This is a genomic window from Clostridium beijerinckii, from assembly GCF_036699995.1.
Lineage (GTDB): Bacteria > Bacillota > Clostridia > Clostridiales > Clostridiaceae > Clostridium > Clostridium helianthi.
In genome coordinates this window covers 1,679,727-1,737,397 of record NZ_CP144906.1, presented here as the reverse complement: position 1 = coordinate 1,737,397, position 57,671 = coordinate 1,679,727, and the positions used below count along the sequence as shown (strand labels likewise).

At 29.7% G+C, this 57,671-nt stretch carries 59 protein-coding genes, 3 tRNA genes and 3 pseudogenes (2 of these 65 cut by a window edge); 19 read left to right on the top strand and 46 right to left on the bottom strand.

Annotated features, from left to right (window positions below; all coding sequences use genetic code 11):
- From PZA12_RS08095 to PZA12_RS08085, 3 genes and pseudogenes are all read right to left on the bottom strand, one after another.
- Positions 1-687 carry the 5' portion of a type I restriction-modification system subunit M gene (locus PZA12_RS08095; protein WP_103699211.1) on the bottom strand. It extends 885 nt beyond the left edge of the window, so only the first 687 of its 1,572 coding nucleotides appear in the window; it begins with the start codon at positions 685-687; the stop codon falls past the left edge of the window.
- Between the two features lie 90 nt (positions 688-777).
- On the bottom strand, positions 778-942 hold the full coding sequence (locus tag PZA12_RS08090; RefSeq protein ID WP_181006043.1) for a hypothetical protein: 165 nt from the start codon (positions 940-942) through the stop codon (positions 778-780).
- Positions 938-1,486: pseudogene (locus PZA12_RS08085) on the bottom strand (N-acetylmuramoyl-L-alanine amidase); the annotation flags it as partial. The gene PZA12_RS08090 and the pseudogene PZA12_RS08085, both read right to left, overlap by 5 nt.
- Positions 1,487-1,681: 195 nt before the next feature.
- Here PZA12_RS08085 and PZA12_RS08080 point away from each other — a divergent pair.
- Positions 1,682-2,269 (top strand): sigma-70 family RNA polymerase sigma factor, encoded by a 588-nt coding sequence (locus tag PZA12_RS08080; protein ID WP_206490823.1) that lies wholly within the window; start codon positions 1,682-1,684, stop codon positions 2,267-2,269.
- Between the two features lie 59 nt (positions 2,270-2,328).
- Here the strand turns inward: PZA12_RS08080 and PZA12_RS08075 are convergent.
- Positions 2,329-2,571, bottom strand: a pseudogene (locus PZA12_RS08075) (hypothetical protein).
- A 375-nt stretch (positions 2,572-2,946) separates the two neighbouring features.
- On the opposite strand from PZA12_RS08075, the gene PZA12_RS08070 reads away from it, so the two are divergent.
- Together PZA12_RS08070 and PZA12_RS08065 are read left to right on the top strand one after the other, a co-directional pair.
- The gene (locus PZA12_RS08070) at positions 2,947-3,441 is read left to right on the top strand and encodes a hypothetical protein (RefSeq protein ID WP_103699331.1); all 495 of its coding nucleotides are present in this window, start codon (positions 2,947-2,949) and stop codon (positions 3,439-3,441) included.
- Positions 3,442-3,535: 94 nt separating this feature from the next.
- Complete coding sequence (locus PZA12_RS08065; RefSeq protein ID WP_103699330.1) at positions 3,536-3,736, top strand: YvrJ family protein; 201 nt, start codon at positions 3,536-3,538, stop codon at positions 3,734-3,736.
- 241 nt (positions 3,737-3,977) lie between these two features.
- Here the strand turns inward: PZA12_RS08065 and PZA12_RS08060 are convergent, their stop codons facing one another.
- From PZA12_RS08060 to PZA12_RS08025, 8 genes are all read right to left on the bottom strand, one after another.
- Positions 3,978-4,868 carry a hypothetical protein gene (locus PZA12_RS08060; protein WP_103699329.1) on the bottom strand — a complete coding sequence of 297 codons (891 nt, stop codon included), beginning with the start codon at positions 4,866-4,868 and terminating at the stop codon, positions 3,978-3,980.
- Positions 4,869-5,519: 651 nt separating this feature from the next.
- The gene (locus tag PZA12_RS08055; protein ID WP_103699328.1) at positions 5,520-6,542 is read right to left on the bottom strand and encodes a hypothetical protein; all 1,023 of its coding nucleotides are present in this window, start codon (positions 6,540-6,542) and stop codon (positions 5,520-5,522) included.
- A 277-nt stretch (positions 6,543-6,819) separates the two neighbouring features.
- Positions 6,820-7,035 (bottom strand): hypothetical protein, encoded by a 216-nt coding sequence (locus PZA12_RS08050; protein ID WP_103699327.1) that lies wholly within the window; start codon positions 7,033-7,035, stop codon positions 6,820-6,822.
- Positions 7,028-8,101, bottom strand: coding sequence for a hypothetical protein (locus tag PZA12_RS08045; protein WP_103699326.1), 1,074 nt, complete (start codon positions 8,099-8,101; stop codon positions 7,028-7,030). Before PZA12_RS08045 ends, PZA12_RS08050 begins: the two co-directional genes overlap by 8 nt.
- A 493-nt stretch (positions 8,102-8,594) precedes the next feature.
- Positions 8,595-9,623: a hypothetical protein gene (locus PZA12_RS08040; RefSeq protein WP_242984904.1), complete on the bottom strand. Its 1,029-nt coding sequence runs from the start codon at positions 9,621-9,623 to the stop codon at positions 8,595-8,597.
- Positions 9,620-10,591 (bottom strand): hypothetical protein, encoded by a 972-nt coding sequence (locus PZA12_RS08035; protein ID WP_206490828.1) that lies wholly within the window; start codon positions 10,589-10,591, stop codon positions 9,620-9,622. Before PZA12_RS08035 ends, PZA12_RS08040 begins: the two co-directional genes overlap by 4 nt.
- 373 nt (positions 10,592-10,964) lie before the next feature.
- The gene (locus PZA12_RS08030; protein ID WP_181006051.1) at positions 10,965-11,141 is read right to left on the bottom strand and encodes a hypothetical protein; all 177 of its coding nucleotides are present in this window, start codon (positions 11,139-11,141) and stop codon (positions 10,965-10,967) included.
- A gap of 98 nt (positions 11,142-11,239) precedes the next feature.
- Positions 11,240-11,938, bottom strand: a complete 699-nt coding sequence (locus tag PZA12_RS08025; RefSeq protein WP_103699332.1) for a hypothetical protein — start codon at positions 11,936-11,938, stop codon at positions 11,240-11,242.
- Positions 11,939-12,073: 135 nt separating this feature from the next.
- On the opposite strand from PZA12_RS08025, the gene PZA12_RS08020 reads away from it, so the two are divergent.
- Entirely contained in the window at positions 12,074-12,298 is a 225-nt protein-coding gene (locus PZA12_RS08020) for a DUF1659 domain-containing protein (RefSeq protein WP_009168792.1), read from the top strand.
- Positions 12,299-12,406: 108 nt separating this feature from the next.
- On the top strand, positions 12,407-12,625 hold the full coding sequence (locus tag PZA12_RS08015) for a DUF2922 domain-containing protein (protein ID WP_009168791.1): 219 nt from the start codon (positions 12,407-12,409) through the stop codon (positions 12,623-12,625).
- A gap of 85 nt (positions 12,626-12,710) precedes the next feature.
- Here the strand turns inward: PZA12_RS08015 and PZA12_RS08010 are convergent, their stop codons facing one another.
- The 9 genes and pseudogenes from PZA12_RS08010 to PZA12_RS07970 form a co-directional block, all read right to left on the bottom strand.
- On the bottom strand, positions 12,711-13,463 hold the full coding sequence (locus PZA12_RS08010; protein WP_206490836.1) for a phage antirepressor KilAC domain-containing protein: 753 nt from the start codon (positions 13,461-13,463) through the stop codon (positions 12,711-12,713).
- Between the two features lie 73 nt (positions 13,464-13,536).
- On the bottom strand, positions 13,537-13,929 hold the full coding sequence (locus tag PZA12_RS08005) for a hypothetical protein (protein ID WP_206490838.1): 393 nt from the start codon (positions 13,927-13,929) through the stop codon (positions 13,537-13,539).
- Position 13,930: 1 nt separating this feature from the next.
- A complete protein-coding gene (locus tag PZA12_RS08000; protein WP_206490844.1) occupies positions 13,931-14,173 on the bottom strand; it encodes an AbrB/MazE/SpoVT family DNA-binding domain-containing protein in 243 nt (80 codons plus the stop codon).
- Positions 14,174-14,574: 401 nt separating this feature from the next.
- A pseudogene (gene ltrA, locus PZA12_RS07995) lies at positions 14,575-16,387 on the bottom strand (group II intron reverse transcriptase/maturase).
- A 690-nt stretch (positions 16,388-17,077) separates the two neighbouring features.
- The gene (locus PZA12_RS07990) at positions 17,078-17,677 is read right to left on the bottom strand and encodes an ATP-binding protein (RefSeq protein WP_206490853.1); all 600 of its coding nucleotides are present in this window, start codon (positions 17,675-17,677) and stop codon (positions 17,078-17,080) included.
- Positions 17,678-17,726: 49 nt separating this feature from the next.
- Entirely contained in the window at positions 17,727-19,049 is a 1,323-nt protein-coding gene (locus PZA12_RS07985; protein WP_206490846.1) for a phage replisome organizer N-terminal domain-containing protein, read from the bottom strand.
- A 141-nt stretch (positions 19,050-19,190) separates the two neighbouring features.
- On the bottom strand, positions 19,191-19,382 hold the full coding sequence (locus tag PZA12_RS07980; protein WP_023975311.1) for a hypothetical protein: 192 nt from the start codon (positions 19,380-19,382) through the stop codon (positions 19,191-19,193).
- A gap of 16 nt (positions 19,383-19,398) precedes the next feature.
- Entirely contained in the window at positions 19,399-19,605 is a 207-nt protein-coding gene (locus PZA12_RS07975) for a helix-turn-helix domain-containing protein (RefSeq protein ID WP_103699193.1), read from the bottom strand.
- A gap of 157 nt (positions 19,606-19,762) precedes the next feature.
- Complete coding sequence (locus PZA12_RS07970) at positions 19,763-19,966, bottom strand: helix-turn-helix domain-containing protein (protein WP_103699194.1); 204 nt, start codon at positions 19,964-19,966, stop codon at positions 19,763-19,765.
- A gap of 151 nt (positions 19,967-20,117) precedes the next feature.
- On the opposite strand from PZA12_RS07970, the gene PZA12_RS07965 reads away from it, so the two are divergent.
- The 4 genes from PZA12_RS07965 to PZA12_RS07950 all read left to right on the top strand — a co-directional run bounded on the left by PZA12_RS07965 (position 20,118) and on the right by PZA12_RS07950 (position 21,944).
- Positions 20,118-20,699 carry a helix-turn-helix domain-containing protein gene (locus PZA12_RS07965; RefSeq protein ID WP_103699195.1) on the top strand — a complete coding sequence of 194 codons (582 nt, stop codon included), beginning with the start codon at positions 20,118-20,120 and terminating at the stop codon, positions 20,697-20,699.
- A 74-nt stretch (positions 20,700-20,773) separates the two neighbouring features.
- On the top strand, positions 20,774-20,914 hold the full coding sequence (locus PZA12_RS07960) for a hypothetical protein (RefSeq protein ID WP_242984889.1): 141 nt from the start codon (positions 20,774-20,776) through the stop codon (positions 20,912-20,914).
- Positions 20,915-21,004: 90 nt separating this feature from the next.
- On the top strand, positions 21,005-21,475 hold the full coding sequence (locus tag PZA12_RS07955) for a tyrosine-type recombinase/integrase (protein WP_242984890.1): 471 nt from the start codon (positions 21,005-21,007) through the stop codon (positions 21,473-21,475).
- A 274-nt stretch (positions 21,476-21,749) separates the two neighbouring features.
- Positions 21,750-21,944, top strand: coding sequence for a tyrosine-type recombinase/integrase (locus PZA12_RS07950; protein ID WP_338481390.1), 195 nt, complete (start codon positions 21,750-21,752; stop codon positions 21,942-21,944).
- 69 nt (positions 21,945-22,013) lie between these two features.
- On the opposite strand, the gene PZA12_RS07945 is transcribed toward PZA12_RS07950, so the two are convergent.
- The 3 genes from PZA12_RS07945 to PZA12_RS07935 form a co-directional block, all read right to left on the bottom strand.
- Complete coding sequence (locus PZA12_RS07945) at positions 22,014-23,327, bottom strand: reverse transcriptase/maturase family protein (protein WP_103699196.1); 1,314 nt, start codon at positions 23,325-23,327, stop codon at positions 22,014-22,016.
- Positions 23,328-23,817: 490 nt separating this feature from the next.
- Complete coding sequence (locus PZA12_RS07940; RefSeq protein WP_103699197.1) at positions 23,818-24,384, bottom strand: zeta toxin family protein; 567 nt, start codon at positions 24,382-24,384, stop codon at positions 23,818-23,820.
- Positions 24,384-24,557 (bottom strand): hypothetical protein, encoded by a 174-nt coding sequence (locus PZA12_RS07935; protein WP_103699198.1) that lies wholly within the window; start codon positions 24,555-24,557, stop codon positions 24,384-24,386. Before PZA12_RS07935 ends, PZA12_RS07940 begins: the two co-directional genes overlap by 1 nt.
- A 1,402-nt stretch (positions 24,558-25,959) precedes the next feature.
- Here PZA12_RS07935 and PZA12_RS07930 point away from each other — a divergent pair.
- Complete coding sequence (locus PZA12_RS07930) at positions 25,960-26,916, top strand: DMT family transporter (RefSeq protein WP_103699199.1); 957 nt, start codon at positions 25,960-25,962, stop codon at positions 26,914-26,916.
- 362 nt (positions 26,917-27,278) lie between these two features.
- Here the strand turns inward: PZA12_RS07930 and PZA12_RS07925 are convergent, their stop codons facing one another.
- Positions 27,279-28,517, bottom strand: a complete 1,239-nt coding sequence (locus PZA12_RS07925) for a GNAT family N-acetyltransferase (RefSeq protein ID WP_087701484.1) — start codon at positions 28,515-28,517, stop codon at positions 27,279-27,281.
- Positions 28,518-29,073: 556 nt separating this feature from the next.
- Between PZA12_RS07925 and PZA12_RS07920 the strand changes: the two genes are divergently transcribed.
- From PZA12_RS07920 to PZA12_RS07900, 5 genes are all read left to right on the top strand, one after another.
- The gene (locus PZA12_RS07920) at positions 29,074-29,925 is read left to right on the top strand and encodes a sensor histidine kinase (protein ID WP_103699200.1); all 852 of its coding nucleotides are present in this window, start codon (positions 29,074-29,076) and stop codon (positions 29,923-29,925) included.
- A 149-nt stretch (positions 29,926-30,074) separates the two neighbouring features.
- Entirely contained in the window at positions 30,075-30,572 is a 498-nt protein-coding gene (locus PZA12_RS07915) for an NfeD family protein (RefSeq protein WP_103699201.1), read from the top strand.
- Between the two features lie 26 nt (positions 30,573-30,598).
- Entirely contained in the window at positions 30,599-31,585 is a 987-nt protein-coding gene (gene floA, locus PZA12_RS07910; protein WP_103699202.1) for a flotillin-like protein FloA, read from the top strand.
- A gap of 21 nt (positions 31,586-31,606) precedes the next feature.
- Complete coding sequence (locus PZA12_RS07905; protein WP_103699203.1) at positions 31,607-32,008, top strand: hypothetical protein; 402 nt, start codon at positions 31,607-31,609, stop codon at positions 32,006-32,008.
- A 17-nt stretch (positions 32,009-32,025) separates the two neighbouring features.
- On the top strand, positions 32,026-32,769 hold the full coding sequence (locus tag PZA12_RS07900) for a LytR/AlgR family response regulator transcription factor (protein WP_087701488.1): 744 nt from the start codon (positions 32,026-32,028) through the stop codon (positions 32,767-32,769).
- 138 nt (positions 32,770-32,907) lie between these two features.
- Here PZA12_RS07900 and PZA12_RS07895 read toward each other — a convergent pair whose 3' ends face one another.
- The 5 genes from PZA12_RS07895 to PZA12_RS07875 all read right to left on the bottom strand — a co-directional run bounded on the left by PZA12_RS07895 (position 32,908) and on the right by PZA12_RS07875 (position 37,442).
- Positions 32,908-33,675, bottom strand: coding sequence for a MurR/RpiR family transcriptional regulator (locus PZA12_RS07895; RefSeq protein ID WP_236886728.1), 768 nt, complete (start codon positions 33,673-33,675; stop codon positions 32,908-32,910).
- A gap of 154 nt (positions 33,676-33,829) precedes the next feature.
- Complete coding sequence (locus PZA12_RS07890; RefSeq protein WP_103699204.1) at positions 33,830-35,158, bottom strand: PTS sugar transporter subunit IIC; 1,329 nt, start codon at positions 35,156-35,158, stop codon at positions 33,830-33,832.
- 128 nt (positions 35,159-35,286) lie between these two features.
- Positions 35,287-36,696: a GH1 family beta-glucosidase gene (locus tag PZA12_RS07885; protein ID WP_103699205.1), complete on the bottom strand. Its 1,410-nt coding sequence runs from the start codon at positions 36,694-36,696 to the stop codon at positions 35,287-35,289.
- 41 nt (positions 36,697-36,737) lie between these two features.
- Positions 36,738-37,043, bottom strand: a complete 306-nt coding sequence (locus PZA12_RS07880) for a PTS sugar transporter subunit IIB (RefSeq protein WP_103699206.1) — start codon at positions 37,041-37,043, stop codon at positions 36,738-36,740.
- 69 nt (positions 37,044-37,112) lie between these two features.
- A complete protein-coding gene (locus PZA12_RS07875) occupies positions 37,113-37,442 on the bottom strand; it encodes a PTS lactose/cellobiose transporter subunit IIA (protein WP_103699207.1) in 330 nt (109 codons plus the stop codon).
- A 771-nt stretch (positions 37,443-38,213) separates the two neighbouring features.
- On the opposite strand from PZA12_RS07875, the gene brnQ reads away from it, so the two are divergent.
- Complete coding sequence (brnQ, locus tag PZA12_RS07870; RefSeq protein WP_077839864.1) at positions 38,214-39,572, top strand: branched-chain amino acid transport system II carrier protein; 1,359 nt, start codon at positions 38,214-38,216, stop codon at positions 39,570-39,572.
- 609 nt (positions 39,573-40,181) lie between these two features.
- On the opposite strand, the gene PZA12_RS07865 is transcribed toward brnQ, so the two are convergent.
- The 5 genes from PZA12_RS07865 to PZA12_RS07845 all read right to left on the bottom strand — a co-directional run bounded on the left by PZA12_RS07865 (position 40,182) and on the right by PZA12_RS07845 (position 42,042).
- Positions 40,182-40,257, bottom strand: a tRNA-Lys gene (locus PZA12_RS07865).
- A 6-nt stretch (positions 40,258-40,263) separates the two neighbouring features.
- Positions 40,264-40,338: transfer RNA gene (locus tag PZA12_RS07860), tRNA-Gln, on the bottom strand.
- A 3-nt stretch (positions 40,339-40,341) separates the two neighbouring features.
- Positions 40,342-40,417, bottom strand: a tRNA-His gene (locus PZA12_RS07855).
- Positions 40,418-40,796: 379 nt separating this feature from the next.
- On the bottom strand, positions 40,797-41,396 hold the full coding sequence (locus tag PZA12_RS07850) for a nitroreductase family protein (RefSeq protein ID WP_078115061.1): 600 nt from the start codon (positions 41,394-41,396) through the stop codon (positions 40,797-40,799).
- A gap of 334 nt (positions 41,397-41,730) precedes the next feature.
- Complete coding sequence (locus PZA12_RS07845; protein WP_078115060.1) at positions 41,731-42,042, bottom strand: winged helix-turn-helix transcriptional regulator; 312 nt, start codon at positions 42,040-42,042, stop codon at positions 41,731-41,733.
- 188 nt (positions 42,043-42,230) lie between these two features.
- Between PZA12_RS07845 and PZA12_RS07840 the strand changes: the two genes are divergently transcribed.
- Positions 42,231-42,995: a DODA-type extradiol aromatic ring-opening family dioxygenase gene (locus PZA12_RS07840; RefSeq protein WP_103699354.1), complete on the top strand. Its 765-nt coding sequence runs from the start codon at positions 42,231-42,233 to the stop codon at positions 42,993-42,995.
- Between the two features lie 54 nt (positions 42,996-43,049).
- Here the strand turns inward: PZA12_RS07840 and PZA12_RS07835 are convergent, their stop codons facing one another.
- The 10 genes from PZA12_RS07835 to PZA12_RS07790 form a co-directional block, all read right to left on the bottom strand.
- Complete coding sequence (locus tag PZA12_RS07835; RefSeq protein WP_078115058.1) at positions 43,050-43,502, bottom strand: hypothetical protein; 453 nt, start codon at positions 43,500-43,502, stop codon at positions 43,050-43,052.
- 166 nt (positions 43,503-43,668) lie between these two features.
- Complete coding sequence (locus PZA12_RS07830) at positions 43,669-44,538, bottom strand: cation diffusion facilitator family transporter (RefSeq protein WP_103699353.1); 870 nt, start codon at positions 44,536-44,538, stop codon at positions 43,669-43,671.
- A gap of 390 nt (positions 44,539-44,928) precedes the next feature.
- On the bottom strand, positions 44,929-45,711 hold the full coding sequence (locus PZA12_RS07825; RefSeq protein WP_103699352.1) for an HD domain-containing protein: 783 nt from the start codon (positions 45,709-45,711) through the stop codon (positions 44,929-44,931).
- A gap of 217 nt (positions 45,712-45,928) precedes the next feature.
- The gene (gene gltA, locus PZA12_RS07820) at positions 45,929-47,323 is read right to left on the bottom strand and encodes an NADPH-dependent glutamate synthase (protein ID WP_338481374.1); all 1,395 of its coding nucleotides are present in this window, start codon (positions 47,321-47,323) and stop codon (positions 45,929-45,931) included.
- Positions 47,323-48,213, bottom strand: coding sequence for a sulfide/dihydroorotate dehydrogenase-like FAD/NAD-binding protein (locus tag PZA12_RS07815; protein ID WP_061114804.1), 891 nt, complete (start codon positions 48,211-48,213; stop codon positions 47,323-47,325). The genes gltA and PZA12_RS07815 overlap by 1 nt, the downstream gene beginning before the upstream one ends.
- Positions 48,214-48,363: 150 nt before the next feature.
- Positions 48,364-49,446 (bottom strand): 2,3-butanediol dehydrogenase, encoded by a 1,083-nt coding sequence (locus PZA12_RS07810; protein WP_077841041.1) that lies wholly within the window; start codon positions 49,444-49,446, stop codon positions 48,364-48,366.
- A gap of 242 nt (positions 49,447-49,688) precedes the next feature.
- Positions 49,689-51,635, bottom strand: coding sequence for a sigma-54-dependent Fis family transcriptional regulator (locus tag PZA12_RS07805; RefSeq protein WP_103698907.1), 1,947 nt, complete (start codon positions 51,633-51,635; stop codon positions 49,689-49,691).
- Positions 51,636-51,795: 160 nt separating this feature from the next.
- Positions 51,796-52,398 carry a hypothetical protein gene (locus PZA12_RS07800; protein WP_103698906.1) on the bottom strand — a complete coding sequence of 201 codons (603 nt, stop codon included), beginning with the start codon at positions 52,396-52,398 and terminating at the stop codon, positions 51,796-51,798.
- Between the two features lie 702 nt (positions 52,399-53,100).
- Entirely contained in the window at positions 53,101-53,592 is a 492-nt protein-coding gene (locus PZA12_RS07795) for a 2Fe-2S iron-sulfur cluster-binding protein (protein ID WP_103698905.1), read from the bottom strand.
- A 404-nt stretch (positions 53,593-53,996) separates the two neighbouring features.
- A complete protein-coding gene (locus PZA12_RS07790) occupies positions 53,997-54,146 on the bottom strand; it encodes a hypothetical protein (protein ID WP_171770944.1) in 150 nt (49 codons plus the stop codon).
- 537 nt (positions 54,147-54,683) lie between these two features.
- Between PZA12_RS07790 and PZA12_RS07785 the strand changes: the two genes are divergently transcribed.
- Positions 54,684-55,262 (top strand): 5' nucleotidase, NT5C type, encoded by a 579-nt coding sequence (locus tag PZA12_RS07785; protein WP_078115051.1) that lies wholly within the window; start codon positions 54,684-54,686, stop codon positions 55,260-55,262.
- Between the two features lie 216 nt (positions 55,263-55,478).
- Here PZA12_RS07785 and PZA12_RS07780 read toward each other — a convergent pair whose 3' ends face one another.
- Positions 55,479-55,856 carry a hypothetical protein gene (locus PZA12_RS07780; RefSeq protein WP_103698904.1) on the bottom strand — a complete coding sequence of 126 codons (378 nt, stop codon included), beginning with the start codon at positions 55,854-55,856 and terminating at the stop codon, positions 55,479-55,481.
- Between the two features lie 163 nt (positions 55,857-56,019).
- On the opposite strand from PZA12_RS07780, the gene nifJ reads away from it, so the two are divergent.
- Positions 56,020-57,671: the 5' portion of a pyruvate:ferredoxin (flavodoxin) oxidoreductase gene (nifJ, locus tag PZA12_RS07775; protein ID WP_103698903.1), read on the top strand. 1,873 nt of this gene lie beyond the right edge of the window; the window shows 1,652 of its 3,525 coding nt (coding positions 1-1,652); its start codon is at positions 56,020-56,022; its stop codon lies beyond the right edge, outside the window.

Sequence of the window (57,671 nt, the reverse complement as noted above, 5' to 3'; positions counted from 1 at the left end):
ATAAACCTTGTTAACCTCAGTTTTGCCTACAATAGTGATACGTGTTAAAAGCTCAGAAACCTCTTGAGGTGTATAATACTCGCCTCCGCTTTTTCCTGCATTGGAAGCATACATACCCATCAAAAACTCATAAGCATCTCCAAACGCATCAATGGTATTATCCTTGTAATCTCCCAATTTCATCTCGCTGACACCATTCATCAGTTTTACAAGTTTCTCGTTTCTCTTTGCAACTGTGCCGCCTAATTTATTACTATTAACATCAATATCATCAAACAAGCCTTTAAAATCCGATTCGCTTTCACTACCTTGTGCTGAAGTCTCAATATTTTTAAAGATTTTTTCTAAGGTTTCATTTAGATTTTCATCTTTATCAGCAACCTTTTGCACATTTTCAAATAGTTCACTTGGAAGAATAAAAAATCCTTTTGTTTCAACTAAATCTTTTCTTGCCTGCTCTGCATCGCTATCCTCTAGTTTTGCATAATCAAATTCTAAATTTCCAGCCTCATGTTCACCTTTATTAATGTAATTAGTAATATTTTCTGATATATATCGATAAAATAGCATACCAAGTACATATTGTTTAAAGTCCCATCCATCTACACTTCCTCGTAGGTCATTTGCAATACTCCATATTGTACGATGTAATTCTGTACGTTCCTGTTCTTTTTTTGTATCAGCCATTGTATATCCTCCTGTCAGCATTCCTATTACTTGATTTTATTACTATTCTTTTACAATTTTCTTAACATGATATTATTATATCCCATTAATTCAATTAATAAAAGAATATTCCCCTACACAGCCATTTATACTCTTTGCTGTGTAAGGGAACATATTTGAAATTATATCAAATCTAGTATTTTCAATGCCACTGCCTTTTATATAGCAGAACCACTGTCTCAACATCATTCCTATTCCATCCATATTTTCATTCATAACAACTGGAATCCTCAACTCCAGCTAATCCATTACCAATAGCTCTTGCAATAATATCTGGATTATATTTGTCTGCATCATCACTATCAGCAAATAAGCACTCAACTAAAATTGCAGGCATAATAGTTTTATTAAGAACAATTAAGTTTCTTGTTTTTACTCCTCTATTAGGTAAATTCAGAATACTTGATAATTCATTGCATACTTTAGCAGCATATTTATTTGCTACTTCTGATTTTCCAAATACTAATACTTCTGGACCAGTCCCTCCCCCTGCATTAATATGAATCTCAGCATACAACTCAACATTTGTTGTCTTAGCTATCTCATTAGCTTCACTTGCCCTTTCATAGCAATCCTGACAGCTATAGCTATTACTTGTATCAATTCTAAGTAAATTAACCCCATGACCTCTCTGCTGCAAATACTCTGCAACTAAAGCCCCTATAATCCTGGTGCAATCGCTCTCATCAAGCCTATCAACAACTCCACATCCAACATTCCCACTAGCAGTATGACCTACTGCTATTATAAAATTACTCATTTTACATCTCTCCCTATAATTCTTAATTTTTTTAATTACTCATATACGTTATATGATTTTTAACCATATATACTATATGTAGAGGTAAATTTAATAACAAAAACAATAAATTACATAAACCTCTTAGAGCAATCTTTTAAAGAAATCTTGTGAGGATTTTATCCAAAACTCTTAACTGAATTAAAGGAGGTTTACATGGATTTTAATTATATTGAAGTTTTAGTTATCAAATGCAAAAATAATGATGAAATAGCAAAGGAAAAATTAGCTGCTGAATTTAAACCTTTAATTTATAACATTTCTAAAAGAACCTTTATTGATGGCTATAACATGTATGATATACAGCAAGAGTGCTTTGAATCACTTTTCAAGTCTGTTTCAATGTACAATATAAAAAAGCATAGATTTGTCGCTTATGCTACTAACGCCATTAAAAATAATATAAAGGATCTTATAAAGAGAATAAAATCTAGAAGCTCTACTGAAGGTAATGAAGCATTAAGCTTACATTATAATTTTGAAAATGATCTTCCTTCAGATGAAATTTCCACTGAAGTATCATTATGTGAAATGTGTGACTATGAAGATTTAAGACTGGCTTTAGATAATTTAACCCGAGAGGAAAAAGAATTTATAGATTTTGTATTTTTTAAAAATTATACAGTTTTGGATTACTCTCATTTAAAGAATATGTGCTATTCTACTGCTATTCTAAAAAAGAACACTATTCTAAAGAAAATACTAAATAATATGTCTCATTATTATAAAAGCATCAAAGCATAGAAACTCCAAGGCTCACTTGGAGTTTTTATTTTTATATAATTATATTAATCTATATCCACTTATTCAAAATTAAAATTATTAATAACAGCTGTAGTCTTATCAATATAGTTTTGAACTACTTGATCAATGCTATCACAAATATATTTAAGAGAACATCATTCACATTTATTAAGTATTCCTTCCGTAATTAAAGAACATTGAAGTTCATCATCAAAAGTAGAATTTCTAATGGCAAGTGCTATTTGTTTCTTATCAAATGCTTCTCCTTCTTCTGATTTAATTTTAATTTCATTCTTAACCATATCAAAACACACTCCATAATTTAATTTCAGCTTCAAAAAATTTATCCGATAGCTAGAATCCGTGACACTCCCACTTTTTCAAATGCAGCTAACGGCTGCACGCTCCTGGACATTGTGCCCCTTGAGGGTATAAGCGAAACTTTATCCGCTGCTATTATGGATATATGGTTTGTCATCTACGATAACATTAAAATGAATACTATTTTTTATACTAGCATCCTTTCAGCCCGCATTTTTCAAGCATATTCTTAAGAATATATATTCTTCTATGGTAATATTCTAAAGAATAAATATGGTGAAGAATATTACCATATTAGAATATTCTCCATTTTTACATATATCCTAAGTAAGACTACTATGTAAAGGAGAACGCTTATGGCCAAAAGAAAACAAAATGAACCACCTAAAAATGATTTTGCTCCTAATGAAAATGAAGAAATGATAAGCTTTACGTCTGAACCAATTGCACTTGGTCAGTGTATTTCATCTTTTTCATTTGATGATGATGATATAGAGGCAGAAAATATTACTGTAACTAATGCTAATAATGATTCCTGTCTTGAATCCAATAATACTACTCCCAATATTTCATCTAATAACAAAGCTACATCCAAAAATGGCACCATTGCATTTAATAATAATATCCTTACAGATAATAGAAAAGCTTCTGTAGCAAATGGTATGGCTCCACCTATTGATGGTGAATTCCTAGATACTAAAAGGACATATATGCTTAGAGCTTCTACTGTTAGGAAAATCAACGAACTTAAGAGCATACATCCTGATTTAAATACTTATGTAAGTACAATAGTAGATTTAGCTATTGCTCACTATTATAATTACATAGTAAATGAAGGTGGAAATCAATGATTCATTTTGTACCTATTATTAATAATAAATTTTAGTAACTTCAATAGAATTGCTTATGTACATTCATATATCCATTAAGAGGAGGTGGATATATATGCAGGTAACTGATTTAATTAATCTTATAACTACCAATGGTTTTGCTATAGCTGTAGCCGCATATTTGCTAATACGCTTAGAAAAACAAATTGCTAACTTATCAACATCAATTAATAAGTTAAATACTATAATATCAGCTAAACTTGGAGTAGCTATTGATACCGATAGTTCTAATGATGATTCGCATAAGATAGCTTGAGAAAAAGGCGATAGCATTAATTTTTAATGTTTATCGCCTTCAAACTTATTAACATTTTCTACTTTTTAATTTTAGATATATAAAATATTAATTTATATAAATTACATTTCTATATTGCTATTTAAATTCATTGATAATTAAATGTTAATACAATTTGAATTAGCCCTGTATTGTTTTAATTTATAAAAAAGATAAATTAAACACTTTAATATACATTATTGATTTCACAAAATTTAAACTATTAAATCATTAAAGGTATAGGGATATTATTTGTTGATTCTATAGTATATTTTGTTTTGAAAACATAATATTTTTTTATAAGCAAATTGCTGTTGATTTGAAGCCAGTCTTCGTTCATGCCTATTTGATTCAAATGTTTAAATATATCTTTATGCAATACATCCAGCTGTTTTAAAAATTCGTTTGCTTCCGCAATATTATATAACTTTGTTCTTAAAATGAAATAACACTCATTTGCTTCTAAACGATCTCCATCCCTTGAATTTCTTTCCTTCTCTTTTATCCTTTCACTATACTCCCTTTCAGCAATGCCCTTACTATCACACAAACGCTCTCGTTTGCTTTCCAACTGAATAAATTCGTCAGAATCAATCCCAACTTTATCTATTTCTTTATTCAAATTAACAAGTTTATTTTCAATTTTCTTCAACTTGTCATTGGCATCTCTATAGGCAGAGTCTAAATCTTCAGCCCGTCTTGCTGCATAATAGTATTTTGAAATATGAGTGATATACTTACCAACATAAACAGATATATCATCGGCAAATTGTTTTCTTTCTTTTTGTTCCTCTAATTCTTTTTCCTCTTTTCTCTCTTTCTCCCTTTCATCTTTATCCTTCAAAATTTTCTTATCTGTATCTGACTTATTTTCTGCCTGTATATCACGACTCTCTTTCACTGTTACAAATACGGATATCAGAGTTCCCAAACCTCCTAGAATACCACCAACATAGCTTCCTAAAAAGCCAGCCCATTCATTATTAGACAAATTAGAAAAAGCTGCACTCTCGAAAACTGCATATTTAAATAAAAATGGAAGTATAACTCCAACCACTGTGTACACAATTATTATTTTAAGCATTGTATTTACAATCTTCTTTTTATTCTTCATTGTACCCTCACCTTCTAAAAATCATCATATTCTTTAATCTAAATGCTTTGGGAACGCTTTTTCAAAAGCCACTTGCATTTCAACTACACTATGGTACCGATAATCAAGATTAGCGTTTATTCCCTTTTCTACAAAATTCTTTATATCATTATTTTTTAGTAACTATTCAGCTACAGCAATTTATTTTATAAAAAGGACAATATTAATACTATTTAAGCAATAGTACACGCACGATTTCTAGAATTTTAAAATATAACGTTCCATATTCACAGATTATATCTTCAGCTTGAAGTAGTAATATCTTTTAATTAACGCTCGCCTTGCTCGGACTTTAATGTTTTCTGCTACCACGTAACTTTAATTTATGATATATTAACATATTTTTCGCAAGATAAAAGATGTAATAATTTAAGCTTGTCTATTACTTCCTTTAACTTTAATTCAATATCTACACTTTACTTTAGAATATCCGTAATAGAAAGTATAAACACAATAATTATTCTGATTTATTTCTAAATTATATGGATAATAAATATTTTTTTATTTCTATATTTTCAAACATAATTTTTACCTTCTTTATTAATCTAACCAATATATTTTCTTTTAAAAAATATATGATTAACTTATAAATCTATATTTACAAATTAATCATTAATTACTTAAACTTTCATCAGTTTTACTTTTTAAATATTCTTGCCATAAATCATTAAGATTTATATTTCTATTATAATCATAGTATTTATTTATAAATTTTCTTACTTTTTCTAATACTAAATCAAGCTCTTCTTTATCAAATTTATTTACATCAAATTTTTCAATAGCTCCAAATCTAGATTTATATAATGCAATACCTTTAATACTAATATTTTTTAATGGTGCTGATACCTTGACTTCATCTTCAATTTCCTCTGTATTGTCTTTCATCTGAGTTAGCCTATGGATTAAATAGTAACCACATATTTGCGCTATATCATCAATTTTATAGTTATTTTTACTAACACACTTAAAATCATAAAGTACACCATCGATAAATATGTCTGCATCTGCACCAAAGCATTTATAAGACCAAACTCCAAAATGTGGATTAAATACAACAACGCTGTTTTTCCTTACAATTCCAAAGTCAATAAAAACCTTTTTAAAAATTTCACAATTCTTTTTTAAATCTTTTTCCAGCTCTAAATTTTTTACACGAGCATCTTTACTAATAGATATAATATTTGTTATTCCTGTTCTATATATCTGTTCTAACCTAGCAAGTGTTAATACATCTAAAATAATAGTATAATAATCATCAACAGAACAATTAAATATATAATTTTCTATATTCTTTATTTTATTTTCATATATTTCTTTTTGTCTAATAAATAGTTCATCTTTTAATACATTTTTCAATAAACAAAAAGCTTTTTCGCATACCATATCTTGTAAAACACTCTCTTTATCATTTTCAATATAATTAGCAATAATAAATCTCGCCATATAATCAAATGCTATACCAACTAATCTAGCATCACTTTTATTAGTCAATTCATTAGGTGCAAGTAGCTTATAGTATTTAGAAAATGCCTCGACATCCCAACCTAAATTTGTAGTAAATGTAAATTTAGTAGGTAAAATTGGTTTTATAATACTTTTTAGTTCTGGATTTTTTAACATATTTTTTAATCCCATAAATTCTTCTCCAATCACTAATCTAGTTCTGTTTAGTTATAAACTCTATAATATAATTCTAAATTTTAATTTAGAATTATATTATTTATCTATGTTAAACTATAGCTTTATTTAAAACCTAATTTGTAGAAAAAACATTAACTTCTTTGATTATTCTCTAACATTTAAATAATCTCGCATCAACTCAAGTAATCTCAATATCACTAATAACAAATCTGCTCACCATTTTCTTCTTGGCTTCTGATAATCAGAGCATAGTTGTTTCCAAGCCTTATCGTTATTTCTTCAAAATTACTTTTATAACTTTTGCTGCAATCTTAGGCCCTTTTTTTATTGCTACACCACACCCCAAAACAACGGCACCTCCTGCTCCTGCCAAAATCTTATCTCTTTTTTCTTTTCTTTTTTGCTTGCAACGCGCGCAATACTTTCCGTCGAGCACAGGATTATAACACCCCTTGCTTTTGCATTGTTTAGATTTTTCGTTAGTCATTAGATTTGCCCTCCAAGTAATTTTCTGAATTTTTATTTTTATTTTCAATAAAAGCACTACAGCTAACAAGTAATTTAGTGGGAAGTAAACTGAAATCTTGAGGAGTTAACCCACTATTTCCAGAGGAGCAAATTAACTTCCAAGCACGATGTTTATTTCCCTTGTATTTGATTTCTTTAAGCAATACCTGCTTTATAAAAGTCTCGTGTTCTTTAACTACCGCAAGTTGTGCATTACGCTCGCCAAGAACCTGATACGAATACAAGGAGATTTGAACGGCATTATTCATTGCAACTATGGCGGTATTTATGTCACAGACCATCTTTTCCATATCTTTGGCTTTAGGTGTTTTATCACTGCCGAGCAAAGAGATATCGGATTTAATTTGAAACGCAAGTTCAGCACGAGCAGAATTGGTATCACGAACAGCTTGTATTAGCATTTGCCGTTGTAGAGATTCATCTGACATTGCAAGTGCCTGAATGAAACAACTTCTGCTACTTAATAGTTTCGCGAGACGGTCATCGCGTTGCCCTTGAATTATTCTGCCAAAATTAAATTCACAAGCTTCTGAAATTTCCTTAAGTCCATTAGCAATTTGGTTTAACTGGTTTTGCATAGATAGGCATTGCATCGCTCCAGCAATATCAGTTGGAATAGTTTTAGTGCCTAAAGGGATATCCTTAATTTTCTTGCTCTTACCATACTCTTTTCCGCCTATCATAAGACCTTTGACTGTAGTCCTAATTTGAAGAAAGAAAGTATCAGTAGAATCTTTGCATGGGATTATTTCAGCTGTTCCGTTTTGCAATGCCTGCTTAATTTCTTCTGAAATTAAGTCAAACCTTGGAATGTATTCAGTTTTATTTTGCACATAATCTATGGATTTTTGCGCCGCAGGAACAGAATCGATAAATTGCTTGACTTTTCTAAGCAAACTCTCCGAAGTTCTGTTTTGTATTGCTGGCGTTAATGCAAATACAGAACTGTCATAGCAGTACAAGTTTTCATCTAACACATCTATGTTAGACGAATCCTTTATAATAAGAAATTGTTGCTCGTCCATTTTAAACTCCTTTACTTCGTCATCTTAATCTATATTTTTTTCTTGGTGGTTTATCCAATGAAGGCGAGTAACTCATTCCAGTTTTCAGAATAAACCGCCAGTATTTCATGACATGCTACATCTTACTATGAAATTAGCTACTAAACACAAATAAGCCATCAATGTGGATGTGTTTTCTTATATAATTTATGAAATCCGTATCTCCAACAGATATTCCACCACAAAGTGAACCTTTAAAAACATATTTTTTATTCTCTATATCTGTAATTTCCATTTCCCATATGCCTATATCGGTTGCATAACAAAGTAGTTGCTCACTTTTACAGTACTGAGAAAATAAATTTAATATTTCATTAACAATTAGCTTTTCAATACTAAACTGCTGTTTTCTATCAATTGTAAAGAGCAGCCTCTTTTCCCAAATTCCAAACAAATGCTGATATTAGAGTAACCAGGAGTTTAGTAATTTATTTCTATACTAAATTTCCATTCATTATTTATTGTCTTTAATCCATCTAAGCAAATATGGTCTATCATTATTTGCTCCAGGTTTTTCAAACCACTCAGAGCAAAGATAGTATTCTTCTCCAAAAATATTTAAAATCGGCTTTGCCATATATCTAACTGGACGAGTATTATACTGTGATTTTTTTGCTAGTAGTGGATATTGCAAATCAAAGTTTTCTTTTGAATACTCTTTGGTTTGCATTAAAACAATAATTTCTGCTGGAATTCGTCCACTTTCTAAAATTGGTGGTAAAGCAGTTCTTGCAATTTCAGCCACCTTTAGATTTTCATATCCTGAAATAATATCATCAGCACTTTGCGCTATTTTTTCTTGTCTTATTTTAGGCTCTTTGGGCATTGAAATAGATTTAACTTGTCTTTTATCAAACAGATTAAATAATTGTAATCCACGCATAAATAGTTCTGAAGTATCCGAAACATTATTAGCAACTTGTGTCACTGGCAATAATATTTCGTTATTAAAGCTTTCATTCGCCAAAATATGTACATCATATTCAAGGCCCATGTTTTTCAATACACCATTAATATCATCTACTGTAGCCATAAGATCATTACAAACAGCAGGGGTTATTTTGGGTGAAGCAAAAACAATATCACAATAAGGAATATTAAAACACCCTAAAATACACATTGCTGTTCTGATACATTTTTTTACAACACGTGAAACTGTTTCTTCTCTTGATCCATAGTTAAGTCCACTTTCGTGAAAAGCAATATCTACAGCATAAATATGAGCACCATTTTCATCAAATGATATTCCTACTGCATCTGCTTCACTTTGAGAAATCAACTGTTCAAGAGAATTGTTTTTAAATACATCATAACCATACTTTGTTGAAAACAAGTCATTAGTTTTATTCATCAATTCTGCAATAATATCCTTGTTTTCAAAGTACCATTTAGGCGAAACTGTCCAGTTCAATTGTACCAACTGACAATTCTTAATGTGTTTAAGCCAAGATAATATAAGGGATTCTCCCATTTCAATTTTCATAATCTCACCTTTCCATAATTCTTCGGAAACTTTTCTTTTCCGAGCAACCATAAATATTTATCTATTTCCTTTAGGTTAAATTGCTCCAAACCATAATATTTTTGAAATTCAATCAATATATTTTTAAATTTTACATAGTCCTTTAAATCCTCATTTTTGAATTCATAAAAACTATCTGTATCTCTAAAATACTTAAGCAAAGTATTAACAAAACTATCGTAAATAGGGAAATCAAGAGGCTTATGGTGACTACAATATTTTGAAGCAAATGAATAGAAGTTTTTAATATTCCCATTATCCATTTCAATCTTTGAGATATCATTTACAAGAGTTATATCACTATTATTTAATCGCTCATCAATATCTAAGGATATAATGTGTTTGGCCACCTTATATGCTGCAAAAATATTTGTGCTATAAAAATCATTTAGTGTAGATACCTTTACAAGCACATCTTCCATTAAAGTATTCGAAGGATATGTTACAAAGAACAATTTATCTAATGCCTCTTCTTGAAATTTATAATTTTCAAGGGTATCCCATAGTTCAAGATACCTTGTTACTTCATTCTCATTAGGACTTGGAATATCTCCTCTATTTCTGTTTTTTCTCGGTATCCTTATATCTACTTTCTTTTCCTCTTTTCCAGTGCTTAAACTTACAGTATCTCCAGTAACATATTCTTTTAATAATTTGATATTACGGCAATATGTATAAGAATCTGACTTAGGGTTTTTCCTTCCTTTATCTGAGAAGTGTTCCATCAGCTTTATTCTATATCTTTCGATTCCATCCTCACTAGATAGCACTTCCATTGGCTCTATTCCAAAATCATACCTAAAAATATAAAAGGCTTCACTGCAAATTATATCTTTATAAGATAACTGCTTGTGATTCGTATTTAAAAACTCCTTAAACCCTTCTCTTAATGCCGTCAAATCATCATTTTGAATATCTTTATCAAACATCTGCATACCACCTCACTTTATAAAACCCAATTAATCTATGTGCTTCAATTCTTCTCTCAGTAAATTTATTGGATGAGCATAATCCAAAGAGCCACACATCAAGTTTCTGCCAGCCCATTTGTTAAGCTCAATAAAAATGATTAGTTCTACTAAAAAAATCTTCACTAGTAGTCTCATTTTATTATATATTTCTATACTGATTGCTCAGAAACAAGGCGCACAGTTCCCATTATAAACAGAATAAAATTTTCTCAATATTTGTTAGACTATATAATCCATTATAATCCAATTTTTTCACGTATGGAATAATTATCTACTTATACAAAAAAATAAATGTAGCAACAATTATTTATGCTGCTACATTTTAAATCACCTAAATATTTTCTTTGCTAGTCATATTATTAATTTTTATATTCTCTACTTCTACAGCAGGAACTCTATACTTTTTTGTGTACTTTATTATTCCCACTATATATACTGCTGTGACTACCACAGTAACTATACATCCACGTAATAAGACTAATGTTAAATTATATAAATCATTTATCATATAAGCCCTAACTGCCTCCAAAATCTTTTTATTTTAATACTTGCCTTATTTGCAATTTTATAATCATATATAAAGATTTTCTAACCTGCTTATAGCTTTTATTCTACTAATTCAACATTCTTATAATAAAAAGCAGTTTGTTTACCTTTACCATGCCAAACTACATTTAAGGTTTCTCCATTATTATATATTCTAACTATTTTTCCTATTGATTTGATTCCATGATACTCAATGTAAACTTTATTTCCAACTTTATAATCTATATCTGATTCTCTTATATTTTCTTCGATAACTTTATTTATAGAATGATTTTCTGTTTCAAAAATTTCGTTTTCTTTGAATTTAGGTTTCTGTATATATTCCAATATCCATCCTTTTGGATTTATCACTATAGTTTTTTCTCCAGGTATTATTAAATTAGCATCACCTTTTCTTTTGATATATTTCTTAGGCTTAAGATCTTCTAACTTTTGTTTTTGTGTTTCATTTATTTTCTTATCACTATTCACAATAAGTATTTCTTCTCCAGGCATAATTCCCACATCTTTAGGTAGACAAAACTCATTTATGCCACTTGCATTAAAATACAAAGTTTTATCGTCTAATTCAACTAACAATGCGCCACTCAGTATCTTAACTATTCTGCTACAACTTTGTGAATATAATCTAGTGATTGCATAAAACTTATCCACTCCTTTAGTTTCTTCTTTAATAATAATTTTCTTGGGTTCTATAACTTCTATAGCAGGCAAATCAAATATACTAATTTGTCCTTCGATGTAACATTCACTTTTCATATTCATCCTTTCAATATCTTTAATCTGTTTTTGTTCTTTTGTTCATAAAAAAACAAATAATTTTCATCTATTTATGTAATACGAAAAATTTAGACATATATCCTTTATGAAAACAAAATGAAGGAGGTTAAAACTATGGCTGTAACTAAAACTATCGACTCAGTTTCTCTTAGTATCGAGGTTCAAAAAGCTTTAGACAAAGCAGGAGACCCAATTTATACCAAGAAAACTTTCTCAGGTATAAAAACAGATGCTACACCTGATAATGTATATGCTGTTGCAGATGCAATTAAAGGTGTTATGGAAGCTAACACTAGAGATTACTTTATCAATGAATCTTCTAGTTTAGCAAATGCTTAAGCAGAGAGCCAAAAGCTTGTCCTTTGTGCGAATCGCTTACTCCTACGACGCTAGGAGTAGGAGTTTCCTTTCCTTAACTCTTATCTAAACAGAAAGGTGGTGAATTAAATGGAATATTCTTTATCTATGACTTTTTTAACTGTGGCTGGCGAAAAAAGTACTTTAAGTGTTTCTGGAGTTAAACCTACTCTTACAAAAGATGAGGTTAACGCACTTATGGATACTGTGATTGCTAAGAATGTTTTCAAAACTAATTCTGGTGATTTAGTTAAGAAATCTGGTGCTCAAGTTACTCAAAGACAAGTTACTAAATTTGATGTAGCTTAGTCTTTTAATAAAAATGGAGTTTTGTCCTGTTGCAAGGATAAAACTCCATTTTTTCATATACCATCCTCATAAGATATATAACTTATTATTCTCTAATTTTTCTCAATATAAAATCTATACCCTTTTGAAATACCATTGTTTTTATATTGATTTTAGTCTCTCCACTAGGCACTGAATATTTTTGCTCCAACACTCTGAAGTACCCTAAGTCAACATAATGTTGATATGGAATATTATTTTTATCCAAAACTTTTTTATCTCTAAGTAAAGAAAACAGCCTATTTCTTCCCATTCTTTTAATGCCAAGAACTTTTGCAACATGTCCCATTTCAATTGCATCTTTAGAGCCTGCGACATCATCATAAAATTGTCCTTTAGGCTCTAATAGCTTTACCTTATTTTCGGCTTCCAGCCTTGCTTTTCTCTCTTCTTTTAACTTAGTCGCTGCAGCAATAAGTAAATCGGGATTATCTAATAATTCATCTGTAGCATACATTCCTGTTTTTCGTATGCTAGGCAATACCTCATCAAAGATCCATGCTTCAAATTTCTCTGCACCTGGCAATTCGGATTTTGCAGTTAGGCGGTATACATCCCCTTCCGGAATTACACTCATTTCTACATTTTGGATAGCATCCGTTCCATCTTTCCTTTTTCCTGTTACTACCCCTATGTCGTGTTTCACGACACCCCTACAATGTCTTAAAAGTGCAGCTCTTGGATTTTTATACCCTAAAGCTTTTGCTATATCAATTCCAACAGCATAATCTTTATTATTAATTTTTAACCATCTTATTTCTCCAAAGCGTTCATCTTTAAAAATTCGTAAACTATCCATTTGTTTATCTCCTTTTCTCAGAATTTTATCTTTTTAATACTTCTATAATATAAAATATTCATTTCATATTAACTTATTTAATGACCTTTAGGTTTGGCTTATTAGCTTCTTTTTTATAATTCTCACTAAACTCATTAATAAAATAATCAAAGTTACATTTAACATACAACAAACCTTTTCTTTCATTCCAGCCTAAAGCATATATCTTATTTATTCTGATCTGAGTATCTTGATTATATATAGCCCATCCATCTCTCCACATACCAACTGGTGGAATATCACTATATAGATTAAAAGGTATACTTTGATCTAAATTTCTTATACAACCTTTTTCATTCATACTAAAATAAAGACATCCATCTTCATTTCTGTTAATACTTTTTCCTTGGCATTCCCCACCATGTTTATAATTCCTTTTACAATATGCACATTCCAGACGATTTGGTAAATCTTTCGGTCTGTTCATTCTAATTCTGTCCTAAAGTCTTTCTGCAGCCACTACAAACAAGCACATTATTAAATTCACTTATATCTTTATCACTTCCACAAAAGATGCATCCTTTACTATATTTCCTTAAAACTATATCATTGTTAACCTTAGCTATTTCGATTGGATCTCCTTCATTAATACCTAACACTTTTCTTATTTCCTTTGGTATTACAACCCTTCCCAAATTATCAAGATTTCTTACTATTCCTGATGATTTCATTTTTACATTCTCCTCATATAAATTATTTCTTGCATTGAATTACTCTTATCTTTTCTTCTAATATCTCTATTTTCTTTTCTAAAATCATATTTTCATAACCTAGCTTAGGCACAATCAAGGAAACTCCTACTCACATTCGTTCATAGGAGTAAGTGCGAGCAGCCAAATATGAAAGCTCACAGAGAAAGTTCGAGTAACCAAATATAAAATTTGGACTCTCACTTTTTGCGCTCTTACTTAAGTCTATAATTATTCCTAATATCCTTCTCAATTTCTACCACATAATCTTTTGACAATAGCAATAGGTAAGATTTTGATGTAGTCTCCATCTTTTCCCCTGCTTCACACCGTACGTGAGTCTTTCGAGCTCATACGGCGTTCCAACAATTTATTATATTTAATTAAATAACTGAATTTCCTACTAACTTTCTTAAAGAATTAACACGATTCATCCCTTGTTTATCAAGGGTCAACAAACCTAGATAATTTTTAATGGTATCTAATTTAGTACAATGTACAATCTTATGGGCTTCGCCACATATCCAAACTAAATTTTTATATTCATCAGTACCACCATCACATTTCTGTTTTTTGTGGTGACATTCCATATTGCCTATTTCTAAATCCAATCCTGTTACATAACATTTACCTTGTTGCCCAGCAATTAAAGATATTCTATTATCATTAAGTTCAGCAGTATTATCATCATTTGCTGTTCTTAGTAGGTAATCAATTAGATGTTTGTACCCCCTAAGATTTTGATGGATTTTATTTCTGCCAGGTTTTGTATAATTACATATATCTCGATGTAAATGCATTGCATTGCTTGTTTTGCAACCATAAATAGGAAACATGGTAATACCATTAATTGTTCTTATCTTACCTTTGTAATTTCCATATAAGCGTTTATATGTTTCGGTAAATTGCGGTTTATTTGATATCCATGGCTTTAAGCGTATTTCTAAGGTTTTTGTAACTAAGAAATTTATTTCTCTGAAATCATATGTTATCTTTGTTGCACACTTATAATAATTATGCATCCCTAATATCATTGAATTTAACTTTAATACTTCCTTACTATTCCCATGCTTTTGAATTTCTTTTATTTGATTTTTAAGCTTGTTTATAGTAATCTTTTTAGCTTTATTACACATTCTGCTTTGGCATACATATTTATTATGTTTGGGTTTAACCATTAATTTGAAACCTAAATATTCAGTGTAATTTTTTCTAAGATTGGTTACTTTTGATTTTTCTGTACTTATATCTAGGTCTAATCTTTCTTTTAGCCACATCTTTGTTGCTCTAAATATTTTAAATGCAGTTTTATAATCTCTACAGAATATTTTAAAATCATCCGCATATCTTACTAACCATATTTCTTTTAAATCACCTTTTTTAATTGCTCTATATTTGTGTGATTTAGCACTATATTTATAATTTGTTTTAAATGTTTCCCATTGGGAACTTATCCACCAATCCAATTCATTAAGAGCAATATTGGATAATAAAGGACTAATTATCCCTCCTTGAGGAGTTCCCTTATTAGGTATTCCAATGCCTTGTATTTCTGATTTTAATATCTTCCCAATTATACTAATCAAGTTTTTATCTTGAATGCCTAAATTCCATATTTGTTTTTTAAGTTTGCTGTGACTAACATTATCAAAGAAACCTTTGATATCTATGTCCACTACATAATGTAGATGAGCATTATTCATCAAATGCATGCTTCTCGCAATGGCATGTTCAGTTGACCTATTCGGTCTGAAACCGTAACTATGTTTATAAAATTTAGCTTCACATATTGGTTCTAAAATTTGTTTAATACATTGTTGAATTATTCTATCTTCAATACAAGGAATTCCTAGCGGTCTAGTTTTACCATTTGGCTTAGGAATTTCAACTCTTCTTACACTTTCCGGAGTATAGTTAGCTAATTTATTTTGAATACGCTTAACAAATTTCTCTGTTGTCATATCTTTGAAAAAACTTATATCAAGTTTATCAGTTCCACAAGTTGTAGAACCTTTATTATTCTTAATATTTCTGTATGCTAATAAAATGTTATTCCTTGAAGTTACATATTGCATTAGATTATTAAATAAATCCTTCAGTTGATTTTCCGTATAATTTATCAAATATACTTTGCATTGTGTAATATTCATTATTTCTTAGTGATTGTCTTTTCTCTAATTTAAAGCTTTCCCCCAAGTCTATTGCTTCCTCCTTTGTATAAATACAAATTCAGCTTCATATCTCTTAGTCTTACTCGAACCTTGAAATCATTCAGTATTTAATTATCAAATAACAATTGTCTAGTGGCTATCGCTCCGTTTCCATTACAAAAATGTTCCTTGCTTCATGCCACCACTCTCGCTTAGATTAAGATAAGTTATACTTTACTGTTTTCCTTATCAATACTTCATTGGCAGTAAAACCTCCATATTCTAAGCTTTCCTTGTTCCGTTATTACTATCTTTACAGATATCCGTAGGTCATCAGTTTAAGCCTGTAAATTTGATAGTGCCTTTAACACTATATGGACTTTCATAACGAAAAATTTTACTAATCCACATTTACGACACATCTGTGTCATGCCCATTTCTGAACACTAATATTTTAGACCCGTACATTCCCGATTTCGCCAGTCCCTTTGGGACATCCTAACCATAGATATTTTATAGACACCCGACCTATCATACACTCGACTACCTCTAGTTCGCTATTCCTCAACATTACTTGTTAGGGTGTACTCTCAGCCGACTTCACCGAGCTTATAACCCTTAATAATTTACTTTATTAAACGCTATTCGGAGTATTAATGTAGGCGTTTCAAGGCGTTGCCCTATCATTCCACCTATCGCAATAACAGTTCTAATTCACTAAATTTTATTAGCTAAACTAGGCTATTCTTTTCAAATAGCAACAAGTCACACTTTCATATATTCTTGAAGCTACCCCTTCATCAAATGCTAATAATCTATCAATAGAAAATTCACTGCTGACTATAATAGGCAGGAAATTAAGATACCTGTAATTAATGATTTCAAACATTATGTTTACATCTGTTTCATTGATTTTTCCCTTGAAGAGATCATCAATAAGTAATACCTCACATAATTGATACTTTGAAATGGTCCTAGTATAATATTCTTCATCAATCATATTTTGTTTTATCTTTGTGATCACATCACGATAAGGCATGTACACTACTTTAATCCTTTGTTTTAAAAAGTTTAATGCAACAGCAATACTGCAGTGCGTTTTACCGCTGCCAACCTGACCGCATAATAAAATGCTATTGCGCCTATTGTTTCTAATTTCATCAAACTCAGTACAATAAGCTGCAGCAGCATCCTTAATTCTACTTGACGCTTCATTCCAAACTTCAAAACTAGAAAAAGTAAGTTTACTTTGTTCAACATTGATTCCTGAATACTTCCACTCACTTTTTAGCTTTTCTATTTTCCTGCATTCACAGGCTACAGCAAGAGGTTGCATATGCTCCTGCTTAATAAGTATCCATCCTGTGTCTGAGCATTTGTCACACCTATATGAGTTTTGCTTCAATCCTCTTTCGTTCAGCTTCTGTAAGCTTTCGCGGTTCCTTTGGCTTGAATCCTGCAAATTCATTTTTATCTGATGTGTTACTCTTTCCAGTGCTTCTAACCCCATTTTTCTTCACCTCCATATGATCATCTGGATACCCATCTCTCCTCCAGTTTTTTAATACCCCAATTGCATACTTTATGTCAGGACAATTTTTCTCAAAGCCAACATCCATAGCCATCTTAACCAACTTTTCTCCATGAATATCAATAGCTGATCTAAGTGCAACATAGTCGCATCCTCCTGGCTTTCCTGTTATTTTTTCATGATACTGCATAAGCTCCATTGCCTTAGAATTTATATCCACCTCTTCTACCGATCCATTTTTAGTATTATTATCATCAAATAGATTATGTTGACTTACTGCTTCATCACAATCTAAGTTTTTATTATTCATGTCATAAGTATTCTTTTTACTTTCTGTATTCCTATCTTTATCTATCTCTTTTTTCTCCTTCTTATTCTTTTTCTTATTCTCTATCTTATTCTGTTGCGTTACTGTAACGTTACTTTTGTTTTGAGTAACGTTACTAGTATTTTTAGTAACAGTACAATTATTATTATCAGTTTCTACAATGTTATTACTTATATGTTCATTATTATTAGCACTTTCTGCATTGATATAACTAGCTGCTTCGTTAGTGGCAATATTAGTTTTATTATTAATATCAGTATTTGTAGAAGCTTCTTCACTAGTTTCTAAATTCGCTAATGGTGTATTTTCTTCTGGAGCATAATTCTCCTCTGATGAATTTTTCTTTTGTTCTAAATCATTAGTTTCTTCTAGTTCCTCATTTTCATCCAAAGTTATGCTTTCTTCTAAAACTCCGCTTTCATAACTTTCTTGAGCATCACTTTTACCAGCCTTCTTCTCCCATTTTTTCTTTTCTCTATGAGTCTCAGCTCTTTTTCTATTTTGCTCACGAACTTTTTCCATTCCTTCTATATTTTGATACTTGTCCCAGTTTACAATTCTGATTACTTTATCAGGAGCTATTTCAATCATTCCAAATTTAGATAGGACTCTTAATGCAAGTTTAATGGCATCTATTGGTCGTGAAAATAATATGGCTAGCATTTTGCTAGTAAGTGGCTTTCCCTCTGATAAAAATATTTCACCATTAGCATTAAGCTTTCCACCTAGTAAAAGTATTCTTATCCACACATAATGAATTGTATCCCTTTCTTTCATTGCATCTATTAATTTCATTTTTTCATCATCAGGCATACAAGTAGCTAATTTAATCCATTTAATATCTGCCATTATTTTTCACGCTCCCATAAATAAAATTTTCTAAATCTTTCAAGTCCATCCCAGGATGGATTTATTCCAATTGAATTACAAACATATACGTAACATTTTAAGATTTTAAAATTCACTCTTCTCCCCTCATTTAGTAATACCTCATTTTATTAGAATTCCCTTATGTGCCTTTCCTCTTTTCCCCTTTTCAAAGTCATAATAAATACACTCTTCAAGTTGCTTAACCGGAAAATTTTCTCCTAGCATTTGGATGCATACTTTTGTATCCCTTTGATAATTCTTTAATATTTCTATTAAATCATTAGCTGTTAATCCTTCAAATTTTCTAATCATTAAAAATCCCTTCTTTCTATAAAACCTCTCCAATATGGTCCTCTAAAAATTCATCTAATTTTGAAAGTATTATTCTAATATCTCTGCCTATTTTGATTACCGGAGCCCCTTCTATATGTTTTATCCTTCTTGCTTTTGCCTCTGAAACATCTAGTATTTGTGCTAATTCTTTAGTATTTATTGTTTTCTTTTTTATCTTTTCTCTATACTCTTCAATATCCATTTATACCCCTCCAGCTAATGACTTTATTAATTCTCTCCCCTTTAAGCTGTGTGATTATAATTCTGTTATTTTAAATACACCAAAAATTAAATATATTAATCACGACAATCTAATTTTTACTTAAGTGAATCTAATAAACTATAGTATCTCTATGAAGCTATTCTTCGTTTAAAAATAGTTCCTTTACATCAACGTTTAATGCTTTGGCTATTAGTCCAATACTTTTAATGGATGGTGTCGTGCATCCATTAATAATTTTTGAAACTGTTGTCCTTCCAAGTCCAGTTTTTTCAACCAGTTCATTAACTGATAAACATTCATTTGCCTGAGCAATTCTTATTTTGTTTACATCTATATTCATCATTCCACTCCTTCACACATTTGTATGAAATTCCCATGTAATCATTATATGTATCCGTTTGTATGAAGTCAACATAATTTTGAATAAAATTATATATTTATGTTTACATTTGTATGAAATGTTTGTAAAATATTTCTAAGGAGTGATGATTATGACCTTAGGAGAAAAAATCAAATTACATAGAACTAAACTCAATTTATCTCAAGAAGAGTTAGCACATAAATGCGAATTATCAAGAAATGCTATTTATAATTATGAAAATAATAAACGAACTCCAACCATATCAACTTTAGAAATAATAGCAAATAATTTAAATTTATATGTTTCTGATTTATTAGAAGATAGTACTAATGCTTATTATTCAAATAAATTAGGAATTTTAAATGCTATAGACAACGATATTAAAAATAATATTTTGGCTGCTGAAGAAAAGCGTGTTCTTTTTGAACATGAAATGGATGAGCTAGATAAGAAATATTTTTTTGATTTGTTTAATAGAAGAACATCTATAATGAGTCCTCATGAATATTTTAAATTTATTTTATCCCTATGCCCTTTTAGTGAATCAGATCATATTAGTGAAGAAGATATGGAAGAGCTATCAGTTTTATTTTATAGACTTGTAACTTTGAAAGCATATGAAAGAGATTCCCTTAATGAATTCGAAAAAATAGATCCTGGTTATTCAAAAAGATATGAAAAGAATAGATTTGTAACAACAAACACAAAATAACATTATAGGATTTTAATTTCAAAATATATTGTCCTAATTTTATTATAATTATATATTCAAGTAGGTGAAAAATTATGGCAAAAAGGTCAAACGGAGAGGGTTCTGCAGGATGGGTAACTAAAAATGGCCAGAAATATTGGCGTATTATAGTCACTACCGGATATGATCCATTAACAGGCAAACAAAAAAGAAAAGATATTTATGGAAAAACCTAAAAAGAAGCTAAAGCTAAGTTAAAGGAATATGAAGATAACTTTGCTAATAGAAGTGATAACTCAACTTTAGGTGATTTTTATTATGACTGGTTGTGGAATATAAAAAGACCTTCTTTAAAAGATTCTACTTTTGAGAAATGGGAAGGTATTTATAGAAATTATATAAAACCTAATAAAGGCCTTAACGAAACTAAATTAACTGATATCGATACTTTATCATTACAAAAAATAACTACAGCATTATTAAAAAAGCATACAGTATCACAAGTTAAAACAATGAATAGCTGCATAGGTAATTGTTTTAGATATGCTAAATCAATTAACAAAGTCAAATATAATCCTGTAGAAGGATTAGTATATCCTAAAAATCATAGCGTTATTGATGAAAAAGAAAACTATATTTCAGAAGATGATCAAAAACGCTTTATATCCGCTCTTGAAGGTGATGATCTAGAAGGAATAATCCTAATGGGTTTAATGTGTGGATTACGTTTAGGTGAAGCTATGGCACTGCAAGTTAAAGATATAGACTTCAATCATATGAATATTAAAATCAGTTAAATATGCCTGGACTGGCGAAAGAGATAAGGATGGTAAAAAGATATATGAAAATAGAGTTACTATTCCTAAAACCAGAACTAGTATAAGAGAAGTCCCTCTTCCAGATATGCTCAAACCTATAATAAAAGCTATCATAAAAAAGAATATGGAGAATAAACTTAAATTTGGTGAATTGTATTTAAATAATAACCTAATCTTCTGCAAAGAAAATGGTGATTATATAGACAATAAGAAACCAAATAGACATTTAAAAATTGCATAAAAAAAAGCTGGAATTAAAACAGATATACATTACCATAGTTTAAGACATATCTTTATAACCAACTGCCTAAGCAAAGATATAAATCCACGTACTGTTATGGATTGGGTTGGTCATACTGATATTAAAATGACTATGCTTGTTTACGCTGAAATTAATAAAGATAAGAATAAGAAGGAATATGAGAAAATTAATTATATGTTTGACTAAAGCTAGGCTGGTAGCCTAGCTTATTTAAATTTAATAGAGTTTTATATTAATCTTAAAATTACATCCTATCTATTCTTTCATCTTGTTATTTATTTTAACCCAATGTTTTTTTACTTGATTGTGAATTTTATTTTTTAAAATATTACTTTCGTTAAATATTTCTTCCGATCGTCTTGCATATGTAATAAAATTTCCATATTCTTTACTATACTTATAATCACCTAAATGAGTATAAAGTTTATATAATTTTCTTTTTAAAGTAAATTCGTATTTGCTGCCGTTATATTTCTTAACAGTTCTTGCTTTTTTATAAGCTCTACAATAATATTTAAATAAGCTTTTCTCTCTTATTTTTACCACTTGTCCATCAAAGCTAAACCCTAGATAATTTAATATATTTTTATTAGTATTTAGATTAATAAGCTTATCATTTCCCTTGCTATCATATATAAATTGCTCTGTTTTACTTGGATTTAAATCTAATCTTGGTATACTTTTAGCAATTCTATTTATCTCATTAATGTATTCATCGTATTTTTTACTTATAATCTCTGAATCTTGAATTGGAATAACTATAATTAAATCATCACAATATCTTCTATACAAGCCTCTTTTACTTGTTACATAATTATTAACTTGCTTATCAAAATCTAGCATATAAACATTAGAATAAATTGAACTTATAGCAGATCCTTGCGGTATTCCATAATTATTTTTATTCTTTTTTAGATACATTTTTTTAAATTTTCTAAATTCTTCAGTTGTAAAATATTTAGGTTCTTTTAGCATTTCTTTTATCTTCTTATTTTTGTCTTTTTCAATATCATCACGTTCTATATATGTATATTTTGTTATATTTTTATAAATACAAAAATGCTCTATTGGTAATCTTTCAACATCCAATACTTGCATCAATTTTTCCTTAAGATAGTCATGATCTAAATTATCAAAAAAACCCGAAAAATCGCCAACAAATATAAATGCACTCTTGCATTTACATATAAATTCTAACGCTTCCTTTGAAAAATGTATATTGCATCTGCCCTTAAGATTATTTCTATATGCAGTGGCTACTTTATTAATACCTCTATTAATAGAAATTTTGTCATAGCATTCGTTAAGTATTTGTCCATAATATTGGTAAATAAATCTATCAATATGTGATGAATAAAAAATATCTCGTTTCTTTTCTCGTTTTTCCTTTATTCCAGTATCTTTATCATAAACATATTTGTTAAATATAATTTCATAATGTATAAACGGATAAAATCCATGTTTTTGTATCCAGTTAGTATTTTTAATCATATTTTCATATTTAACATAATCTTTTTTAATATCCAAATGAGTATAATACTTGTTTTTAAAAACAACATTTCCATTCATCCTTTTACCTCCAAAAGAGCTTATTAGCCATACGACCGGTAGATATCAAAAGCTAATAAGCATTTTAGAAACTTATCAATACGTATATTAGATTTCTCCATATATGTATTAATCTCTACCATCCCTCCACGATACTTATTGGTATATGATTATATTATTAATAGCTCTACAGGCATATTAATCGGAGGTAGTGAAATGCACAAGTTAGTTCTTATACTGTTCTCACTTATTATCTTATTCTTATTCAAATTACATCTTGACAAAGAATACCAAATCCCCCTATAACAGCAAAACATTACTTTATAGGGCACTTTTATTATATTACAAATTACCATTTATTTCAACAATCTATACTTTAATATTAACTGTTTTCTTTCATTTTTGATTATAATAAAAAAAGCCTAGTACAAAAAACTAAGCTTCTTTTGAAACATTTTTAGTGTTAAATTTATCATTATCATTCAATTTACATTAACTTTATTTTAATCATCTATTTTATTAAAATATCTCTACTCCATTCAGGTATAATATTTCTTCTCCATTTAATTTTCCCACCACATATATAAGCTACATCCTTAAATCTGTTTGTATTATCATATATATTTACTTCATTGCATACATTCAATACTTCTTTCAAATTTTCTAATGACTCATAATATCTTCTCTCTATAGCTTCATCTGGAATTCCATGTCCACCTTTTAATACCCTAATTCTAACTCTTTCTTTAGCAATATTAGGATTATCAACTCCAATATAATTTATAACTACATAGAAACCTCTTTGCCTTGCTTTTTCTATATTTTTAATAATACTTTTGCCTGAAAGAGTAGTTTCTTGATTAAATGATATCTCATTTTTTATATAGTAGTTTATAAGCTTTACCGCTTCCCTTGCACATTTGATTTGAAGATTATTATCTTTCCATGAACCTACTCTTGCTACCATCTCATCTGTATTTATTCTTTTTTCATTCTTATTTCTTTCATAATAAATAGATTCATATATTGATGTTTTTCCTGCTCCATTTACTCCTGCAAATATAGTATAAGTAGCCATTAATTTTTACCTATTACTCTTTCTTGTTCCTTTTGCAGTACTATCTCAGATAAAGCAATATAAAAATCTTGTTCTTCTTTTGTTTTAGCTTTTTTAAACAATTCCTTTAAATCTACATATGAATATTTTAAAAATTGATCATATAAATTATTTTTTTCATTCATCTTTTCCATAGAACTTCCTCCGATAAATAATACTTTTATTATATTATATCCTAACCAATTATCAATATAAACACTTTTATCTATTGAACTTACAAGGTTGCTCTATAATTACTTCTATTATTCTATACATTCTCACTATTATATTTTTCTAGAGAATTCATCTTTGATTTATCATTTTCTGATAAAATTTAATTGTTTCATTTATGTCTTCATCTTGACCACTAATATAATATTGCTTCTTGATTCAATATCTTATTATTTTATAATAAATCTAATTTTATTTTTCAAATTTCTTTCAAGCATTAATATCACTCAACTGCCGGCTATAATTTTCCCACTATTTTTCCCACTACGGCACAAAAAACTACTAAAAACCAGAACTACTTGTACATATACAAAGCGGCGTAACTACAGGCTTTTCAAGCATTACTACTTATTAGTGAACAAGCTCCTTATGAATCTGGCCAGTGGCACCATTTGTTTTGGTGGATTGCTGTATTACTTGGTTTAAATACATTGTAGTACAGCTTTTTATGCAATTCCCGCTTCTGTACCAAATTCTGTTTTTCCAGAAATTAATCTTCTAATCCCACTGATAATATTATTTATAGCTATTTGTAACATTTTGATTATAAATCCATGTTATTTTAAACTCTTCCTTTTTGACTAAGAATATTATAATCTGAATTGCATTTAAACCATAAGAACTACAGTGTCATCCTCTTGTCTTCCATTTATAAAGCAAACTATGCTTTTAATTTAATAATCCTATATTCTAACTCATTAGTTATTTTATCATTTATAAAATTGCGAATTATTTCTTCTGGAACTACTATTTTGATTCCATTATCTCTAGAAGGTTTTTTAAAATGCATATCCTATCTATATAATAATACTTAATGTAGTAATAGCTTTATTATAGCCTAGGAGATTATCAATATAAACAATTTTATGTATTTGTATTCTTAAAATAAAAGCAAGTAAATTATAAATTAAAATCAATGCTATTTTCATGCTAGAATCCTTTCAGCCCGCATTTTATAAGCATATTCTGAAGAATATATATTCTAATATGGTAATATTCTAAAGAATGAATATTGTGAAGAATATTTATTCTTTAGAATTTAAAACAACCAGAAACGTAATCAATAATTATAAATGATCTATATCATAAATACTTTTAGACTATAAATAATGAACCTAATAATAGTTGAACTTTCAACAAACATATTATATGATAGTTGCAAGTTTAACTATTTCATTGATAAGACTTCTACTACAAAAACAATTCAAAAGTTTGATACAGAAGAATACATAAAGTAAAAGATGGATATACATGATAAACGAGTTACTGACTTTATACATCTTAAAAAAGTCTTAAATCATATGATTATATTTATAAAGAAATATTATGAAATTATTTTTATTTAGAAAGGACGTAATCTTTTTGAAGAATTCACATAAAATTATACATTACCTTTTTTTATTTTTTGGAGTTTTAGCCATTTCTACATCTGCTATATTTGTAAAACTCTCAACAGCTCCAGCTCCAATAATAGCTACATATAGATTAGTTTTTTCAACATTGATGATATTACCTGTAATACTATTTAACAAAAAATACATACTAGAAATAAAAAAATTGAAACTCAAACAATTAGCAGCAGTGTTTTCATCAGGAATTTTTCTAGCAATACATTATATACTTTGGTTTGAATCCCTGCGTTTTACTTCAGTTGCAAGTTCAACAGTTCTTGTAACTATGCAGCCACTTTTCGCTTTTATAGGAAGCTATTTTTTCTTTGGTGAGAGATTAAAGAAACTATCACTATTCGGTGGTTTTTTATCTATATTCGGAAGCTGTATAATAGGATTTGGCGATTTTAAAATTGGTGGGATAGCCTTGATAGGAGATATACTTGCTTTACTAGCAGCTGGAGTTATTACAGCATATTTCCTTATTGGACAAAGTGTAAGAAAAAATTTATCTTTAGTTGCTTATGTTTTTATTTGTTATTTAAGTAGTAGTATATTTTTATTAGCATATTCTGTCCTATTAAAATATCCTCTAATAGGCTATGCAAACTCTGATTGGTTATGGTTCTTCTGCTTAGCATTAATTTCAACAATACTTGGTCAAACAGTTTTAAACTGGCTAATTAAGTGGTTAAGTGCTTCAACTATTTCTATGAGTATATTAGGTGAGCCTGTTGGAACGTGCACATTAGCATTCTTAATACTTGGAGAATCCATATCTTATAATCAAATTATCGGATCCCTAATTATCTTAATAGGGATATGTATATTTTTAATTGGCCAAACAGTAAAAGTAAAAGATGATAGTTCAAGTAATTCAAAAGCTGTATAAGTATTTAACAAAAAGAATTCTTATTCTAATTATGCTCTGTCATTTTATTATTTAAATACATTTAACCTTTTTTAGAATTGCAAGATACTTTAATACAACATAAAATAGTAATCTTTTCACTAATTTTATATTATTAATACAATTATATTGTTAAATTATTTTCTGAATTTATAATTAATGCAGAAATAGTCTTGAAACAAATCATATTTCAAGACTATTATTTATTCCTATAATTTATACTTCCTTGATCAATTAGAACAAAATCACAAATGACTTTGGCGTTTGAGATTTTATTACGCAATTTAAAAGTCCACTGTAAGGAACTGATATATAACCACCTATATATTTCTATATCTTTAAATTTAGAAATAATCTGAAAAATAAGGCTTCTCTACTGGTATTAACTGTTCTAAAATTTTGAGCATATAGTATTCTGTTTTTATTCTTCCGCACTCATATAAGAATGTAGGACGCTTATATCCCATAAGCATAGTTGTTAATGTCTGAATATCCATTTCCACTAAATTAGCAGCATACATATCATCACTCTTCTCACAAACTGTTTCTTCATCATCCCAATAGATATTAAAAATGCCATTATTCCATTGAGCAATAGGATCATTTATTTTGAAGCTTATATTAAGTTTTTGTGATTTTACTAAGAATGGGTATTTTATTATAAATTCTTTTACATTTATAATCCTTGCCATAAAGTATGGTTTAATAGTTTCAACTATTTCGCTATCTTCAAATAAAAAAGCCATTGGTTCTCCCGAAAAATTATTTCCCTTCACTTCATTAACCATAGAATAATGGGCACTTATATAATTCCAAATTCCATGATGTGCTTCAGTATTTAAATAAACCATTTCTTTAATATAAAATATATCATTTCTAATATAATAGATTAAATAACCAAGTGGCTTATGATTCTTACTGTAGTAAATAGCCGCAATAATATCATCACTATCCCAACGCCAATATTCATCCCACGCAAGATCATCTCTAATCATTGCACCATGTCTCTGCATTGAAAAATAATCATGCACATTTAAAAGATCTTCACATTCTAAATCTACACGTTCCATCATTCCTTCTACTGCTCTTTTCTTAGGAAGCTGTGAATCTTTGATTGTAAAAGTTATTTTATCAGAAATTATTTCCCAACCATGCTTTCTATAAAGAGGGATTGAATATGGATATAAACAAGAAATAACTTGACCTTCTTCATTCATATGAATAATAGCTCGCTTAATCAAAGAATGAATTAACCCTTTTCCAGTGTATTCAGGATAGGTAGCGACTCCAGTAACCCCACCCATTTTGCAAATATTATCATGGATATTTACTTTCATGGAATATACCACAATCATTGATGCTAATTTCCCATGATAAAACCATCCAAGAACATAGGCATTTTTAAGAATCGGCATTTTAGCATGCATAATTTGCTCTTCTGTCCAGCCAGTACGCAGAAGATCTTCCATTGTTATTTGAAATGCATAACGTAAAAGCCCATTAAACTGTTCTAAATCATCTTCAGTTAATTTTCGCATTTTAAAATCGCCGTATTCCTCAATAAACATTTCTTTATCTTTCATAAATCCTCCCCATATTCATCAAAAACGTATTAAATATAATTCATTTAGCTTTATTGTTAATAACCTAAATATTTATCAGTATAATTTTATAAGACCATATAATTAATTATCCTTCATTATTATCTTATATTATACTATAAATCTTTGTGCTATACATGCTAAACTTTACAATTTATTCCTCTTTGTTTTAAGTATACAAACTCCTTTTTTCACTATTTGCATAAAAAACTAACCCACTCTTTCCTTATACATTCAATAAAATCAGACATACTTATTGATTATATTTGGTAAATAAAATTAATATATTCCACATATATACTGCAACAATAAATTCACATTTAAAATTTAAGTTATGTGAGCTACGTTAAGACTAAAATGTAAAAATTCAACTGTAGTATATATACTATCCCAAATCTTTTTGTAACCTTTTATCTCGTCATATAAACAGCTTTTGTTTTTGCTATCACTGATTAAGAATAAATTAAGGTGATTAAAGGTTAATATTAAGAGAAACATGATAAAATATATTTGTCATTTATTTGCAAGGAGGTAAAGTATGATAATAAAAAAGCAACCCTACAACATCTCTAAGATTGTACTAGCATCTATATTTTTAAACTTAATACAAATAATCTTTATAACTCTATTTATTTACTACAAAAGTCAAAATCCACATATGATTGAAGGAAATTTTATCATTTATGTCGTAGCTATAAGCATAGGTATTAATAGTATTATTACAGGAATAATATTTTATAATTTTTTATTTAAGAAAGGCAGTAATAATTTAATAGATACTATAAGATACCTTGAGGACTTCAATAAAACATTAAGATCTCAACGTCACGACTACTTGAATCACATTCAGGTGATTTACTCATTAATGGAACTTGAAGAATTTCAGGAAGCAAGAAACTATATAGAACCTGTCTATAAAGATATAGTGAGAATTAGCAAAGCTTTAAAGACTTCAAAGCCAGCAGTTAACGCATTGTTTCAGGCAAAATTACAAGTGGCCGAAAAAAACAATATAGATATGGAGCTTGAAATAAAAAGCAACTTAAATAATCTTAATATGGAACCATGGGATTTTTGCAGAATTATTGGCAATATTATAGATAATGCTATATTTGCTTTAAAGCACAAACCAAGCAATAGATATATGCTTGTTGAATTATCAGAAGATCTAAGAAATATACGACTCAATATATCCAATAATGGAGATTGCATACCTCCTGAAATTATAGGCAACATATTTAAAGAAGGATTCTCAACAAAAAATGAAAAAGGTGATGGTATGGGCCTCGCTATAGTTAAAGAAATTGTTGAATGTTTTTCTGGTACGATTGAAGTTACATCAAATGATAAACGAACATCTTTTGAAGTTATTCTACCCAAAAAAGAATAATAAAATCTGATAAATTAATATTCAAAAATGCCAGCACTCTTATAAATGACATTTGAACTTAAAAAATGTATAACTTAGAAGTTTTATGTTACTAAACTTCAATATGTGGCTTATTATATTAATATACCAAGGAGGGAGGTACAAAAAGTATGAGTGCATTTTTACCGGATATAACAGTTCTTACAGTTTTACTTCTAATAGTAGGGTTCGGATTAGTGCTTTTAGAGATGCATATTCCAGGCTTTGGGTTGCCAGGAATCGCCGGAGCTATATGTTTAATACTTGCAGTGGTATTAACTGCAGAGAATTTTGCACAAGCCTTAGTTATGGCATTAGGAATTTTAGCAATTCTTGGAATAATGTTAGGTGTTGTTCTAACCTTTTTCACAAAAGGAAAACTCTTTAAACCATTAATTCTTCCTGATGAACAAAAGAAAGAACACGGATATATCAGTTCCTCAGATTTAGATTATTTGTTAGGAAAGACTGGAGTTGCTGTTACCGATTTAAGACCAACTGGTTCTGTCGATATAGACGGAGTTAAATTTGATGTAATTTCTGAAGGAGAATACATTCGTAAAGGCACTAATATAGAAATATTTAAAGTTAGTGGCGTAAAATTACTAGTAAAGAAATCTAAAATATAAATTTATATTTAAAGGAGAGATAATTAATGATTACTAATTTACTTATAGTAGTAATAGCAGTTGTATTTTTAATTGCTGTGTTTATTAGATTTATACCAATAGGATTATGGGTGTCTTCTTTAGCAGCAAACGTTCAAGTAAGCATATTCAACTTGATTGGTATGAGACTTAGAAGAGTTGTACCTTCTAAAATCGTAATTCCACTCATTAAATCAACAAAAGCTGGTATGGGACTTAATGTCAATCAACTAGAAGCCCATTATTTAGCTGGTGGTAATGTAGATAATGTAGTTAATGCATTAATTGCAGCTCATAGAGCTGATATAGACTTACAGTTTGAAAAAGCAGCTGCCATTGATTTAGCTGGTAGAGACGTATTAGAAGCAGTTAAGATGAGCGTTAACCCAAGGGTTATTGAAACTCCAAATGTTTCAGCAGTTGCAAAAGATGGTATAGAACTTTTAGTTAAAGCTAGAGTTACAGTTAGAGCTAACCTTGAAAGGTTAGTTGGTGGTGCTGGTGAAGCAACTATACTAGCCAGAGTTGGTGAAGGTATAGTAACTACAGTTGGTTCTTCTCATAGCCATAAAACAGTACTAGAAAATCCTGATGCTATTTCCAAAACTGTTTTAGATAAAGGATTAGATGCTGGTACAGCCTTCGAAATTCTATCTATTGATATCGCTGATGTAGATGTAGGAAGAAATATAGGAGCCCAACTTCAAACTTTGCAGGCAGAAGCTGATAAAAATATAGCTCAAGCTAAAGCTGAAGAAAGAAGAGCAATGGCTGTAGCCAAAGAGCAAGAAATGAGAGCTGCTGTTGTAGAATCAGAAGCCGAAGTACCAAGAGCAATGGCTTATGCACTTAGAGAAGGAAAACTTGGAATAATGGATTATTATGATATGCAAAACGTTATTGCAGATACAAGTATGAGAAGTTCAATTTCTAGCGCAGGAAATAAAAGCCAATCTCTTTCTAGTGATAGCAAAGAGCAGAGAGATAAAAAATAGACTCCTGGGAGAGTGAAAACTATGAAATATGATGATACCACTAATCTATTAAAAATTCTTGCAAATGCTATATTCAATCCTACGTCCATATTAAACAATAATTCAAGAAATTTTGTTTTCAAATATCCAAATGCAACCGAAATGAATGATGGTATAAACAACACTTCTGATACAGAGTTAGAGAATGACGATGAAGAATATGACGAAGGTGATTCCATTGACGATATAGCTAGTGAAAACATGGATTCTTATAATAATACAAAAAATAGCTATTATAATAAAAAAGAAGCAGCTTCTTCAAATCCACAGGGAATTATAGATTCTATTACCCAGGAAATAACACCAGTTAGACTTCAACAAGCTATTATACTTTCAGAGATAGTTGGAAAGCCAAAAAGTAAAACTAGAAAAAGAAGATTTTAAATTAGGAGAATTATTCTATGAATATAAAAGTGCTTATAGTTGACGATGAGATAGGAATAAGGACCATAATAAAAAAAATACTAGATAAATCTGGTGGCTTTGAAGTTGTCGGAGAAACAGATAATGGTGAAGAAGCTATAGACATATTTAAAGAGCACCGCCCTAATGTGGTGTTCTTTGATATTGAAATGCCTAAGTGCAATGGTATAGATTGTGCTAGAGTATTAACAGATATAGACCCTAAAACTATAATTATCTTTGCAACAGCCCATGCAGAATATATGTCTGAAGCGTTCCAGTTGTACGCTTTTGATTATTTGATAAAACCGTTCAAAGTAGAAAGAGTAATGCAAACCTTAGACAGAATTAAAAATTTAAATAAACCCAGCTATGGAGATGGTATAGATAAAATAATAAAGCACGAAAAAGGATTGGATAAGCTTATGATAAAAAATAAAGAAGGCATAAGCTTTGTAGATACGAAGGAAATTGTTTTAGTTCAAAGAGAAGAAAGTTCCACTGTTATATATACAAAAACAGATAGCTTCACAACTTCCATTTCTTTATCCGATATAGAAGAAAAACTAGACCATACTCAATTCTTTAGAAGCCACAAATCCTATATCATCAATTTATCATTGATTACAAAAATCTATCCATACGGAAGATGGACCTATATTGTCAAACTTAAAAATACAGACAAAGATGCATTACTTACTCACGAAAAATATGAGGAAATAAAAAAACTTTTTAGTTTGTAATAAATTAAACCTTCTAGAAATAGTAAAATAACATTACTTCTAGGAGGTTTTTATTATAAAAAAATAAATTCTATATATTTTTATAAATGAAATATACGGTAAGTTCTATAATTGAATTTGGATCTTTCTTATTTTTTACTACTCTTCGTTAAAAAACGCAAATAAGTTAACTATCATCTCTAAAAAAATTATAATAATTGGCTGATTGTCATATGCACCTGGTTTATAAAATTGTCCAGCTGAAGGCATCTGAAAGTAAAAATGGGACTTGCTTCTTAAAACCGCAATATCATTAGTTGTTATTACTACAGTCGTTATACCATTATTATATGCTTCTACTATTTGTCTATTAATTTCCTTACTTTTCCCACTATTGGTAATAGCAATTAGCATATCTCCTTCTTCTGCTAAACTACAACTTTCATCTATTTCGAACTTATTATCCAATGCCTCAATATTTCTTTTATATTTGAAGATACGATATCTTAGATACTTAGCAATTAATCCCGATTCACCTATACCTATTACTCGAATATTATTACTTTTTTTCATTTTTGATACTAATTTTCTAATCTCATCTTCACTTATCATTTTTTCCAATATATTCAAGACAGATAAATATGTGGTTACTGTTCTATTAACAATATGGTCTTCATTGTCCTCTTCTTCTTTATTAAAATAACAAGAAAAATCATATCTAAATTCAACATACCCTTTATATCCTAACTTTTTGCAAAATCTTGTTATAGCAGAATTAGATACATTAAGATCTTCTGCAAGTACTACTATCGTGCTATTCATAATCAATGTCGGATCAGACATTAATCTATTATAAATTTCAAGTTCAACTTTCGTAAATGTTGAAGCCATAGATTTCATCAAACTAATTGGATCCAAATTCCCCACCTCATATTCCTTATTTATTGCATTATACCAATATTATAGCAAAAAAACTATATGATATCTTACATGTTTCACTTATAAAGCGGGTTTATTAGTTAAAATAAAAATGTTACACAACTTAAAATCAGTTGTGCAACATTTTGTTTAAATATTTTACTTATGCTGACACGCCATTTCCACTTTGCGCAGCTTGCTCATTCTTATAGTTTATATTATCTAACTTCTTAAAGAATGGAAGATATATAAAGAATGACATTACTAATACTAAGAATTGCAATATTGCTGTTCTAACACCACCAACTAAAAGACCTGAAATTACCGGAGGAGTTGTCCACGGAACCATTACCCCACCAAATGGCGGAACTATTCCTGTTGCTATTGCAAAATAAAGTATTATTCCTGATAACATAGGAGTAATTATAAACGGAAGCGCCATAAAAGGATTCATTACTATTGGTGTTCCGAATGTGATTGGTTCGTTTATATTAAATATTGCAGGTACTATTGCGAGTTTTCCTAATTGCTTGCATTGAGCTGACTTTGAAAATGCCAACATTGCCGCAACTAAACCTATTGTCATACCAGCACCTGTTACTGTCATGAATTGATCCAAAAATTGTTGTGTTACTATGTGAGCTCCATTTGCTATTGTTAACTCTTTTCCACTTGTAACTATAGCTGCATTATCCAATGTATTCGATGTCAAAACACTTGACATTACACCACTTACTATTGTTGAGCCATGAACTCCAAACCACCATAAGAAAGGAATTGCAAATCCCATAAATAATACTCCACCTATTGAATCTGTCATACCTTGTAAAGGTGTTTGAATTACTTTATATATCCATTCTATAAGAGTTGTGTGTAATCCCCAGTTAAACACTGAATAAAGTACTGTTGCGCCAACTATTATTACCGCTCCTGGTATTAACGCTGCAAAAGAATTTGCAACACCTTGTGGTACACCTGCTGGCATTTTTATTGTAATATTTCTCTTCATAAACCATGAGTAAACTGCGCCAACTATTAATCCTATAATAATTGCAGTGACCATACCTTTTCCACCACACCATGCTGTTGGAATGACATCGCCTACTGTTTCTCCACTTTTAGTTATTACAGAAGAACTAGTTGTTAACACAAATACTACAAATGATATTACTCCTGCAGATAAAGGCTCATAGCCTTCATTTTTAGCATAAGTATATGCTATGCCTATTGTCCCCATAAGCGCTATTATATTAAATGTGGCTCCATATGCTTTCCATAAAGGATCTGTCCACCCTGCACCTAGTGTAACAGCTAACCAGTCATTTAATGGTTGATACGGCAATTGCGCTAATAATAGAAATATTGAACCCACTAACGTTAGAGGTAATGTATATAAGATACCATCTTTTAAGGCAAGAACACCTTTTAAGTTGACAAATTTCATAACTATCGGTATTACTTTCTCATTTAAATTATTTTGAAACGATGACATAATAATTCCTCCTTAAATACTCAACTAAATAACAAATTTTATATTACCTAAAGTTTCAAATCTTAATATAAGTAAACATTGCGCGCTTAATGAATACATATTAGGATCTGCTAACTACTAAGTCTTTACTAAAGTTTTTCTCCTCTTTCTTCTATTGTCTTCTTGTACCAATATCCTGATAATTTTATTTTTCTATCTAAATTATTCTTATGATCAACATATATAAAGCCATATTGCTTTTTATATCCATTTAACCAGCTCAATAAATCAATTGCAGACCAAGCGTAATATCCTTTTAAATTTATATTTTCTTCAATGGCTCTCTTCACCGCTTTTAAATGTGCCTCGATATATTTTATCCTTGGAACATCTACTATTTCATTCTCAATTATCGGATCTTCATCTCCCAAACCATTTTCAGTAATATACATTTTTATATCGCCATAGCTATCTTTTAACATCCTTAGTCCATCTAAGAATGCATCTGGAGCAATCTCCCATCCCCATTTTGTATAAACTTTATCTTTTAACATAACGGTTCTAAAAACTCCATCAAATGATGCATTGCCTGGTGCTCCTGTAGAATTCTCTCTAGTTCTTTCTTGATTTTTATTTTGAATATCATTCTTTGCAACCCTTTTCGGTTGATAATAATTAAGACCTATGAAATCATTCTTTGGCGCCATTTCTTTTATTATATCTAACTCATCTTGAGTCCATTCTGGAAGCCATCCTTTCTGTTCTAACTGTTTAACTACATATTCTGGATAACCTCCTTTTAATATCGGATCATAATACCAATTAATTTCATACTGATTTGCATGATATGCTGCTTTAATATTTTCCTCATTGCTATCTATGCTAAATGCTGGAGAAAAAACGTGAGTTATTCCTATTTCACCGAACTGCTTCATTTCCTTATAGGACTTTACCGCTTTGGCATGTGCTGTAAAAACATTATGTGTTACTTGAAAATACTTTTTAGGATTGTTCTTAATGCCTGGCGGATGTGCTCCTGCCAAATACCCTAGCGATGCAAATACAACAGTTTCATTAAAAGTAATCCAATGCTTCACCCTGTCACCAAATGCTTTAAAACATACCTCCGCATATTTTACAAATGCATTAACAGTTCTTTTATTTGTCCATCCCCCATCTTCCTCTAAATTTTGAGGCATGTCCCAATGATATAATGTGACGAATGGAACTATTCCGTATTCTAAGCATTCATCTATTAAATTATTATAAAAATCAATCCCTTTTTGATTAACTTCTCCGTCACCATCTGGAATTATTCTTGGCCAAGAAACAGAAAATCTATACGATTCTATTCCAATTTCAGCCATTAATTTTATATCCTCTTTATACCTATGGTAATGATCTACTGCTATATCTCCATTAGTTCCCTCAAAAGTTTTTCCTGGAATCTTGGAAAATACATCCCAGTTTGATATTCCCTTACCATCCTCGTTATACGCTCCTTCTACTTGATATGCAGCAGAAGCTGCTCCAAATAGAAAATCCTTAGAAAATTTCATAATTTAATTACTCCTTCTATTTCTACATATTTGTCCATTCACTAGTTAGCTAATCTTAGCGCAAAATCTAATACTTTCTCCCCATTCATCATTCCGTAATCAACCATAGGTATTACATCTACAGGGATTCCCAATGGTCCGCATATTTTTTTTGCTTTTCCTAATGTGTATCCAACTTGTGGTCCTAATAATGCAACATTTACACCATCTAGATATTTATCCATTTGACCTTCTGGAAAAGCTTCAATATCAACCTCTACACCTCTGATCTTAGCTGCATCCTTCATTTTATTTACCAAAAGACTTGTTGACATTCCTGCTGCGCAAAATAATCTAATTTTTATCATTTACTATCCTCTCCTTTTAAAAAATATATCTTCGTGCAGAATTTATTTTAAATTTAATCTGTTTTTTAATTACACCTTCACTAATCCATTTATAACTTTTCTTAATTCAATTATTTGCTCAATTAAATTTTTCTCTGTTATTGCAGTCATCAAATGATCTTGTGCATGTACAAATAAAACTGACATATTTATTCTTTCGCCATTAGCCTCTTTTTGTAGAAACACTGTTTGTCCATCATGTGCCTTTGCGATAGCATCATTTGCTAATTCCATTTCTTTTTCAGCTTCTTCATAATTTTCTTCTTTCACATTGTTAAGAGCCATATAAGCGTGATTTTTACAATCTCCAGCGTTGATTATAATATTCATAATTGCTATTTCTAATTCTAATTCTTCCATAACTAATCTCCTCCGCTCTATATAATTTAAATTATCTTCATTCCATGCCATTACACAAAAGCAATATGGATGCCAAACTCTATAAAAACTTTTTCAAAAGTTAGCATTTAAAATCTCTCTTTATTTCATTTAAATAGCGTAAAACCTTACTATATAAAGCTTTTACCATTTTCTGCTTTATTGAAAATATTTTTATTACGAAATATTGTTTTTGAAAATATTTTTAGTAAAATTTTATTATTGTTTGGTTATTTTTTTAACTGTTTATTTTTTTACTTATAGTGTTTAAGTAAATGAACCATTTTTATATAGTGTTTAAATTAATTAATCCAGTGTTTATTTCTTATCAATTAATTTTCAGACACTATCTTTTTTAAATTCAACAGAAAAATTTATAATATATATTCCAAAAATAATTCTTCATCGTAATTCTAAAAATATTGCAAGAATTTTAACCGTAATTGTGCATTGTGAATTGCAACATATATATTTGATTAATAATTTTTTTTAAATCACCTATTTTAAAAACTGCATTTACATACATATTTATTCGACAAAGTGATTTTGCTTAAATATATGTAAATATCCCTTTCATTTTAATTTTTAAATAGAATAATTTAACTAATATATAAAAAATGAGTTTTACTAATATAAATAAATATATTATAATTAAAAATTGACAATGTATTATCAAAATGCAAAAAAATAAACACTTTAATAAAGGAAGTATAATTATTTTGATAATACGAAAATATTTAAGGAGGATTATTTATGAAACAAAAGCTAAGCTTTCAGCAAAACTTATTAATAGGTTCATTATTATTTGGACTTTTTTTTGGTGCTGGTAATCTAATTTTCCCAGTTCAAATGGGGCAACAGGCTGGAGATCATACATTTACAGCTACTATTGGATTTTTAATTACTGGAGTAGGATTACCTATATTAGGAATTATCGCATCAGCTCTTTCAAGAAGTGAAAGTTTATTTGATATGGCGAGGCCTATTAGCTCTCGTTATGCAAGTATATTCACATGCTTATTATACTTAACAATTGGCCCTTTATTTGCAATTCCACGTACTGCTACAGTTGCATTTGAAGTTGGAATTCATCCTTTTATTTCTGATGGATATTTAAAATTAGGACTAATTATTTTTTCATTAATATTTTTTGCTTTTACTATTTATTTTTCATTAAAGCCAGGACAAATTTTAGATTGGGTTGGTAAGTATCTTACCCCTATTTTCTTGGTATTATTATCAATTTTATTAATCGCTACATTTGTAAATCCAATGGGACAAGCAAGTCAATTTCCTGCTCAAGGAAATTATGCAACTCAACCACTATTCACTGGTTTATTAGATGGATATAATACCATGGATGCACTTGCATCTGTAGCCTTTGCTATTATTATTATTTCTAACATACAAAAACTAGGAGTTAAAAACCCTCAATCAATTGCTATAGAGACATGTAAATCAGGACTTGTTAGCGTTATAGGAATGACTATTATCTATGGATCTCTAGCTTATATGGGTGCTACAAGTCTAGGAAGCGTTAATCGTGCTGATAATGGTGGAAGTATATTATCTATGGTAAGCAATCATTACTTTGGTTTTACTGGACAAATATTATTAGCTTTTATTGTTGGAATCGCATGTATAAAAACAGCTATTGGTTTGATAACTTCTTGTTCTGAAATGTTCAGCGAAATGTTTCCAAACTCTGTTTCTTACAAAAAATATGCTGTTTTATTTACAGTTTTCTCTTTCATAATCGCTAACTTTGGATTAAGTAATATTATTCAATTATCTATACCAGTACTTATGTTTTTATATCCTTTAGTAATTACTTTAATCCTACTATCTCTATTAGCGCCTTTTATTAATAAACAAAGCGACGTTTATAGATGGACAACAGGATTCACAGTTATTGCGGCATTTTTTGATTTATGTAAATCATTGCCTCAGCCTCTACAAGAGAATTTAATCGTTAAGCAACTTGTGAATTTTGCTCACTCATATTTACCTGGCTTTGATTATGGATTTGGATGGATAATACCAGCACTTTACGGGTTCTTCATAGGACTAATCATCTGGACTATTCGTTCAAAGAAACGCAAAAGTGCTTAAACATAATATTTCAAAGATAACTTAGACTTATGAAATAAACATCCGAAAGGAGAAACATTGTTATTTCACAGGACTATGAAAATTTCGCTGAAAGTGCTAAATTGCAGGTTACACCATTAATGCTTGCTCTCAACTTCATTGTGACAAGCATTAATGAAACAACCTACAATTAAGAGCTTTTAACAGCTTATTTTCAATGCCTGCTGCATAAAAATGTTTCTCCTTTCTAGTATGGTATTTATTTTTAAAAGGCAATCTTCAAAACCAGTCTTTTTCATAATTTATACTACAATTAACACAGTATTTGCAGATTTGAATCAGGTATGAATTTTTAGAGAAGAACAAAATCGCAGGCGACTTTGGAGCCGAAGATTTTTTCACGCATCTGCCTTTTCGAACGCATGTGAGAAAAATTTGGCAGGCGAATAAGATTTCTTTTTTATTCTTTTTAAAATACAAAAACTAGTCAATCAACCTTTTTTAAGTTATACCCTCAAGGAGTACCTCGTCCACAGATTTTATTGGAATATAAATTCCTAAAGAATAAAAAAATAACCTAGCATATTAATGCTAAGTTCAATCTAAAATATTAAATTTCTATTATATAATTGGTGGCTCACCCGGGAATCGAACCCGGGACACCATGATTAAAAGTCATGTGCTCTACCGACTGAGCTAGTGAACCAAAAATTGGCTAGGATGACAGGATTCGAACCTGCGAATAATGGAGTCAGAATCCATTGCCTTACCACTTGGCGACATCCCAGTATGGGGTGAACGATGGGACTCGAACCCACGACAACCAGTGCCACAAACTGGCGCTCTACCAACTGAACTACGTTCACCAGATTTACCTTTAAAAAATTAAAATTTCACTTCTAATCTTTAAATATTAAACTATTACCAATATAGGTAATAAATTTTTATTTGCTTGTTTATTATAAGTTACATATTGTTAATTGTCAACTATATAAATATAATTAATGCTAAGTATAATACCAATTATATCTTTAAAATCATCATAATCAAATCTAAAACATCTTTATTTTATTGATATCTCAGCCTTTCCAGCTAAAAATACTCTTATCTAAAATAAAAAGAATTATTCATTTAAATCATAATCTCATTATTTTCTGATTTTAAATAAATTTAGAATCAATCAAATAATTTTTAGGGGTGATAAAATCACCCCTATTATATGAAAATAATCATTGAAATATTTCTTTATTTAAATATCTTGATACGTTCTTCTAATGGTTTAAATTCTTTTGGGCCAGGTTCCGCTGTTGGTTTTCCAAAAGGCATTTGTCCAATAAGTTTCCAATCATCAGATATTCCCCATTCTTTCTTTATGTCATTTTCAATAAGCTCATTATAATGTTGAAGCGATGCTCCAAATCCTTCAATTTCTAATGCAGTCCAAATAACAAACTGGTGCATTCCACTTGCTTGTTGTGACCAAATTGGGAAATTATCTTTATAAAGTGAAAATTGTTGTTGAAGAGATTCTATCACGCTATTATCTTCAAAAAATAAAACTGTACCGTAACCACTTCTAAATGAATTTATTTTTTCTTGAGTTGGCTCAAATTTATCTTCAGGAACAATCTTTCTTAAAGCATTCTCTGTGATATCCCATAATCTATCATGATGATCTCCTAACAATAGCACTACTCTTGCACTTTGTGAATTGAATGATGATGGTGTATGCTTTACAGCATGTTCTATAATTTCCTTGATTCTATCGTCAGAAACCACCTTTTCTTTACTAATTCCATAAAATGAACGTCTATCTGCTACAGCAGTAAAAAAATCTTTTGACATATAACAATTCCTCCTATCATATATAAATTTCTTTGAGTATTTATATTTATACTTTTTCTTTCTAAATAATTACTTATAGTAATTTAAAATTATATTTAACTATAACTAGTACATCTTTTATATAAAAACAGTGAAGCCTAATAAATTTACTTCAATATTTTTAATTAGTTACTTACATTTAGTAAGTAACTTTAAATTAATTATTACATACTTATAACACTTAGTCAATAGTATTTTAAATATAAATTCATAATTTTTTTAATTTTCAAACAATAAAAAAATATAAAGAATCTCTATTGTAGTTAAGAAAATTCTTTATATTTTTTGAATCGTCTTAGTTAGTCCATTTTTCTGCCCATTTTTGGATCTCATCCATGGCACTTTGAAGATCACGACCTTTTTCTGTTAACTCATATTCTATGCGTACTGGAGTTTCCGGGTAAACTTTTCTAATAATTATTCCTTCCTTTTCCAACTCCTTAAATCGTTCTGTAAGCATACGAGCACTCATATTAGGGATCGCTTCTTCTATATCTGAAAATCGATTTTGTCCATTCAATAATGTTCTTATAATCAATCCAGTCCATCTTTTTCCTAGTAATTCAAAAGCATTTTCAAACCTTGGGCACATATGAAATTTTTCCATACTTAATCACCACCTGTTACTATTCTATCATAATCACTTAATTAAGATAAGCAACTTATGATATTATACTAAATATAATAATATTCATTAAATAAGTCAATATTCCGTAAAACTTATGTATTAACTTTGATCTTTATGGTAATATCTAATATTAATTAATTATTGAATCTAAAGGAGGATTTTATTATATGGTTAAACCTTTATTTTTAGCACACGGCTCTCCAATGATGGCCATTGAAGAAGATAATTATACTGAATTTCTAAATAACCTTGGAAAGAAATTAAATCCCAAAGCCATTGTTATCTTTACAGCACACTGGGATAGTGAGACACTAACTATATCGTCTTCTGATTCCACATACGAAACAGTATATGATTTTTATGGATTTCCAGACGAACTTTACAATGTAAAATATGAGGCGCAAGGTTCTAGTACCGTTGCAGCAAAAGTCGAAGAAAAGCTCTCACACGAAGGCATAAAAGTGAAAAAAGACTTAAATAGGGGTTTAGATCACGGAGCTTGGACTCTTTTAAAGCATCTTTATCCAGAAGCAAACATCCCCGTTGTTCAAGTTTCAATAGACTCTAAATTATCCATTGAAGAACAAATAAAAATAGGTAGCGCTCTAAAAACTTTAGGTGATGAAGATATCTTAGTTATCGGGAGCGGAAATACAGTTCATAATCTAAATTTAGTTGATTTTGAAGCTGTAAGCAGCGATTCTTGGGCTGAAGAATTTGATGACTGGTTAATTAACAGATTAAAAGAAAATGATTTTAATTCACTTTACAATTATAGAGATCAAGCTCCAAATGCTGATTTAGCTGTTCTAAGCCCTGAGCATTTTGTTCCGCTATTTATAGCATTAGGCAGCAGTTCTCTATTAATTCCTAGAGTTATTTTTCGAGAGTATGAATTAGGAAATTTAAGCCGCCTTTGCCTTGAATTTTAGTAATCTAATATTTTAGCAGGATATGATATACTCAATCCTGCTTTAGTAAAAAATTTAATAATATTTTTCCCTTACTTCTCTGGTAAATCCGTAATCAATAATCACTGGTCTACCATTAATTACACCCCAACTACTTTGTCTATTCAGATCGCTTAATAGTAAATTATAATTTTGAGAAATACTTTTTATCTGTTTTAAATTAAACATTTCTTTTTTACTTTTAACATTAAAACATCTCCATATTTCCGTAATATTATATACCTTATCTGCTTTCTCCATAATTAGGAAATCAAATTTTTTTGAAACATCTACAACCTTTGCAAATAAGTTAGAATTGTCGTAACGAGAAATATAATACTCTGTTTTATTTTGTGCAATTCCAGCTGCATTCTTTGCTATTTTTACTACATATCCATTTCCAAGATCAAATACTTCTCTGCAAGAACCAGAACCAATATATCTGCAATATCCTCGCTTTATATTAAATATAATTCGATTAGTATCCATTTAAACACCTGCTTTATGCTTATCTCTTTATATTCATTAGTAAAATTCTACATATTATATTATTCGCTCGATATGAAATTGGTTCGTTCTGCTTTTACAACTTAATTAATTCCAAATAAAAATGTAGCTGGGGAATTTTATTTTTCCTCAGCTACATTTATACTTTCTATTTATCAGGCTCAACATGCACCATCACTTGAGTTATATCTAGATCCTCTTTCAATTTATCTTCTATTTTTTCGGTAATGGAATGTCCCTCAACTAAAGACAACTCAGAACTAACACTAACTACCAAATCAAGTAAAATATTATTTCCATGAACTCGCGCTCTTATATTCTTAATTTGTTTAACCCCGGGAACTTGGCTAATAGATTTAGTTATACCATCAAGCTTCTCTCTACTAAAACCATCTGATAGATTATGAGTTGCTTCTCTAAATATATCCCATCCTGTCTTTAATATTAAAGCACTTACAACTACAGCTGCAAGAGGATCTATCCAAGGAAAACCAAACTGAGAAGCAACAATCCCTATTGTCGTACCAATACTTACCCATGCATCAGAAAGATTATCTTTTGCGGCAGCCATGAGTCCAGAACTTTTTATCTTAACAGCAATTCTCATATTATAACGATATACCATATAAATAGCAGCAGCACAAAAAATAGCAGCTGCTGCAGATACTAAATCAGGAGCCTTAGGGTTAAAAAAGATAACTGATTTAATTGCATTATAGAGCACATCAAGACCAACAGCTATCATAATTAACGATGCTATTAAAGATGCTATTGTTTCTGCTCTAAGATGACCATAAGGATGATCGTCATCCGCTGGCTTTCTCGATATTTTTAGCCCGATTAAAACTGCCACTGAAGCTATTATATCGGTAGTATTATTGATTCCGTCAGCTAATAATGCCTTGGATTGAGCAAAAAAACCTACTCCGAGTTTTAATAATGATAGTGTTATATAAGCTATAATACTCACCCTAGCTCCACGTTCTGCTATTTTTAAATTATTATAACTGTTTTCCATACTTTCCACCCCTGACTATACTATTTTCAATGCTATCTTAATAATTATCATTCTTAAATAAATTTATACAAAACATACTCTTAATTAAAGTAGTTTGCTTTAATGTACTCTACTATAAGGCAATTACAGAATATGATTTGCTATAAAAATGTATTTTACAATTAAAGATTGCATAAAGTTAATTTTCCAAATAACATAAGTATTATTCGTTATTATACCTACATATTATATGCCGCTGAATTTTATAGACATTATAAATACTTATATATGTGTAGATTAAACATAACAGCATTTAGCATTTGGTTAATAGAATCAGGTTAGCTAGTATAGACATAAATTAAATATTATTATTAAACAGAAATCAATTAAAATGTTCATTTTACAGATAAATTATTTCACTATGGAATTTTCTATATATTTATCAAGGTACCTTTCTAAGTCATCAATCTCTTCATTTTTAGGTAAACAGCTAATTAATGTTTTTAAAACTTCCTTCTCCTTTATATAGTTAAGAGAAAATGAAAAATTCAAATCAATTATCCAACTTAATTCATATATTTTTCTATCATTATAATTTTTTAGTGAATTATTACTAATTTTTTTATTTGAACGAATATCTTTAATAAAATCTGAATTGTAGCCTGATGTAACAGGTAAATTATCAAGCGCCGGATTAGGATGATTCTTTCTTTCTCTCTCATATCCCATAATGATTCTGAAAATATCAAGTTTATCGGCATCTCTAATCAATTTGCAAAACAATGATTCTTCCTTATTTAAATCCATTGGAAGATCTTTTTCATTATGAAGATTTACAGCTTTAATAATAATCTTTTTTCTACTATCATCTAAGTTTTTTAATGTTCCATTCTCTTCTAATATTTTAACACCTAAAGCAGCATGATTTTCTGAAAAAGCATCCCTAAATGTCTTATATTTTTTGAATTGTTCAAACCTTCCTATATCATGAAATAATCCTATTATCTCTGCTGTATCAACTTCTTCTTGGGGCAAATTTAAAGATTTTGCAATATTTACAGCATGCTCTGCGACTTTTAGCGTATGTATTTCCTTAAGTTCAATATTCTGATTTATTAAGCTATCTTCCCCATAAAACTTTTTTACATAAGAGCTAAACCAATCATAATATTCTTTAACTAATATATTTTCCATTTTTATCTCCTTACTATATCTAAATATATATCTATTATACTCCTTTAGCATAAATTACTTAACTATAAAACTTCCTTCTATATGAGCATAGGTTTTAATTCACATTCATTATGAATCCTTAAAGAATAAAAATACCTTGACAATATTCATTTAATATTGCCAAGGCTTTATAATTTAGGATTTGATCATAAAAATTATATTTATTTTAAGTTTATATTTATTTTCCTTGTAAATACTCATCTATAGCTTTTGCTGCCTTTTTACCAGCACCCATGGCAAGTATTACTGTTGCTGCTCCTGTAACTGCATCCCCACCAGCATAAACTGCTTCTTTAGTAGTAAGACCTGTTTCTTCTTCAGCTACAATACATCTTCTCTTATTTATTTCTAATCCTTGAGTTGTTGATGAAATTAATGGATTTGGTGATGTTCCAAGTGACATTATTACAGTGTCTACATCCATAACAAATTCTGAACCAGGAACTTCAACTGGACTTCTTCTTCCTGATGCATCTGGTTCTCCAAGTTCCATTCTTACACATTTCATTCCTTTAACCCATCCATTTTCATCTACTAAGATTTCTGTTGGATTAGTTAATACATCAAAGATTACTCCTTCTTCCTTAGCATGATGTACTTCTTCTACTCTTGCTGGAAGTTCTGATTCACCTCTTCTATAAACGATATGGCTTTCAGATCCAAGTCTTAAGGCAGTTCTTGCTGCGTCCATAGCAACATTTCCTCCGCCTACTACTGCAACTTTTTTACCAGATCTAACTGGAGTGTCGTATCCTTCTACTGCTGCTTTCATTAAGTTTACTCTTGTTAAAAATTCATTTGCTGAGCATACTCCATTTGCATTTTCCCCTGGTATTCCCATGAATCTTGGAAGTCCTGCACCTGAACCTATGAATACAGCTTTGAATCCTTCGTCTTCAAACAATTGATCTATAGTTATAGTTCTGCCAACTATAACATTAGTTTCTATTTTAACACCAAGTTTCTTAATGTTTTCAACTTCATTTTTAACTACTTTTTCTTTTGGAAGTCTGAATTCTGGAATTCCATATTCCAAAACTCCACCTGCTTTATGAAGTGCTTCAAATATAGTTACTTCATATCCTTTTTTAGCCAAATCTCCAGCACAAGTAAGTCCTGCAGGTCCACTTCCTATAACTGCAACTTTAATTCCATTTTTAGGTTCTGTTGCACTTAAATCAACATTATGTGATGCTGCCCAGTCTGCTGTAAATCTTTCAAGTTTACCAATAGACACTGAGTCACCTTTTATTCCTAAAACACATCTTCCTTCACATTGTTTTTCTTGTGGACATACTCTTCCACAAACTGCTGGAAGTGAGCTGTATTTTGAAATTTCTTTTGCAGCTTCTTCAAATTTTTCATCTTTAACATAAGAAATGAATCCTGGTATATTGATTGATACTGGACATCCTTCTACACATTTAGGATTCTTACAGTTTAGACATCTAGAAGCTTCTTTAGTTGCTTCTTCTTCGTTATATCCGATACAAACTTCTTCAAAGTTTGCTGCTCTAACCTTTGGATCTTGTTCTCTTACTGGTATTCTAACTAATCTCTCATTCATGTCCATTATTTATCACCTCTGCAACCACAGCCACCGTGACTATGAGTATTTCCTTCTTCAACTTCTAACTGTGCTTTTCCTTCTTCTGTTTTATACATAGCTTGTCTTCTCATTGATTCATCGTAATTTACCAAATGTCCATCAAATTCTGGTCCATCAACACAAGCAAACTTAACTTCTCCTCCAACAGTAACTCTACAAGCACCACACATACCTGTACCATCAACCATTATTGGATTTAAGCTTACTGTTGTTGGAATTCCTAATTCCTTAGTTAGCATAGAAGTAAATTTCATCATTATCATTGGTCCAATAATAATTGCATGATCATATTTCTTACCTTGATTATTAACTAATTCTTTAAGCATATCTGATCCAGTTCCCTTAAATTCATATGAACCATCATCAGTTGTTACATAAAGATTTCCAGCAGCATTCTTTAATTTTTCTTCATATATTAACAAATCTTTGTTTCTGCTTCCTAAAATAACATCTACAGCTATTCCATGTTCATGCATCCATTTTACTTGTGGGTAAACTGGTGCTGCACCAACTCCACCTGCCACAAAGATGAAATTCTTTTTCTTTAATTCTTCTATATCCTCATGTATAAATTCACTTGGTACACCTAATGGTCCAACAAAGTCAGCTACATGATCCCCTTCATTAAAAGCAGCTAACTGTTTTGTTCCTTTTCCTACAGTTTGAAAAACTATAGTTACTGTTCCTTTTTCCTGATCATAATCTGCTATAGTTAACGGAATTCTTTCACCTTTTTCATCATTTTTTATGATAATAAATTGTCCAGGCTTTGCAGATTTTGCTACTCTTGGAGCTTCTATATCCATTGAGAATATATTATTTGTTAGCTCCTTTTTGTTCACTATTTTATACATTTACGTTCCTCCTAATTTAACCAAGTAAACTTGATTCAGGTGATTTTTTCTATTCATCTGAATCTTAGTATAATTTTTGTTCTTGCGAGAATATACTTTATCTATAAGTACTATTTATATCTTTATTGCTAATTGCAAATTCTATATAGATTAAGATTTAGATACGAGTTCTTTGTCTGGAGATACTAATATCTTAACATGTTTCTTCTTTTCTGGACCTGTTAATGCTCCGAAACCTTCTTCAACTATATCATCTAAATGTATTTTCTTTGTTACATATCCTTCTGCTTTTATTCTTCCATCTTTCATTTGAGCCATAGTTGCTGGGAATTCATGTCTGTATGCTAATGTTCCAATGATTTTCTTCTCAGTAAATACTAATACATTAGGATTAAATTTAACATCATTTTCCCATATGCTAGTTACAACTAAAGTTCCTTCAAACTTTAAGCTATCTATACCTGTATCAAAACCTATTTGAGCTCCTGTAGTTTCAAATGCCACGTCAACTCCTAATCCGTTAGTAAGCTTCTTAACTTCCTCTGCTATATTTACTTCATTAGGATCTAATACTACATCTGCCCCTGCTCTTTTAGCATAATCTTGTCTTATAGATTTTCTTTGTAATACTATTATTAATTTTGCACCAGCTGCTTTTAAGCACTCAATAGTTGCTAGTCCTATTGGACCAGATCCTAGTACTAAAGCAGTATCCCCTGTTCTAAAATTACCAATTCTAATTGAATGTAATGCTACTGCCATTGGCTCAACTAAAGCAGCTTGTTCGTAAGACATTTCATCTGGAATCTTATGTACAAATTCTTCTGGGAAAACTGTATATTCAGCAAGTCCTCCACCACTTCCGCAAAGTCCATGGAAACCTAATGATGAACATAAATTATATTTTCCTTCTAAACATGCTGGACATTTTCCACATGCAACTATAGGTTCAACTATTACTCTATCTCCTGGTTTAAAATTCTTTACATTAGGACCAACTTCAACGACATCTCCTGAAAATTCATGTCCTAAAACTACTGGAGCTGTTGTACCACTTAATGGGTGAGGTTGTCCTACTGGTATAAATATAGGTCCTCCTAAATATTCATGTAAATCTGATCCACATATTCCACACCATTTTACTTTAATCTTTACACCATTAACTGTAACTTTAGGTTCTTCAATTTCCTCTACTCTAACGTCTTTCTTTGCATACCATAATGCTGCTTTCATCTTAAAACTCCTCCTTGGATAAATTGTTAATTAATTCACATATATTTTATTAAGCAATTTCTGTGCCAAGTTATGATTAAGATTATATTTTTTTGCGTTATTTAGGTTGTTTGCTTGATATAATTTTATTTTATCTATTATTTATAATACAATTTTATATAAAAACCATTTAACTATAAAAGAAAAATGTATCAAAACGATACATTTTCCTTTCTCATTTTGATACACAGATTTTTCTTTTCTCATTTTGATACATCTATATGATATTTTTTTATCTTTCTATATAAAGTTGCTCTTCCTATACTTAACAATTTAGCTGTTAGTTGAAGATTTCCATCACATTTTTTTATAGCATCCCTTATAGCGTTCTCTTCTAATACATCAAGAGGAACTATTTTAATGTCCTCTTGGTCCATAGGTTCATCATGCAAAGTTTGTGTCATATTATTATAATCTAAATTATTTATATCTATATTCATTATTTCATCTTCGCTTAAGTAATAATCTCGCTCAACAACATTCTTAAGTTCTCTTATATTTCCGTCCCAATCATATTTCTTTAACTTATCAATATATTCCTTACTTACAGTTATAATCTTATTTTTGTTTTTTATGTTTAATCTTTGAACAAAATCATTTACAAGTACATCTATATCATCTTTTCGCTCTCTTAATGGAATAGTCTTTATCTCCATTACACTTAACCTATAATATAGATCCTCTCTAAAATTTTTCTTTCTTATCTCATTTTTCAATATTCTATTAGTGGCACCAATAACTCTAACATTTAGCTGCTTCTCATAAGTCCCACCAACTCTAACTATCTTTCCATTATCTAAAACCCTAAGAAGCTTACTTTGAATATCTAATGGCAGCTCACCAATTTCATCAAGGAAAATTGTCCCCCCATCTGCTAATTCAAACTTACCTGGATGTCCTTCTTTTGATGCTCCAGTAAAAGCCCCCTTTTCATATCCAAATAATTCACTTTCAACTAATTCGCTAGGTATTGATGCACAATTTACAGCGACAAACGGACCTCTAGCCCTATCGCTATAATTGTGTATTGACTGAGAAATCAACTCTTTACCAGTACCGCTTTCTCCCTGTATTAGTATATTGCAATCGCTTTTTGAAGCTTTTTTAGCGAAGGCTATCATATTGGCCATCTCTTTGCTTGTTGTTATAATGTCTTTAAATTCATATTGTGCTTTATATCCCACAAACTTATTTACTAGTTTATGTACAATCTTAACTTCTGTAAAAGTTATTACCATACCACTACTTTTACCATTTTTATTTAATGGTAATACGTTTATAACACATTTTATTATGTCATTATTTATAGAAAAATCCCATTCTATATTATTTAAAGATTTATTTTTTTCTTGCAATAATTTTTGAAAATCTACGCCATTTAGTACTTCATTAATATTCATATTCATTGCTTCTTCTAGTGATATATTTAGAATTTTCAAAGCTCGTCCGTTTATTCTTTTAACTTTCATATACTCATTAATAACTATCATGCCTTCTGATATGGAATCAAATGTCACATTAAGTAACTTATACGAAATAGCAAGTGCCATTTGCTTCTGTATTGATTGTGCCGCAGCAGTTACAATTCCTAACGTATGAGAATGTGCATTATAATAATTTCCAGACATGTTTATACATCCAATTAAATTATCATCTTCATCATAAATAGGAGATGCAGAACAAGTCCAAGAGTGTTGATTTACCCCATAATGTTCTGCTCCTATAGTCTGCACCGGTTTCCCAAGATATAATGCCGTCCCTATAGCATTAGTTCCAACTACATTTTCAGACCATAATTCACCCTTGAGGAAGTTTAATTCCTCAATTCTCTTCATTATATCGTTATCGCCTATTACGTCTATTATATATCCATCTTTATCCGTTAAAAATAATGCAAATCCTGATCCTCTAACCATGCTATAAATACTTTCCATAATAGGTCTAGCTACAGATATAAGTTCATTATTTTTATTAATTAATTCATTTATATTAGAATGTTTAACATGACCCTTACCATCATAGGGATCAACACCATAGTTCATGCATCTTATCCATGAATCACCAATTTCACTTCTAACCTTAGGATTGACATTTCCTGTAGAAATAAAGTCTTCCCAAGCTTTATTAATAAAATCCACATAATTCTCCATATATTTCTCCTATGCTTACACAAAGATAAATTTATCATTTATTATATCTTATATAATAAACTTATTAAATATATATGTCGAATTTAATAATATTTAAATTTGATGTTAATTTTTGAATAATACAACTACATCGCTCTCAAATTACTTTAAAATTTGAAAATCATTTAGCATCCATCCATAATTCTAATCCAAAATAACGCTTATGTTCATCATCAATAAATTTTAAAGGTCCATTATAAAGTATTGTTCCTGCATATTTTCCCTTCGTTATAACAATAAAATTTTTCAGATTATGGTCTGATGATCCTAAATTAAATTGAAATTCCCTAAGTTCTTTTTGAATAGTTTTGGTATCCAATTTCATCATCCCAAGTTCCGTAATTTCCTCATTTGATAACTTTTTATCGTTATCCATATCTCCGATTTTAATTAAAGCTGCCGCTAACTCTGTTCTAATTTCACTAGCATCAACTATTTTGCCATCAGATCCAAAATGATTTATTTGAAGATTCTCATTTGATGTCCTTTCCGTCTCAATAATATTCACCGCTTCACTAATCATACTGATATCAGTTTTAAAGTCATCAACTGCGAGGCTACTACTATTTGTACATTCAATAGAATTATAGAACCTTACTATACTTGTTAAAAAAATAATTAACAATAACAGGAGAAAAAGCATTTTTATTAGATTAATTTTTCTTATAACTATGCTATCTATATTAGACCTATAATTATAAGACAGTAAATTTCTAGTATACATTCTTTCACCTATCCTTTAAAATCTATTTATTTACATTATTAAGTGTAATACCCGATTATTAATTAAAACTTGTTTCCGTGTAAAAAGCATGTTAAAAATCCTCATGTTTTTACTGATTTTATATAGATAATTCAACTAATACCTTAACTTATTAGATGAATGTATTTACAAATTTACTAAAACTTTAAGTTCATATCTTCACTAGAAATCATAAATATATTTGTAACCACAAGGGTCATAATATGAAGAAAACATTTGAAAATGAGCTGTTAAAAGTTCTTAAGCAGAGAACCCAAATCTTTGATTTGGTGAGAATCGCTTACTCAGCGAACGAACGTGAGTCGAGTTCCCGCTAGTGGTTGTCCCAATTTAGCTTGTGAAGTGAGAGTCCAAAATTTTATTTTGGGTTCTCGAACTTCCTCAGCGAATGTAATGAGTCGAGCTTCCCTAGGAAAGTTGGAGCATGCTAAAGTGGATACAACCTGCTGCTTAGAACCTTCAGCGATATTTTCATAGCTTTTCGGAATCAAAATATTTATGATTTCGGTGAGGTATACTTAAACTATGAAATATATCCCAACTAAAAATAATAAGGCTTTGAAATGTAATTCAATAACATTTCAAAGCCTTATTTTAAAATAGATATTATTCACTAATCTATTCTTATTAATTTAACTATTTTTTGTTTATGTACTTTATATTCTATTTATCTGATTTTTTATTCTTTTTTACCTTATCCTTGTTATGTTCCTTATGGTTCAACTTATTATCATCACTATCTATCTTAATTTTTACCTCTTCGATTTGAGAAGCCTCTACTTTATCATTAGTATCTATATCTTCTTTGCGTAATTTTATTTTATCACTATCCTTAACTTTTAAAGTACCACACTTAGCATCCCTTTTAGCTTTTGCATCTTCACTATCTATTATTTCTATCACTGAATCCTCAAGTATACGGGTTTGGCATGCCAATCTATAACCGCCATCAATTTTTTCTTTTCCTAAAATTTTTAATTCTTCTTTAGTTGGTTCAGAAAGTTTTCCATCTATAACTTTAATAACACACTTTCCACATTTTCCTTTTCCTTCACACGAATCATTAATTTTTACCCTAGCATTTTTAGCAGCTTTTAAAACCTTTTTCTCATCTTTAACTTCTACTTCACTTATAAACTTAACCCTTACTGACATTCTTTCCCTCTCCTTTGAATCTTACATTGATAATTTTAAATCGACAGTTGTAACTTTAGTAAATCTACCCTCTAAAAATTCTATGATTGTTTAGATCTACAACTTCCCAATTAAAACTTAAATGAAAAATTACTACTCTAAATACGTATTTTTATTAAAATTATATACTTTAAATCATGATACTATACAAAACCTACTGAGTTCTATGCTTCAATAGCACAATATTACTATTTTCCACTTTTAACTTTTACTCCATATCTTTCAACACTAATGATGACATAACTAACAAAAGAAGGTGCTTATTTTAAATAGTATATAAATTACAAGATATATAACAAATAGAGTCACCTTTTGTTGGTAACTCCATATTATATAATCTATATTTTCGATCTATATTCAAATTATTACCATCTACTTCCTCCAACTCTAACACTCCAGTTCCTCATTTTCTTTGCAGTTTGGTCACTTTGATAAGCCTTAATCTCATTTTCAGCTTTCTTTCTTCTTTTAATTATATCCTTAACTGTTTTTTGAGTTAGTTCTTTTGGAGTCATATTATCCCACCATCCTTTTTATTTTTGAAATCAAATTTCATCATTACATAAAGTCAATGGTAAATATATTAAGTTTGTACACATTAATTGCTTTGTATAGTATTAAAATCATATTATTTATTCTATAAAACGCTGTACTTATAATTTATTTATCTCTTACTGTAATTATACATCACATTTCTAATTTTCCACCATAATACCGTATAAATTATATTTAATATAAGCATTAAATTAGTAAATTGCTTTAAATACAACCTTTCTAAATCTATTTATTTCTATCATACAACAAAATTGTTAAATTTCTGCACATAAAACTTTAAAAGAACGTTAAAAATATTCTATTAATCACTATGATAAACTAACATTATTTTATTATTCATAAAAGTAACAAAACATTAACATACCTTTAATGGTATCTTAGCTTTTTATAAATATACTATATCTATAAGGAATTTAATCATTCTTTGCTTCCTGAATTAAGAATAACCTTGTGGAAGTTTTTTAATATTAATAATTAATAAAGGAGATGTAAATATAATGAATACTTTAAACATCTGTATTGATATTGACGGAACGATAACCAATGCTTATGACTGGCTAGATATGGCAAATAAATATTTTAAGAAGAATATAACCGAAGATCAGGTGACAAAATATGAAATTCATGAAGTCATGGGTGTGAAAAGGCAGGAATATGATGATTTCTATAATAAAAATAAGTTCAAACTCCACTCAGATCAAAAACTAAGAGATGATGCTAAACTTGTTATAACTGCATTACATCAATTTCATAATATATATTTTGTGACAGCTAGGGATTTAGAGCTAAAAACACTGACTCATCTATTTTTAAGAAACAATGAAATACCTTATGATAACTTATTTGTTTTAGGTAGCCACTACAAGGTTGACAAAGCACGCGAATTAGATTGTAATGTTTTTATTGAAGATAACTACAATAATGCAATTCAGTTATCGGAGGCAGGATTCAACGTTCTTCTTATGGATACAAATTATAACAGGAAACCTATAAATGATAAAATAACTAGAGTTACTAACTGGAATGAAATATTCTTAATTATAACAGAACTATCTTCACAAATTAAAGCTGTTTAAAACAATTTATTTTCTATTGCCACATAAAGTTTATTCTAATTAACTTATACTATTAAGTAACAGACTCCAATGATGATTTAACCTTTTTATCCTCTCACCATAGTACACTCATTTTTTCTAAATAATTAGAGATTTTTTTCTCTATATTATCTCCTATATAATATCTTATAATCCCATCTTAATTTTAAAATGCCTATATTCTTAAAATCTTTAGTACTAGATTACAAAAAACAAAAGCTTCTCCTTAAAAGAATTAGGATAAGCTTCTATTTTATATAACTTATTATCTACCAGCATGTATTCAACATCAACTTTTGAATGTAAACTGTTTTGTTCATGTAATGTTACTAACACTTCTTCTGACGCAACTACATGCTCCTCAGAAATGGATGTCATACTTTCCGTTTCATAGCTAATATTGGTAAATGATTTAGAAAGAGACTCAGTCATATTAAATTCACTTTCAATAAGTATATCTATTTCCTTAAGAAATCTATTTATATCTTCAAAACTTTTATTTACTTTACCTAGGGTTACTTTTTCTGTTTTAGTTTCATAATTACCTTCCTCAACTTTCTCAAGTACTGATTTCATTGTAACTTTTAACTAATTTCCTCCGCTATATTTTAATAAAACTCATCATTAAATAAAATATACAGCTTATCAGAAATATGTATACTTTTCCTCAGTTTTCAAATAATAAATGGGATAAATAAATTATGATTTTCTATAAAAATAGAAGAGGAGGATTAGCCTAATGCAAAAAGTCACAAAAACAATGGACGGAAACCAAGCCGCAGCATACGCTTCCTATAATTTTACTGAAGTAGCTGCAATATATCCTATAACTCCTTCTACACCTATGGCCGAGGGGGTTGATGAATGGTCTGCTCACGGAAAGAAAAATATGTTTAATCAACCAGTTAAGGTCGCTGAAATGCAATCTGAAGCTGGTGCAGCTGGTGCAGTACATGGATCACTTCAAGCCGGTGCACTGACTACTACATATACAGCATCACAAGGATTGCTGCTTATGATACCAAATATGTATAAGATGGCTGGGGAACTTTTGCCTGCAGTGTTTCATGTAACTGCTCGTGCAATTGCAACTCACGCACTATCAATTTTCGGAGATCACCAAGATGTTATGGCAACTAGGCAAACTGGATTTGCTATGCTTGCATCAAGCAGTGTTCAAGAGGTAATGGATTTAGCCTGCATTGCCCATTTAAGTGCAATTAAAGGAAGAGTTCCATTTACTCATTTCTTTGATGGTTTTAGAACATCACACGAATACCAAAAAATTGAAGTTCCTGATTTTGGCGAAGTGACAAAACTAGTAGATAAAGCTGCATTAAAAGCCTTTAGAGATAGAGCCTTAAATCCAGAACATCCAGTTGCTAGAGGTACAGCTCAAAATCCTGATATATATTTCCAAGGAAGAGAAGCTCAAAATCCTTTCTTTAATGCAATTCCTGATATAGTAGAAGATTATATGAAGGAATTAAAAAACATCACTGGAAGAGAATATCACCCATTTGATTACCACGGAGATCCTGAAGCTGAAAGAATTATAATAGCTATAGGTTCTGTATGCGATACCATTAGTGAAGTTGTTGATTATTTAATGGAAAAAGGCGAAAAAGTAGGTATGATAAAAGTACATTTATACAGGCCATTCTGTGATAAATACTTCTTCAACGTTTTACCTAAGTCTGTTAAGAAAATAGCTGTGTTAGATAGAACAAAAGAACCTGGAGCACCTGCCGAACCGTTATACTTAGATGTAACTAAACTTTTCTATAATAAAGATAATAAACCAGTTATAGTTGGTGGAAGATATGGTTTAGCATCTAAAGATACAAGACCATCACAAATTATTTCTGTTTTCGGCAATTTGAATTCAGATAACCCAAAAGATAACTTTACTATAGGAATAGTTGATGATATAACTAATACTTCTTTAGCTGAAGGCGAAATAATTGATACTACACCACAAGGCACTATAAGCTGCAAATTCTGGGGATTAGGATCAGATGGTACAGTTGGAGCAAATAAGAGTGCTATTAAAATCATAGGTGATAATACAGATTTATATGCTCAAGCATATTTTTCTTATGATAGCAAAAAATCTGGTGGTACTACTGTATCACACTTAAGATTCGGAAAGAGTCCTATAAAATCCCCTTATTTAGTTTATAATGCAGATTATGTTGCATGTCATAATAAGTCCTTCATTTATAATTTTGATGTATTAAAGGGTTTAAAGAAAAATGGAATTTTTGTACTTAACTGTCCATGGGATAAAGATGAAATTGAAGATAAATTACCAGCACCATATAAGAGATATATAGCAAAAAATAATATTAAATTTTACACTATAGATGCAATTGCTATAGCTGGTGAAAT

Excerpts from the sequence above, each read along its gene's own strand:
- PZA12_RS07905 (WP_103699203.1), top strand. The coding sequence starts at position 31,607 with ATGAAATATGATGATACCACTAATCTATTAAAAATTCTTGCAAATGCT.
- PZA12_RS07850 (WP_078115061.1), bottom strand. The coding sequence starts at position 41,396 with ATGTCAAAAGATTTTTTTACTGCTGTAGCAGATAGACGTTCATTTTAT.
- floA (WP_103699202.1), top strand. The coding sequence starts at position 30,599 with ATGATTACTAATTTACTTATAGTAGTAATAGCAGTTGTATTTTTAATT.
- PZA12_RS07930 (WP_103699199.1), top strand. The coding sequence starts at position 25,960 with ATGAAATTATTTTTATTTAGAAAGGACGTAATCTTTTTGAAGAATTCA.
- PZA12_RS07810 (WP_077841041.1), bottom strand. The coding sequence starts at position 49,446 with ATGAAAGCAGCATTATGGTATGCAAAGAAAGACGTTAGAGTAGAGGAA.
- PZA12_RS08045 (WP_103699326.1), bottom strand. The coding sequence starts at position 8,101 with ATGGACGAGCAACAATTTCTTATTATAAAGGATTCGTCTAACATAGAT.
- PZA12_RS07845 (WP_078115060.1), bottom strand. The coding sequence starts at position 42,042 with ATGGAAAAATTTCATATGTGCCCAAGGTTTGAAAATGCTTTTGAATTA.
- PZA12_RS07960 (WP_242984889.1), top strand. The coding sequence starts at position 20,774 with ATGGCAAAAAGGTCAAACGGAGAGGGTTCTGCAGGATGGGTAACTAAA.
- PZA12_RS07965 (WP_103699195.1), top strand. The coding sequence starts at position 20,118 with ATGACCTTAGGAGAAAAAATCAAATTACATAGAACTAAACTCAATTTA.
- PZA12_RS07785 (WP_078115051.1), top strand. The coding sequence starts at position 54,684 with ATGAATACTTTAAACATCTGTATTGATATTGACGGAACGATAACCAAT.
- PZA12_RS07830 (WP_103699353.1), bottom strand. The coding sequence starts at position 44,538 with ATGGAAAACAGTTATAATAATTTAAAAATAGCAGAACGTGGAGCTAGG.
- PZA12_RS08090 (WP_181006043.1), bottom strand. The coding sequence starts at position 942 with ATGAATGAAAATATGGATGGAATAGGAATGATGTTGAGACAGTGGTTC.
- PZA12_RS07940 (WP_103699197.1), bottom strand. The coding sequence starts at position 24,384 with ATGGCTACTTATACTATATTTGCAGGAGTAAATGGAGCAGGAAAAACA.
- PZA12_RS08055 (WP_103699328.1), bottom strand. The coding sequence starts at position 6,542 with ATGGGATTAAAAAATATGTTAAAAAATCCAGAACTAAAAAGTATTATA.
- PZA12_RS08010 (WP_206490836.1), bottom strand. The coding sequence starts at position 13,463 with ATGGATAGTTTACGAATTTTTAAAGATGAACGCTTTGGAGAAATAAGA.
- PZA12_RS07840 (WP_103699354.1), top strand. The coding sequence starts at position 42,231 with ATGGTTAAACCTTTATTTTTAGCACACGGCTCTCCAATGATGGCCATT.
- PZA12_RS08040 (WP_242984904.1), bottom strand. The coding sequence starts at position 9,623 with ATGAAAATTGAAATGGGAGAATCCCTTATATTATCTTGGCTTAAACAC.
- PZA12_RS08005 (WP_206490838.1), bottom strand. The coding sequence starts at position 13,929 with ATGAACAGACCGAAAGATTTACCAAATCGTCTGGAATGTGCATATTGT.
- PZA12_RS07800 (WP_103698906.1), bottom strand. The coding sequence starts at position 52,398 with ATGTATACTAGAAATTTACTGTCTTATAATTATAGGTCTAATATAGAT.
- PZA12_RS07805 (WP_103698907.1), bottom strand. The coding sequence starts at position 51,635 with ATGGAGAATTATGTGGATTTTATTAATAAAGCTTGGGAAGACTTTATT.
- PZA12_RS07925 (WP_087701484.1), bottom strand. The coding sequence starts at position 28,517 with ATGAAAGATAAAGAAATGTTTATTGAGGAATACGGCGATTTTAAAATG.
- PZA12_RS07885 (WP_103699205.1), bottom strand. The coding sequence starts at position 36,696 with ATGAAATTTTCTAAGGATTTTCTATTTGGAGCAGCTTCTGCTGCATAT.
- PZA12_RS07990 (WP_206490853.1), bottom strand. The coding sequence starts at position 17,677 with ATGCAACCTCTTGCTGTAGCCTGTGAATGCAGGAAAATAGAAAAGCTA.
- PZA12_RS07970 (WP_103699194.1), bottom strand. The coding sequence starts at position 19,966 with ATGAATATAGATGTAAACAAAATAAGAATTGCTCAGGCAAATGAATGT.
- PZA12_RS08065 (WP_103699330.1), top strand. The coding sequence starts at position 3,536 with ATGCAGGTAACTGATTTAATTAATCTTATAACTACCAATGGTTTTGCT.
- PZA12_RS07945 (WP_103699196.1), bottom strand. The coding sequence starts at position 23,327 with ATGAATGGAAATGTTGTTTTTAAAAACAAGTATTATACTCATTTGGAT.
- PZA12_RS08025 (WP_103699332.1), bottom strand. The coding sequence starts at position 11,938 with ATGAAAAGTGAATGTTACATCGAAGGACAAATTAGTATATTTGATTTG.
- PZA12_RS07815 (WP_061114804.1), bottom strand. The coding sequence starts at position 48,213 with ATGTATAAAATAGTGAACAAAAAGGAGCTAACAAATAATATATTCTCA.
- PZA12_RS07790 (WP_171770944.1), bottom strand. The coding sequence starts at position 54,146 with ATGACTCCAAAAGAACTAACTCAAAAAACAGTTAAGGATATAATTAAA.
- PZA12_RS07980 (WP_023975311.1), bottom strand. The coding sequence starts at position 19,382 with ATGATTAGAAAATTTGAAGGATTAACAGCTAATGATTTAATAGAAATA.
- PZA12_RS08035 (WP_206490828.1), bottom strand. The coding sequence starts at position 10,591 with ATGTTTGATAAAGATATTCAAAATGATGATTTGACGGCATTAAGAGAA.
- PZA12_RS07795 (WP_103698905.1), bottom strand. The coding sequence starts at position 53,592 with ATGTCAGTAAGGGTTAAGTTTATAAGTGAAGTAGAAGTTAAAGATGAG.
- PZA12_RS07890 (WP_103699204.1), bottom strand. The coding sequence starts at position 35,158 with ATGTCATCGTTTCAAAATAATTTAAATGAGAAAGTAATACCGATAGTT.
- PZA12_RS08070 (WP_103699331.1), top strand. The coding sequence starts at position 2,947 with ATGGCCAAAAGAAAACAAAATGAACCACCTAAAAATGATTTTGCTCCT.
- PZA12_RS07915 (WP_103699201.1), top strand. The coding sequence starts at position 30,075 with ATGAGTGCATTTTTACCGGATATAACAGTTCTTACAGTTTTACTTCTA.
- PZA12_RS08060 (WP_103699329.1), bottom strand. The coding sequence starts at position 4,868 with ATGAAGAATAAAAAGAAGATTGTAAATACAATGCTTAAAATAATAATT.
- PZA12_RS07875 (WP_103699207.1), bottom strand. The coding sequence starts at position 37,442 with ATGGAAGAATTAGAATTAGAAATAGCAATTATGAATATTATAATCAAC.
- PZA12_RS08020 (WP_009168792.1), top strand. The coding sequence starts at position 12,074 with ATGGCTGTAACTAAAACTATCGACTCAGTTTCTCTTAGTATCGAGGTT.
- PZA12_RS07780 (WP_103698904.1), bottom strand. The coding sequence starts at position 55,856 with ATGAAATCAGTACTTGAGAAAGTTGAGGAAGGTAATTATGAAACTAAA.
- PZA12_RS08050 (WP_103699327.1), bottom strand. The coding sequence starts at position 7,035 with ATGACTAACGAAAAATCTAAACAATGCAAAAGCAAGGGGTGTTATAAT.
- brnQ (WP_077839864.1), top strand. The coding sequence starts at position 38,214 with ATGAAACAAAAGCTAAGCTTTCAGCAAAACTTATTAATAGGTTCATTA.
- PZA12_RS07985 (WP_206490846.1), bottom strand. The coding sequence starts at position 19,049 with ATGGCAGATATTAAATGGATTAAATTAGCTACTTGTATGCCTGATGAT.
- PZA12_RS08080 (WP_206490823.1), top strand. The coding sequence starts at position 1,682 with ATGGATTTTAATTATATTGAAGTTTTAGTTATCAAATGCAAAAATAAT.
- PZA12_RS07825 (WP_103699352.1), bottom strand. The coding sequence starts at position 45,711 with ATGGAAAATATATTAGTTAAAGAATATTATGATTGGTTTAGCTCTTAT.
- gltA (WP_338481374.1), bottom strand. The coding sequence starts at position 47,323 with ATGGACATGAATGAGAGATTAGTTAGAATACCAGTAAGAGAACAAGAT.
- PZA12_RS07975 (WP_103699193.1), bottom strand. The coding sequence starts at position 19,605 with ATGGATATTGAAGAGTATAGAGAAAAGATAAAAAAGAAAACAATAAAT.
- PZA12_RS07880 (WP_103699206.1), bottom strand. The coding sequence starts at position 37,043 with ATGATAAAAATTAGATTATTTTGCGCAGCAGGAATGTCAACAAGTCTT.
- PZA12_RS07835 (WP_078115058.1), bottom strand. The coding sequence starts at position 43,502 with ATGGATACTAATCGAATTATATTTAATATAAAGCGAGGATATTGCAGA.
- PZA12_RS08015 (WP_009168791.1), top strand. The coding sequence starts at position 12,407 with ATGGAATATTCTTTATCTATGACTTTTTTAACTGTGGCTGGCGAAAAA.
- PZA12_RS07920 (WP_103699200.1), top strand. The coding sequence starts at position 29,074 with ATGATAATAAAAAAGCAACCCTACAACATCTCTAAGATTGTACTAGCA.
- PZA12_RS08000 (WP_206490844.1), bottom strand. The coding sequence starts at position 14,173 with ATGAAATCATCAGGAATAGTAAGAAATCTTGATAATTTGGGAAGGGTT.
- PZA12_RS08030 (WP_181006051.1), bottom strand. The coding sequence starts at position 11,141 with ATGATAAATGATTTATATAATTTAACATTAGTCTTATTACGTGGATGT.
- PZA12_RS07935 (WP_103699198.1), bottom strand. The coding sequence starts at position 24,557 with ATGGAAAAGATGAATGAAAAAAATAATTTATATGATCAATTTTTAAAA.
- PZA12_RS07900 (WP_087701488.1), top strand. The coding sequence starts at position 32,026 with ATGAATATAAAAGTGCTTATAGTTGACGATGAGATAGGAATAAGGACC.